Source organism: Jatrophihabitans sp. YIM 134969 (assembly GCF_054456675.1).
Genome location: NZ_JBTJEQ010000025.1, coordinates 1 through 57193 on the forward strand (window position 1 = coordinate 1; position 57193 = coordinate 57193).

Annotated in this window: 54 protein-coding genes (1 of these 54 cut by a window edge); 32 read left to right on the forward strand and 22 right to left on the reverse strand. The window is 73.6% G+C overall.

Annotated features, from left to right (window positions below):
- The 10 genes from ACXR2U_RS14045 to ACXR2U_RS14090 form a co-directional block, all read left to right on the forward strand.
- Window positions 1-1358 (forward strand): type IV pilus twitching motility protein PilT (locus ACXR2U_RS14045; RefSeq protein ID WP_458825678.1); only part of this gene is annotated, 1358 nt, incomplete at its 5' end.
- Window positions 1355-2644, forward strand: a complete 1290-nt coding sequence (locus ACXR2U_RS14050; protein ID WP_458825679.1) for a type II secretion system F family protein — start codon at window positions 1355-1357, stop codon at window positions 2642-2644. The genes ACXR2U_RS14045 and ACXR2U_RS14050, both read left to right, overlap by 4 nt.
- A gap of 102 nt (window positions 2645-2746) precedes the next feature.
- Window positions 2747-3217: a prepilin-type N-terminal cleavage/methylation domain-containing protein gene (locus tag ACXR2U_RS14055; protein ID WP_458825680.1), complete on the forward strand. Its 471-nt coding sequence runs from the start codon at window positions 2747-2749 to the stop codon at window positions 3215-3217.
- A gap of 47 nt (window positions 3218-3264) precedes the next feature.
- Complete coding sequence (locus tag ACXR2U_RS14060) at window positions 3265-4086, forward strand: prepilin peptidase (RefSeq protein WP_458825681.1); 822 nt, start codon at window positions 3265-3267, stop codon at window positions 4084-4086.
- Window positions 4087-4155: 69 nt separating this feature from the next.
- Window positions 4156-5193, forward strand: a complete 1038-nt coding sequence (gene pilM / locus ACXR2U_RS14065) for a type IV pilus assembly protein PilM (protein ID WP_458825682.1) — start codon at window positions 4156-4158, stop codon at window positions 5191-5193.
- The gene (locus ACXR2U_RS14070) at window positions 5190-5927 is read left to right on the forward strand and encodes a PilN domain-containing protein (RefSeq protein ID WP_458825683.1); all 738 of its coding nucleotides are present in this window, start codon (window positions 5190-5192) and stop codon (window positions 5925-5927) included. Before pilM ends, ACXR2U_RS14070 begins: the two co-directional genes overlap by 4 nt.
- Window positions 5924-6595 (forward strand): type 4a pilus biogenesis protein PilO, encoded by a 672-nt coding sequence (pilO, locus tag ACXR2U_RS14075; RefSeq protein WP_458825684.1) that lies wholly within the window; start codon window positions 5924-5926, stop codon window positions 6593-6595. Before ACXR2U_RS14070 ends, pilO begins: the two co-directional genes overlap by 4 nt.
- A gap of 2 nt (window positions 6596-6597) precedes the next feature.
- Window positions 6598-8019: a type IV pilus modification PilV family protein gene (locus ACXR2U_RS14080; protein WP_458825685.1), complete on the forward strand. Its 1422-nt coding sequence runs from the start codon at window positions 6598-6600 to the stop codon at window positions 8017-8019.
- A gap of 26 nt (window positions 8020-8045) precedes the next feature.
- Window positions 8046-8651, forward strand: a complete 606-nt coding sequence (locus tag ACXR2U_RS14085; protein WP_458825745.1) for a prepilin-type N-terminal cleavage/methylation domain-containing protein — start codon at window positions 8046-8048, stop codon at window positions 8649-8651.
- The gene (locus ACXR2U_RS14090; RefSeq protein ID WP_458825686.1) at window positions 8648-10261 is read left to right on the forward strand and encodes an RICIN domain-containing protein; all 1614 of its coding nucleotides are present in this window, start codon (window positions 8648-8650) and stop codon (window positions 10259-10261) included. Before ACXR2U_RS14085 ends, ACXR2U_RS14090 begins: the two co-directional genes overlap by 4 nt.
- Window positions 10262-10304: 43 nt before the next feature.
- Here ACXR2U_RS14090 and ACXR2U_RS14095 read toward each other — a convergent pair whose 3' ends face one another.
- Window positions 10305-12110 (reverse strand): DEAD/DEAH box helicase, encoded by a 1806-nt coding sequence (locus tag ACXR2U_RS14095; RefSeq protein ID WP_458825687.1) that lies wholly within the window; start codon window positions 12108-12110, stop codon window positions 10305-10307.
- A gap of 76 nt (window positions 12111-12186) precedes the next feature.
- On the opposite strand from ACXR2U_RS14095, the gene ACXR2U_RS14100 reads away from it, so the two are divergent.
- Window positions 12187-13287 carry a YihY/virulence factor BrkB family protein gene (locus ACXR2U_RS14100; protein WP_458825688.1) on the forward strand — a complete coding sequence of 367 codons (1101 nt, stop codon included), beginning with the start codon at window positions 12187-12189 and terminating at the stop codon, window positions 13285-13287.
- Here ACXR2U_RS14100 and ACXR2U_RS14105 read toward each other — a convergent pair.
- Window positions 13266-13499, reverse strand: coding sequence for a DUF3039 domain-containing protein (locus ACXR2U_RS14105; RefSeq protein ID WP_458825689.1), 234 nt, complete (start codon window positions 13497-13499; stop codon window positions 13266-13268). The genes ACXR2U_RS14100 and ACXR2U_RS14105 overlap by 22 nt on opposite strands.
- A gap of 31 nt (window positions 13500-13530) precedes the next feature.
- Window positions 13531-13929, reverse strand: a complete 399-nt coding sequence (locus tag ACXR2U_RS14110; RefSeq protein ID WP_458825690.1) for a DUF3099 domain-containing protein — start codon at window positions 13927-13929, stop codon at window positions 13531-13533.
- 199 nt (window positions 13930-14128) lie between these two features.
- Between ACXR2U_RS14110 and ACXR2U_RS14115 the strand changes: the two genes are divergently transcribed.
- The 6 genes from ACXR2U_RS14115 to ACXR2U_RS14140 all read left to right on the forward strand — a co-directional run bounded on the left by ACXR2U_RS14115 (window position 14129) and on the right by ACXR2U_RS14140 (window position 21072).
- Window positions 14129-14938 (forward strand): alpha/beta fold hydrolase, encoded by an 810-nt coding sequence (locus ACXR2U_RS14115; protein ID WP_458825691.1) that lies wholly within the window; start codon window positions 14129-14131, stop codon window positions 14936-14938.
- Complete coding sequence (locus ACXR2U_RS14120; protein ID WP_458825692.1) at window positions 14935-16488, forward strand: DUF7782 domain-containing protein; 1554 nt, start codon at window positions 14935-14937, stop codon at window positions 16486-16488. Before ACXR2U_RS14115 ends, ACXR2U_RS14120 begins: the two co-directional genes overlap by 4 nt.
- A 99-nt stretch (window positions 16489-16587) precedes the next feature.
- On the forward strand, window positions 16588-17046 hold the full coding sequence (dtd, locus tag ACXR2U_RS14125; protein WP_458825746.1) for a D-aminoacyl-tRNA deacylase: 459 nt from the start codon (window positions 16588-16590) through the stop codon (window positions 17044-17046).
- Between the two features lie 198 nt (window positions 17047-17244).
- Window positions 17245-18558 carry an RNA polymerase sigma factor SigB gene (gene sigB / locus ACXR2U_RS14130; RefSeq protein WP_458825693.1) on the forward strand — a complete coding sequence of 438 codons (1314 nt, stop codon included), beginning with the start codon at window positions 17245-17247 and terminating at the stop codon, window positions 18556-18558.
- 172 nt (window positions 18559-18730) lie between these two features.
- Window positions 18731-19423: a metal-dependent transcriptional regulator gene (locus tag ACXR2U_RS14135; protein ID WP_458825747.1), complete on the forward strand. Its 693-nt coding sequence runs from the start codon at window positions 18731-18733 to the stop codon at window positions 19421-19423.
- 182 nt (window positions 19424-19605) lie between these two features.
- Window positions 19606-21072 carry a glutamate synthase subunit beta gene (locus ACXR2U_RS14140; protein WP_458825694.1) on the forward strand — a complete coding sequence of 489 codons (1467 nt, stop codon included), beginning with the start codon at window positions 19606-19608 and terminating at the stop codon, window positions 21070-21072.
- Between the two features lie 31 nt (window positions 21073-21103).
- Here ACXR2U_RS14140 and ACXR2U_RS14145 read toward each other — a convergent pair whose 3' ends face one another.
- Window positions 21104-22132, reverse strand: a complete 1029-nt coding sequence (locus tag ACXR2U_RS14145) for a DUF4192 domain-containing protein (protein WP_458825695.1) — start codon at window positions 22130-22132, stop codon at window positions 21104-21106.
- A gap of 163 nt (window positions 22133-22295) precedes the next feature.
- Entirely contained in the window at window positions 22296-23024 is a 729-nt protein-coding gene (locus tag ACXR2U_RS14150) for a hypothetical protein (protein ID WP_458825696.1), read from the reverse strand.
- Window positions 23025-23321: 297 nt separating this feature from the next.
- On the opposite strand from ACXR2U_RS14150, the gene ACXR2U_RS14155 reads away from it, so the two are divergent.
- Window positions 23322-24215 (forward strand): NUDIX domain-containing protein, encoded by an 894-nt coding sequence (locus ACXR2U_RS14155; protein ID WP_458825697.1) that lies wholly within the window; start codon window positions 23322-23324, stop codon window positions 24213-24215.
- Here ACXR2U_RS14155 and ACXR2U_RS14160 read toward each other — a convergent pair.
- The gene (locus ACXR2U_RS14160; RefSeq protein ID WP_458825699.1) at window positions 24201-25844 is read right to left on the reverse strand and encodes a S53 family peptidase; all 1644 of its coding nucleotides are present in this window, start codon (window positions 25842-25844) and stop codon (window positions 24201-24203) included. The two genes, ACXR2U_RS14155 and ACXR2U_RS14160, sit on opposite strands and share 15 nt — an antisense overlap.
- Before the next feature lie 63 nt (window positions 25845-25907).
- Here ACXR2U_RS14160 and ACXR2U_RS14165 point away from each other — a divergent pair, with 63 nt between their 5' ends.
- A complete protein-coding gene (locus ACXR2U_RS14165) occupies window positions 25908-26819 on the forward strand; it encodes a phosphatase PAP2 family protein (RefSeq protein ID WP_458825700.1) in 912 nt (303 codons plus the stop codon).
- On the opposite strand, the gene ACXR2U_RS14170 is transcribed toward ACXR2U_RS14165, so the two are convergent.
- Both ACXR2U_RS14170 and ACXR2U_RS14175 read right to left on the reverse strand, forming a co-directional pair.
- Complete coding sequence (locus ACXR2U_RS14170; protein WP_458825701.1) at window positions 26766-27752, reverse strand: EamA family transporter; 987 nt, start codon at window positions 27750-27752, stop codon at window positions 26766-26768. The genes ACXR2U_RS14165 and ACXR2U_RS14170 overlap by 54 nt on opposite strands.
- Before the next feature lie 51 nt (window positions 27753-27803).
- Complete coding sequence (locus ACXR2U_RS14175; RefSeq protein ID WP_458825702.1) at window positions 27804-28205, reverse strand: hypothetical protein; 402 nt, start codon at window positions 28203-28205, stop codon at window positions 27804-27806.
- Between the two features lie 98 nt (window positions 28206-28303).
- Between ACXR2U_RS14175 and ACXR2U_RS14180 the strand changes: the two genes are divergently transcribed.
- From ACXR2U_RS14180 to ACXR2U_RS14200, 5 genes are all read left to right on the forward strand, one after another.
- A complete protein-coding gene (locus ACXR2U_RS14180; protein ID WP_458825703.1) occupies window positions 28304-30187 on the forward strand; it encodes a glycoside hydrolase family 15 protein in 1884 nt (627 codons plus the stop codon).
- 117 nt (window positions 30188-30304) lie between these two features.
- Window positions 30305-30493, forward strand: coding sequence for a hypothetical protein (locus tag ACXR2U_RS14185; RefSeq protein WP_458825704.1), 189 nt, complete (start codon window positions 30305-30307; stop codon window positions 30491-30493).
- 229 nt (window positions 30494-30722) lie between these two features.
- The gene (locus tag ACXR2U_RS14190; protein WP_458825705.1) at window positions 30723-32183 is read left to right on the forward strand and encodes an MFS transporter; all 1461 of its coding nucleotides are present in this window, start codon (window positions 30723-30725) and stop codon (window positions 32181-32183) included.
- A 28-nt stretch (window positions 32184-32211) separates the two neighbouring features.
- On the forward strand, window positions 32212-33840 hold the full coding sequence (locus ACXR2U_RS14195; RefSeq protein WP_458825706.1) for a Na+/H+ antiporter: 1629 nt from the start codon (window positions 32212-32214) through the stop codon (window positions 33838-33840).
- A 79-nt stretch (window positions 33841-33919) separates the two neighbouring features.
- On the forward strand, window positions 33920-35077 hold the full coding sequence (locus ACXR2U_RS14200) for a calcium:cation antiporter (protein ID WP_458825708.1): 1158 nt from the start codon (window positions 33920-33922) through the stop codon (window positions 35075-35077).
- A gap of 28 nt (window positions 35078-35105) precedes the next feature.
- Here ACXR2U_RS14200 and ACXR2U_RS14205 read toward each other — a convergent pair whose 3' ends face one another.
- The 5 genes from ACXR2U_RS14205 to hrpA all read right to left on the reverse strand — a co-directional run bounded on the left by ACXR2U_RS14205 (window position 35106) and on the right by hrpA (window position 41104).
- Entirely contained in the window at window positions 35106-35543 is a 438-nt protein-coding gene (locus tag ACXR2U_RS14205; RefSeq protein WP_458825709.1) for a protein-tyrosine phosphatase family protein, read from the reverse strand.
- Entirely contained in the window at window positions 35544-36038 is a 495-nt protein-coding gene (locus tag ACXR2U_RS14210) for a metallophosphoesterase family protein (RefSeq protein WP_458825710.1), read from the reverse strand.
- Window positions 36035-36472: an SRPBCC family protein gene (locus tag ACXR2U_RS14215; RefSeq protein ID WP_458825748.1), complete on the reverse strand. Its 438-nt coding sequence runs from the start codon at window positions 36470-36472 to the stop codon at window positions 36035-36037. The genes ACXR2U_RS14210 and ACXR2U_RS14215 overlap by 4 nt, the downstream gene beginning before the upstream one ends.
- Entirely contained in the window at window positions 36430-37128 is a 699-nt protein-coding gene (locus ACXR2U_RS14220; protein WP_458825711.1) for a dienelactone hydrolase family protein, read from the reverse strand. Before ACXR2U_RS14220 ends, ACXR2U_RS14215 begins: the two co-directional genes overlap by 43 nt.
- 64 nt (window positions 37129-37192) lie before the next feature.
- Window positions 37193-41104, reverse strand: coding sequence for an ATP-dependent RNA helicase HrpA (hrpA, locus tag ACXR2U_RS14225; RefSeq protein ID WP_458825712.1), 3912 nt, complete (start codon window positions 41102-41104; stop codon window positions 37193-37195).
- Window positions 41105-41198: 94 nt separating this feature from the next.
- Here hrpA and ACXR2U_RS14230 point away from each other — a divergent pair, with 94 nt between their 5' ends.
- Both ACXR2U_RS14230 and ACXR2U_RS14235 read left to right on the forward strand, forming a co-directional pair.
- On the forward strand, window positions 41199-41570 hold the full coding sequence (locus ACXR2U_RS14230) for a hypothetical protein (protein WP_458825713.1): 372 nt from the start codon (window positions 41199-41201) through the stop codon (window positions 41568-41570).
- 258 nt (window positions 41571-41828) lie between these two features.
- Window positions 41829-42032: a cold-shock protein gene (locus ACXR2U_RS14235; RefSeq protein WP_458825714.1), complete on the forward strand. Its 204-nt coding sequence runs from the start codon at window positions 41829-41831 to the stop codon at window positions 42030-42032.
- A 125-nt stretch (window positions 42033-42157) separates the two neighbouring features.
- Here the strand turns inward: ACXR2U_RS14235 and ACXR2U_RS14240 are convergent, their stop codons facing one another.
- The gene (locus tag ACXR2U_RS14240; protein ID WP_458825716.1) at window positions 42158-42664 is read right to left on the reverse strand and encodes a DUF4395 domain-containing protein; all 507 of its coding nucleotides are present in this window, start codon (window positions 42662-42664) and stop codon (window positions 42158-42160) included.
- 61 nt (window positions 42665-42725) lie between these two features.
- Between ACXR2U_RS14240 and ACXR2U_RS14245 the strand changes: the two genes are divergently transcribed.
- Complete coding sequence (locus tag ACXR2U_RS14245; protein ID WP_458825717.1) at window positions 42726-43739, forward strand: zinc-dependent alcohol dehydrogenase; 1014 nt, start codon at window positions 42726-42728, stop codon at window positions 43737-43739.
- 18 nt (window positions 43740-43757) lie between these two features.
- Here ACXR2U_RS14245 and ACXR2U_RS14250 read toward each other — a convergent pair whose 3' ends face one another.
- The 7 genes from ACXR2U_RS14250 to nadA form a co-directional block, all read right to left on the reverse strand.
- On the reverse strand, window positions 43758-44108 hold the full coding sequence (locus ACXR2U_RS14250; protein ID WP_458825718.1) for a UBP-type zinc finger domain-containing protein: 351 nt from the start codon (window positions 44106-44108) through the stop codon (window positions 43758-43760).
- Between the two features lie 13 nt (window positions 44109-44121).
- Window positions 44122-45648, reverse strand: a complete 1527-nt coding sequence (locus ACXR2U_RS14255; RefSeq protein ID WP_458825719.1) for an ATP-binding protein — start codon at window positions 45646-45648, stop codon at window positions 44122-44124.
- Complete coding sequence (locus tag ACXR2U_RS14260; RefSeq protein WP_458825720.1) at window positions 45645-47375, reverse strand: NAD(P)/FAD-dependent oxidoreductase; 1731 nt, start codon at window positions 47373-47375, stop codon at window positions 45645-45647. The genes ACXR2U_RS14255 and ACXR2U_RS14260 overlap by 4 nt, the downstream gene beginning before the upstream one ends.
- A 62-nt stretch (window positions 47376-47437) precedes the next feature.
- The gene (locus ACXR2U_RS14265; RefSeq protein WP_458825721.1) at window positions 47438-47947 is read right to left on the reverse strand and encodes a mycothiol transferase; all 510 of its coding nucleotides are present in this window, start codon (window positions 47945-47947) and stop codon (window positions 47438-47440) included.
- Window positions 47944-48846 carry a carboxylating nicotinate-nucleotide diphosphorylase gene (gene nadC, locus ACXR2U_RS14270; protein WP_458825722.1) on the reverse strand — a complete coding sequence of 301 codons (903 nt, stop codon included), beginning with the start codon at window positions 48844-48846 and terminating at the stop codon, window positions 47944-47946. Before nadC ends, ACXR2U_RS14265 begins: the two co-directional genes overlap by 4 nt.
- The gene (locus ACXR2U_RS14275) at window positions 48843-50393 is read right to left on the reverse strand and encodes an L-aspartate oxidase (RefSeq protein ID WP_458825723.1); all 1551 of its coding nucleotides are present in this window, start codon (window positions 50391-50393) and stop codon (window positions 48843-48845) included. Before ACXR2U_RS14275 ends, nadC begins: the two co-directional genes overlap by 4 nt.
- The gene (nadA, locus tag ACXR2U_RS14280) at window positions 50390-51367 is read right to left on the reverse strand and encodes a quinolinate synthase NadA (protein ID WP_458825724.1); all 978 of its coding nucleotides are present in this window, start codon (window positions 51365-51367) and stop codon (window positions 50390-50392) included. Before nadA ends, ACXR2U_RS14275 begins: the two co-directional genes overlap by 4 nt.
- A 61-nt stretch (window positions 51368-51428) precedes the next feature.
- On the opposite strand from nadA, the gene ACXR2U_RS14285 reads away from it, so the two are divergent.
- From ACXR2U_RS14285 to ACXR2U_RS14300, 4 genes are all read left to right on the forward strand, one after another.
- On the forward strand, window positions 51429-52157 hold the full coding sequence (locus ACXR2U_RS14285; protein ID WP_458825725.1) for an NUDIX hydrolase: 729 nt from the start codon (window positions 51429-51431) through the stop codon (window positions 52155-52157).
- Between the two features lie 170 nt (window positions 52158-52327).
- Complete coding sequence (locus ACXR2U_RS14290) at window positions 52328-52804, forward strand: MarR family winged helix-turn-helix transcriptional regulator (RefSeq protein WP_458825726.1); 477 nt, start codon at window positions 52328-52330, stop codon at window positions 52802-52804.
- Window positions 52801-54078: an MFS transporter gene (locus ACXR2U_RS14295; protein ID WP_458825727.1), complete on the forward strand. Its 1278-nt coding sequence runs from the start codon at window positions 52801-52803 to the stop codon at window positions 54076-54078. The genes ACXR2U_RS14290 and ACXR2U_RS14295 overlap by 4 nt, the downstream gene beginning before the upstream one ends.
- Window positions 54079-54132: 54 nt before the next feature.
- Window positions 54133-55623, forward strand: coding sequence for a mannitol dehydrogenase family protein (locus ACXR2U_RS14300; RefSeq protein WP_458825728.1), 1491 nt, complete (start codon window positions 54133-54135; stop codon window positions 55621-55623).
- 4 nt (window positions 55624-55627) lie between these two features.
- Here the strand turns inward: ACXR2U_RS14300 and ACXR2U_RS14305 are convergent, their stop codons facing one another.
- Window positions 55628-56239: an FKBP-type peptidyl-prolyl cis-trans isomerase gene (locus tag ACXR2U_RS14305; RefSeq protein ID WP_458825729.1), complete on the reverse strand. Its 612-nt coding sequence runs from the start codon at window positions 56237-56239 to the stop codon at window positions 55628-55630.
- Window positions 56240-56453: 214 nt separating this feature from the next.
- Between ACXR2U_RS14305 and ACXR2U_RS14310 the strand changes: the two genes are divergently transcribed.
- On the forward strand, window positions 56454-57193 hold the 5' portion of the coding sequence (locus ACXR2U_RS14310; protein ID WP_458825730.1) for a cation diffusion facilitator family transporter. The gene runs 280 nt beyond the window's last position; only the first 740 of its 1020 coding nucleotides appear in the window; the start codon lies at window positions 56454-56456; its stop codon lies off the right edge, out of view.

Here is a 57193-nt window from a genome sequence, read left to right on the forward strand (position 1 = left end):
CCGAGCCGGCCGCCACGCCCGCGCCGGTCGCCGTCGCCACCCGCAGCGACACCCGCCCGCTCGCGGCGGTCCACCCCCTGCCGACCGCGGGCGACGACGCCCCGACCGTCCACGGACTCACGACCTTCCCCGCGGGAGTGGTCGACACCCGCACGGCGCGGGTCCGGTTGGCCGGGGTGCCCACCCCGGACGCGCCGTCGGGGGCCCGCGAACGCCGCGGTGACCCGCGCGACGTCCAGATGCTCGGCGCGCGTCACGAGGCGCGGCACCAGGCGGCCCGCACCGACGTCGACGGCCTGCACGACATGATGCGGCAGCTGCTGGCCGCGGGCGGGTCCGACCTGCACCTGTCGGTCGGCGTCGCGCCGACCATGCGGGTGCACGGCGACCTGCGCCGCCTCGCCGACCACGGCCCGCTCGGTGGTCCGGAGATCGAGGCGTTGCTGCGCACGATCGTCGACGGCGGCCAGTGGCACACCTTCGAGCAGACCCACGAGCTCGACCTGGCCTACACCGCGCCGGCGATCGGCCGGTTCCGCGTCAACCTCTACCGCCAGCGCGGCGTGTGCGGCGCGGCCTTCCGGGCCATCCCCACCGTCATCCCCGAGCTCGAGACGCTCGGCCTGCCCCCGCAGATCGAGCAGTTCGCCGGTCTCCCCCGCGGCCTGGTGCTCGTGACCGGCCCGACCGGTTCCGGCAAGACCACGACCCTCGCCTCGCTGCTCGCGCTCGCGAACCGCACGCGTTCACCGCACATCGTCACGATCGAGGACCCGATCGAGTTCCTGCACGACCACGGCACCGGCCTGGTCAACCAGCGCGAGGTCGGCGGCGACACCGCCTCGTTCGCCGCGGCGCTGAAGCACGCGCTGCGTCAGGACCCCGACGTCATCCTCGTCGGCGAGTTGCGGGACCTGGAGACCACGGCCACGGCGCTCACGGCGGCCGAGACCGGCCACCTGGTGTTCGCCACGCTGCACACCCAGAGCGCGGCCCAGACCGTCGACCGCGTCATCGACGTCTTCCCCGCCCACCAGCAGGGCGAGGTGCGCGCGCAGCTCGCGTCGACCCTGCGCGGCGTGGTCACCCAGGCCCTGGCGCCACGGGCCGACGGCGCCGGCCGGGCGGTCGTCGCCGAGGTGATGGTCGCGACCCCCGCGATCCGCAACCTGATCCGGGAGGGCAAGACCCACCAGATCCCGTCCTTCATGCAGGCGGGTGGGCGCGACGGCATGCTCTCGTTCGACCAGCACCTCGCGAGCCTGGTGCGCTCCGGCGTCATCGCGTTCGACAGGGCCCTGACCCTGTGTCACTCGTCCGAGGACTTCGGCCGGCTCGCCCGGACGGTGTCGGCGTGACCGCCACGTTGCCGCAGGCACCGGCGGCCGCCGCCCCCGCGACGGGGAACGACGACGCCGTCCGGTCCTGGGCGTACGAGGCGCTGGACGCGAACCAGGACCGGGTCAAGGGGGTCGTGGACGCGAACGGCATCGACGCCGCGCGGGCCGCGGTCCGGGCGCTCGGGCTCACGCCCCTGACCCTGAACCCCACGGGACAGGGCTTGCAGCGCGAGATCTCGCTGTTCGGTGCCAAGCGGGTCAAGCAGAAGGACCTCGCCGTGTTCGCGCGGCAGTTCGCCACCCTGGCCGGCTCCGGCCTGTCGCTGCTGCGCTCGCTCACCGTGCTGGAACAGCAGAGCAAGAACCCGACGCTCGCCAAGACCCTCGGCGAGGTCCGCTCGGACATCGAGTCCGGCCTGTCGCTGTCCGACGCGATGGCCCGCCACGAACGGGTGTTCCCGCGCCTGGTCGTGGCCATGGTCCGCGCGGGCGAGACCGGCGGCTTCCTCGACGACGCGCTCGAGCGCATCGCCGAGATCACCGAGAAGGACGCGGCCCTGCGCGGCAAGATCAAGTCGGCGATGACCTACCCGAGCATCGTGCTGCTGTTCTCGGTGGCGATGGTCGCGGTCGTCCTGGTCTTCATCGTGCCGATCTTCGAGGGCATGTTCGCCTCGCTCGGCGGAGAGCTCCCGCTGCCGACCCAGGTCATCGTCTCGATCAGCCACGCCATGGTCTGGCTCGCCCCGCTCACGCTCGTGCTGATCGGCGGCACCGTCCTCGGCGTGCGGATGCAGCTGCGGCGCAGCCCCGCGTGGCGCCTGCGGTTCGACGGGCTGCTGCTGCGGCTGCCGATCTTCGGACCGCTGCTCAGCAAGATCGCGATCAGCCGTTTCACCCGCACGCTCGGCACGTTGCTCGAGGTCGGCGTGCCGGCGATGCAGGCGCTCGACGTCGTCGGCGAGACCTCCGGCAACGCCGTGATCGGCCGGACGGCCGAGGCCATCAAGGAGTCGATCCGCAACGGCCGCACGATGTCGGCGCCGATGAGCCGGCCGGACTCGGTGTTCCCGCCGATGGTCGGCCAGATGGTCGAGGTCGGCGAGGAGAGCGGCCAGATCAGCGCGATGCTCGACAAGATCGCCGACTTCTACGACCGCGAGGTCGACGAGGCCACCGACTCACTCACCGCCGCCATCGAACCGGTGATGGTGGTCGGCATGGGCGGCATCGTCGGCACGATGGTCGTCTGCCTCTACCTGCCGATGTTCACGATCTACCAGAACATCCAGGGCGCCACGTAGTCGGCACGCCCCACACACTTCCGCGCTGCACCGCGGAGAACCCCACGGCCGTCCCGGCCGGCACCACCCATCCCTGCTCCACCCACCTGAAAGGGCTCCGCCATGTCCATCCACACCACCCTCGACGCTCTCCGGTCCCGGCGCGACGAGGAGCGTGAGGGCGGCTTCACCCTCATCGAGCTCCTCGTCGTGGTCGTGATCATCGGCATCCTCGTCGCCATCGCGATCCCGCTGTACCTGAACTACCGCAAGGGTGCCGAGAACAAGTCGGCCGAGTCCGACGTCCGCGGCGCGATCTCCGCGGTCGAGCAGTACTACACGAGCAACGGCAACGCCTACCCCGACTCGGTCGCCGGCACCGAGAGCACCCCGCTCGACCTCGGCACCGGCGCCAACAAGCAGACCATCTCGGTCGGCAGCAACAACACCGTCAACTACGCCAAGACCGGCGACGGCTACAAGGTGTGCGGCCTCAACGGCAACGGCAAGCACCTGTTCGTCTACGACAGCACGACCGGTGGCGCCGTGACCGACGCCGGCGAGAAGCCGCTCAAGGCCGACTGCTCGGTCTGATCCGCACCACCCCGACGACCGTCCGACGCCCAGGAGGGAGACCGACCGTGAACGACACCGCAGCGCTGCAGTCCGTGGCTCCGTGGCTGTGCCTGTCCGCGGTCGGCCTCCTGGGCGTGGTCATCGGGTCCTTCCTCAACGTCGTCATCCACCGCGTGCCGCTCGGGCACTCGCTCGTCTCGCCCGGCTCGCACTGCCCGGCCTGCGAATCCCCCGTGCAACCCCGGCACAACGTGCCCGTGTTGAGCTGGCTGGTGCTGCGCGGACGGTGCGCGGACTGCCGCGTCCGGATCTCGCCGCGGTACCCGCTGGTCGAGCTCGGGACGGGTGTGGTGTTCGTCCTGGTCTCCCTGCGGTTCGGGTTCTCACCGGTCCTGCCGGCCTACCTGTACCTCGCCGCCGTCAGCATCGCCCTCGCGGCGATCGACCTCGACACCCGGCGCCTGCCGGACGCGATCGTCCTGCCGTCCTACGTCGTCGGAGTCGCGCTCCTCGCACCGGCCGTGGTCCTCACCGGTGACCTGTCGGCCGCGCTGCGCGGCCTGGCCGGAGCGGCGCTCCTCGGCGGCGCCTACCTCGCCCTGGCCCTGCTCAAGCCCGGCGGCATGGGACTCGGCGACGTCAAACTCGCCGGCCTGCTCGGTCTCTACCTGGGCGTGCTCGGTTGGGACGCCCTGCTCGTCGGCGGTTTCGGCGCGTTCCTGCTCGGCGGCCTCGCGGGCGTCGGCCTGCTGGCCACCCGCCGGGTCGGACGCCGGACCGCCATCCCGTTCGGCCCGTTCATGCTCACCGCGGCGTTGCTCGCCCTGTTCGTCGCCGCTCCCATCTCGCACTGGTACCTCACGCTGCTGCAGCCTGCAACGGTCTGAACCGTTGCAGTCCGCAACCGTGTGAGCACCGCGTCCCCTTCCGTCACGCCCTCAGCTAGGAGAACGACCATGGCAGCTCCCCTCCACATCGGCCTCGACATCGGGTCGTCGTCGATCCGGGCGGTGCAGACGACCCGTGGCAAGGGCCCGGCGGCCGTCACCGCGTTCGGCCAGGCCGAGCTGCCGGTGGGCGCGGTCCGGGCCGGCGCGATCCACGACGCCGAGGCCGTCATCCTCGCCATCAAGCACATCTGGTCCGAGAAGGAGTTCCGCAGCAAGCGGGTCATCCTCGGCATCAGCAGCCACCAGGCGGTCGTCCGCGAGGTCACGCTGCCCGAGCTGGCTCCGAAGGAACTGCGCGCGGCGCTGCCGAACCTCGTCTCCGACCTGCTCCCGATGGCCGCCGAGAGTGCGCTGCTCGACTTCTACCCGCTGGAGGCGGACGCCGGCACCGTCGCGCCCGGCCAGCGCCGCGGGTTGCTCATCGCGGCCCCGCGCGACCAGGTCACCGGCACCGTCGAGGTCGTCGAGCGCGCGGGCCTGACCGTCGAGCGGGTCGACCTCTCCTCGTTCGCGGTCCTGCGCGCGACCGCGCGCCCCGGTCACGAACGGGAGGCGATCGTCGACCTCGGCGCCCGCACCACGACCGTCCTCGTGCACACCGACGGTGTCCCGCACATGGTCCGCACCGTCCCCCGCGGCGGCTCGGACGTCACCGCGGCCGTCGCCGCCGGGCTCGGCCTGCCCGAGGAGGAGGCCGAGGCGGTCAAGCACCGGGTCGGTGTGCTCGCCGACGAGGACCCGTGGACCACCGACGTCGTGGCCGACGCCCTGCGTCCGTTGGTGCACGAGATCCGCAGCTCGCTCGCGTACCTCGCGGGCGGCGCGAACGGCACGGCCGTCACCCGCCTCGGGTTGTGCGGGGGCGGCGCGCTCATGCCCGGGCTCACCGCCTACCTCGCCGACGAACTCGACGTCGACGTCTACCTCGCCAACCCACTCATGCGGGTCGGCTCGGTGGCCCGGCGCGGGAAGGGCAGCGAACTGTCGGTGCACCGCTGCGCGGCCGCCGTGTCGGTCGGGCTCACCCTGCTGGCCGCGTCGTGAACGGGGTCATCAGCCGGCTGCGTCCGGAACCCACCACGCGCTCGCGCCCGACCGGCGCCGAGGGCGCCACCGTCACGCTGCTGCCGATCGGCGCCGACCTGCTCCCCCGCGGGACCGCCGCCGAGCGGCGCGGCCGCGGGACCCGGTGGGTCGCGGTCGGTGTGGTCGTCGCCGCGGTGCTCGCGGTCACCGCGGCCTGGCTGCTGGCGACCCGGGGTCACGCCACGGCCACCGACGCCCTCACCGCGGCGCAGGACCAGCAGCGGAGCCTGCAGGCCACGCAGGAGGAGTACGCGGACCTCGTGGCCACGCGCCAGCAGGCCACCGACCTGCGCAACACCCTGGCCTCGCTCATGGCGACCGACACCCCGTGGTCGACCCTGCTCACCGAACTCGGCCGGGTCCGCGGCGGCGTCACGTTCACCTCCGTCGACGGCGCCCTCGCCACCGCCGGGACCGGGAGCGGCGACACCGGCGCAGCGTCCGGCCCCGCGACGACGCCCGGCGCCATCGGCACGCTCACCGTCGAGGGCACCGCTCCCGACAAGCCCACGATCGCGGCGTTCGTCGAGCAGCTCGACACCCTCGGCGGCCTCGCCGACCCGTTCCTGTCCACCGTGGCCGAGCAGTCCGACGGCGGCGGCTACACCTTCACGGTCTCGGTGGCCCTCACCGGTGACCTGCGCACGGCGGCACCGGGCCGCTGGGCGCCGACCACCGGAGGCGGCAAGTGACCAGCATCCCGCAGTTGACGCGTCGTCCGGGCGCCCCCCGGTCCGCCCGCCGGGCGGCGACCCCCGCGACCACGAACGGCAACGGACTCGAGAAGTGGACCCTGCCGCTGGCGATCGTCGCGGCGGCGGTCATCGGCCTCGCCGGCTGGATGGTGCTCGTCTCGCCGGTCCGTTCCGACACCGCGGCCGTGACCAGCCAGGCCGACGTCGTCGACACCCGGGTCGCGCAGCTGCGCACCCGGGTCGAGGGCCTCGAGGCGGACCAGGCGAAGCTGCCGCGGTACCGCCAGGAGCTCGCCGCGGCCGCCGCCGCGCTGCCGACCACCGCGGCCCTGCCCGCGTTCCTGCGGATGTTGCAGGACCTCGGCACCTCGACCGGCACGGTGGTCACCGCCCTCGACGCCACCGAACCCGACGGTTCCACCGGTGGGGCGAGGACCGGTGCGGGTGGGGTCGGCGCCGTCTACGCGGTGCCGATCACGGTGTCGGTACGGGGCGACTACGACGCCCTCACCGCGTTCGTCACCGCGTTGCAGACACGTCAGCCCCGCGCCGTCCTCGTCGACTCGGTCACCGAGAAGGCCGCGACGGGCAGCTCGGTCACGCTCACCGTGGCCATGACGGCGTTCGTCGCGCCGACCGCGGGCGCCGCCGGGAACGGCGGCTGACCGTGCCCGCCAGCCGGACCCTCCCGCCCGACCACCGCGCAGGCGGCGACGACGCCGGGTTCACCCTGATCGAGGTCATGGTCTCGGTCGCGATCATCGCCGTGGTGATGCTCGGCCTCGGCGCCGTGTTCGTCGCGACCGCCGCCGGCACCGACGTCCAGGGCGGGCGACAGGCAGCGTCGCGGATCGCCACCGACGGCCTGGACCGCGCGCACGCGCTGTCGGGCTCGGCGGTGGTGCGGGGCCGCGACAAGGCGTCCGTCGACACCCAGTGGGCCACCCGCCCCGCCGGTGTCTCCACCCTGCTCGCGGGACTGACGGCGAGCTCCGACGCCACGGCCCGCACCGGCGCGGGTCGGGCGGCGGCGCTGCCGACCACGCCGTTGACCGTCACGGTCGACGGCGTCACCTACCGACAGTCGTTCTTCGTTGCAGGCTGCAACATCAACGCGTCCCAGACCTGCCTGGCCGCGGCCACGACGGGCACGGTGGCGATGTACGACGTCGTGGTCTCCGTCGCCTGGCCGGACCGGTCGTGCCCGCGCGGCACGTGCACCTACGAGCTGTCGACGCTCATGGCGGCCAACACGACCGAGCCGCTGTTCAACAGCAACGTCAAGGCGGTGGCACCGGTTGTGACGATGGCGAACGGCCTGACCCGGTTCGGCACCGACGTCGGCGAGACCATCTCCGCTGCCAACGGGCCGAAGGTGGTCGTCGCCGGCGGCAACGGCGGGGTCACGCTGACCGCGGCCGGCCTGCCCGCCGGCGTCACGCTCGACCCGGACACCGGCACCTTCACCGGCACGCTCGGGGCGGTCACCGCCGGCACGACCGTCACCGTCACGGCCACCGACCGGTTCCAGCTCTTCGGTTCGACCACGTTCACCTGGGCGGTGAACGCCCTGCCGAAGCTGACCTCGGCCACCCTGCCGCTCGTCGCCGGAGCGCTGCAGACGGTCGACCTCGCCACCGCGCTCGGGTTGGGTGCCACCGGCACCGGCCCGTACACGTGGGCGTGCACGGGACTCTCGCTCGGCGCGACCGTGACCGCCGCCGGAGTGCTCACGGTGCCCGCGGCCGCGGTCGGGGTCCTCACGCCCGCGTGCACGGTCACCGACTCGCGGGGGCGGTCCTCGACCGCGACCCTCACCGCGAAGGTGCTCCTGCCGCTCGCCGTCACGCCGCCCGCGGCACCCACGCTGGTCCGCACCGTGGCGATGACACCACTCACGCTGGTCGCCACCGGCTGCAGCGGCGCGTGCACGTGGGCGTCCAGCAAGCTGCCCGCGGGCCTGACGATGACGTCCGCCGGTGTGGTGAGCGGCAAGCCCACCACCGCCGGATCCACCACCATCACCTTCACCGTCACCGACGCCGCGGGACGGACCGCCACCACCAACGTCACGTGGCGGGTGTCGTGAGGCGAGCGCGGTCCGCGGTCGTCGCCGTGTGGCGGAACCGCCGTGACGACCGGGGTTTCACCCTCACCGAGATGCTGGTCAGCGTTGCCATCACCGGGATCGTGATGGTCATCGTGACCGGTGCGGTGCTGCAGGCCTCGGCGACGAGCGCGCGGGTCGACGCCGCGTCGTCCTCCCAGCAGCAGGCCCACCAGGCCTTCGACAAACTCGACCGGCTGGTGCGGTGGGCCTCGGGGTACAGCACCCCGGCCCGGGCGCCCGACGGCAACGACTACGTCGAGTGGCTGCAGACCGCAGGCGGCACCCCCACCTGCCAGGAACTGCGGCTGGACCGCGGCACCCGGCAGTTGCAGCTGCGGTCCTGGGCCCAGGACCGCATCGCCACCACCGTGACGCGCTGGAGGGTCATCGCCTCCGGCGTGGGCGCGGTCGACGCCGCCACACCGGTCTTCACCCGCTCCGCCGCCGACTCCACCTTCGGGTTGTCGCGCCTGCGGATCGCGGTGACGGCCACCGCCGGGGGCACGAAGCTGCGGGACTCCACCACCCACGACGTCACCTACACGGCGGCCAACTCGACCGGCGCGACCGTGCCGGACACCGTGTGCACCGAAGGACGGACCCGACCATGATCCGCGCGATCTCGACCCTGTCCCGCCGGCGGATGGCGGCCGTGCGCGCCGGCGGTGACGACCGGGGGTCGTTGGTGCTCGCGATGCTCGTGACGCTCGTCGCGACGTCGGTCGCGGCGCTGGTGTTGCCGATGCTGCTGACCTCGGCGTCGGGCGCACGCTTCGACGACCGGCGCGCCCGCCAGCTCGCGGCGGCCCAGAGCGGGGTCGAGACGGCCCTGGCCCGGATCCGTGCGGCGTCCGACTCCACCTCCGCCGGTCTGATCGGATCGTTGCCCTGTGCACCGTTGGCCGGGACGGTGCTGGGCAGCGTGGACCTGCACTACAAGGTCTCGATCACCTACTACTCCACCGATCCGGCGCAACCGGGTGCCGCCGTCGTCGACTGCCTCACCGACACCGTCGGCGGCGTGGTCAAGAGCCTCGGCACCAAGACCACGCCGGCGTTCGCGCGCATCACGGCCTGGGGTTCGGACGTCCCCGGCACCGCCTTCCCGGCGGGGCGCAGCCGCAGCGTCAGTGCGACCTACGTCGTCAAGACCACCAACAGCAACATCGTCGGGGGCCTGTTCCGGGTCAACAAGCTCGCCACCAGCAAGGACCTCTGCCTCGACGCGGGTGCGGCGCCGTTCACCGCCGGGCGCGTCGTGACCATGCAGGCGTGCGACACGACGTCCGCGGCCCAGAAGTGGGCGTACAACACGACGCTCACGGTGTCGCTGGTCGCGACCCGTGTCCTGGACGCCGCGGGCGCCGTCACGACCGACGGGTTGTGCGTCGACGGTGGCCCGCTCACCTCGGGCAAGGAGGTGGCCGGCACCTCGCTGCGTCTCCAGGCGTGCGGCACCGCCACCAACCTCAGCCAGCAACGGTGGAGCATGAACGACAACGCCGGGATGGAGGGCACCGACACCGGCGCGGCGACCAACGGTCTGTGCTGGGGCGTGACGCGTCCTGACGTGCCGGGCAGCGACGTCACGCTCGGGACGAAGTGTGTCGGCAGCAACGGTTACGACAACCAGGTCAGCTGGCAGCCCGCCGCCGCGGTCGGTGCCGGCGCCTCGGGTGCGGCCTACAACGAACTGGTCAACTACAACCAGTTCGGCCGCTGCCTCGACGTCACCGATCAGAACGTCGACTCCTCGTTCCTCATCGCCTGGCCGTGCAAGCAACAACCGGACCCGACCAAGGTCGCGTGGAACCAGCGGTGGACGCTCCCCGCCGTCACGGACGGGGTCGGCACCGGCCGCATCACCACGACGAGGAACGGCACCACGTACTGCCTGACCAGCCCCATGTCGTCGGGGTCCGGCCGGTACGTGCGGGTCACGGCGTGCCCCACGACCGCCACCGACGAGACCCGCTGGACGGTCCGCACCAAGGTCAGCAGCTACGCCGCCAGCTACCAGATCGAGGACCGGTCCGGGGGCCTGGGCGCCGGGCTGTGCCTGCAGCCGGCCGACCCGGCGTCCTTCCCCGTCGACCTGTTCGAGAAGGGCACCGGCATCAGCAAGATCGTGGTCCGGCCGTGCACCGCGAGCACGCTGCAGAAGTGGAACGCGCCGCCGAACATCGACGCGCCGAGCGTGAAGGACCAGACGGAGAACTGACCCCGCCGCCGGTCGTTGCACCGTGCAACGACCGACCCGGTGGTCAGCGGGTGGTCAGCGCCAGCAGGTGGTCCCGCCGCGCCTCGAGCACCTCGGCCGGCGCGGACGCCGACGGCGGCCCGGGCACGGCCCGGCGGATCTCGGCGTGGACCTGCGCGTGGGAACTGCCGGTGCGGGCGGCGTAGGCGCCGACGAGCCGGTTGACCTCGCGGCGCAGGTCACCGGCAGCGCGCCAGGAGGCCTGGGCGGGCGGCGGCTCGGGGGCCGGGTCTCCGGTGCGGCGGAGCTCGCCGCGGCGGGCGGCGTCGACGCGCTTGCGGACGTCGACGTCACGCCGGGCGAGCAACGCGGCGGTCTGCTCGGGGCTGAGCAGGCCCGGCAGTCCGACGAAGTCCTCGTCGTCGTCGGACAGGTCGGCCACCACGGCCCGGCCGCCGTGCAGCACGTGCGCGAACTCGGCCTCGGCCTCGAGCGCTTCGTACTCCCCCACCGTGCCGTCCGCAGGCTCACGCTCGGCGACGACCTCGTCGAGCACCTCGAGGTCGTCGGTCTCCGGTGAGGACTTGAACTGCAGGACGTGGTTGCGCTCGGTCTCGAGTTCGGCCGCGAGGGTGAGCAGCGGCCGGACGGCCGGCAGGAACACCGTCGCCGACTCGTGACGCCCGCGCGCCCGCACGACGCGGCCGACGGCCTGGGCGAAGAACAGCGGCGTGCGGTAGCTGGTGAGCCAGGCCAGCGCCGCGACCCGCGGGATGTCGACCCCCTCGGACACCATCCGGACGCACACGGCGATGCGTTCGTCGCCGGCGGCGAAGCGCGAGAGCCGTTCGGACGCCTGGGGGTCGTCGGAGACGATGAGCGCGGGCTTGCGGCCGGTGACCCGCTCGACGATGTCGGCGTAGGCCCGTGCGGCCTCCTGGTCGCTGGCCAGGACCAGGCCGGCGGCGTCCGGCATGCCACCGGCCCGCAGGGCGTCGATCCGGTCGTCCAGGGCCGCGAGGACGTGCGGGACCCACGCGCCCCCGGGGTCCAGCGCGGTCTTCCACGCCGCCGCCTCGACCGACTTGGTGCCGGCGTCGGTGAGCGACGCCGCGACGACCTCTCCGGCCGAGGTCCGCCACCGGGCCACGCCGGTGTAGGCGGCGAACACGACCGGGCGCACCACGCCGTCGCGCAAGGCCTCCTTGTAGCCGTAGCTGACGTCGGCGACGCTGCTCACCTCGCCGCTGCCGGCGTCGGTGTAGCGCACGAACGGGATCTGCTCGTCGGCCCGGGTGCGGAACGGGGTGCCGGTGAGCGAGAGGCGGCGCACCGCCCCGCCGAACGCCTCTCCGACGGCGTCGCCCCATGACAGGCCGTCGCCCGCGTGGTGGACCTCGTCGAGGACGACGAGCGTGCGCCGCGCCGTGCAGCGGGCGTGGTGCAGTGCGGGCTTGGTGGCGACCTGGGCGTAGGTGGTGACGTAGCCGTCGGCGTCGGCCCGGACCGGACCGACGGCGTTGGACAGCGTCGGGTCGAGGTCGAGTCCGACCCGCGCCGCGGCCTCGGCCCACTGGGTGCGCAGGTGGTCGGTGGGGGCGACGACGACGATCCGGTCGACCGCTCGCCGTTCGCGCAGGCGCATTGCGAGCGCCAGGGCGAACGTGGTCTTGCCGGCACCGGGCGTGGCCGTGACGAGGAAGTCGCGGGCCTGCTCGGCCGGCCGGTCGAAGTAGTCGGCGATGGCCCGACGCTGCCAGGCCCGCAGCCGGGTGTCCGAGCCGTGGGCGGCCGCCACCGCCCGGGGTGAACCTGGACCTCTGGTGACGTCGTCGGGGAGATCGAACAGATCAGGTGCACCGGCCGTCATCGCTGCGCAACTGTAATCCCCGCCGCGCGTCGCGCCTCCGTCGGCGACGGGGTGTCGCGGGGCAGACTCTCGACCCGTGGTCGAACCTCTGGTGAGCGCGTTCGCGGGACACCCGTTCCCGCTGCGCCGCCGCGCCGTCAAGATCCTCACCAGCCCCGGCGCGGTGCTCCGGCGGATCGGGCTGCTGCTGCTCGACACCGTGCGGTCGGCCTGGCACCACCGCATCCTCGGACTGTCGGCGGAGACGGCGTTCTGGCAGCTGCTGTCGCTGCCGTCGCTGCTCATCGCCCTGCTGGCGTCGCTGGGCTACCTGAGCTTCCTCATCGGGCCGGACACCGTCATCCGAGCGCACCTGCAGTTGGAGGAGGCGTTCGGTCAGGCGTTCTCGCCGCAGGTGGTCGACCAGCTCATCGGCCCGACCCTCGACGACGTGCTGCACGGGAACCGCCTGGGGGTGGTCAGCCTCGGCTTCCTGCTCGCGCTCTGGGCGGGGTCGTCGGCCACCGCGACGTTCGTCAACACCATCACCATCGCCTACGGCCAGCGCGACGAACGGGGCGCGGTGCGCAGCCGGCTGCTCGCACTGTGGCTGTTCCTCGGCTCGGTGCTGGTCGGCGTGGTCGTGCTGCCCATGCTCGTGCTCGGCCCCGACCTGCTCGCGAAGGCGTTCCCCGAGGGCGCCCGCTCGACGGCCGCCGCCGTCGTCAACGCCGCCTACTACCCGGTGGTCGGGCTACTGGTCCTGCTCGGGCTGACCAGCCTGTACCGGCTCTCGCCGCCTCGCCGGCTCTCGTGGCTGCGGGGGTTGCCGGGCGCGACCCTCGCCCTGGCCGTGTTCCTCGCGGGTTCCGCCGGGCTGCGCGCCTACATCACGTTCGTCATCAGCCGCAACGACGCCTACGGCTCGCTGGGCACGCCCGTCGCCGCGCTGCTGTTCTTCTACGTGCTCGCGCTCGGCGTCCTGCTCGGCGCGGAGTTCAACGCCGCGATCGAGCGGACCTGGCCGTCGTTGCCGCCCACGCGCGTGCGCGACACCGCGGCCGCCCGCATCGTCGACCGCGGGTGGACGGTGATCAGCGACCGGGTCCCGGTGCTGCCGCCCGCCACCGCCAAGCTGTGGTCACCGGCGCGGCGACGCGCCGAGGACGACGACGATCAGTCGTTCATCGCCTCGTAGATCTCCCGGCACTTCGAGCACACCGGCGACCCGGGCTTCGGCGCACGGGTGACGGGGAAGACCTCGCCGCACAGCGCCTGGACCATGGAGCCCATCACCGCGGACTCCGCGATCTTGTCCTTCTTGACGTAGTGGAAGACGTTCTCGCCCGGGTCCGTCTCGTCGGTGCTGACGTCCGGACGCTCGAGGGTGTCGGTGCCGGGGCTGGTCATGACTCCATCGTGCCACCCGGCCCACGGGGGGTCAGCCCTCGATGACCCGGGGCGTGCGGGACGTGGTGTCGTCGTCGTGGGCGCCGTCCTGCGGACCGTGCGGGGTCGAGGCCGTCATCGGCAGGGCGGTGAGCCCCGGCGTGGCCGCCCGGCGGTCGCGCGCCATGCGTTCGCGCTCGGCCTTGGGCAGCCGGTCGTTGGCGATGAGGACCGCGGCCCACGGCAGCACCGCGGCGCCGGCGACGCAGATCAGCGCCAGCCAGATGTTGTGGTAGATCGACCCGACGACGAACGCGCCGATGATGCAGACGACACGGCCGGCCATCATCGCGCCGTAGCGCCGGCGGCGGCGGTTGTACTCCGCCTCGGGCGACTCCCCGACGTCGGTGATGAGAACAGGTCGTTCGCCGGGATGGGTCACAGCGACCATGGTGCTCCTCCTCCGGTCCGTTTCACAGGCTCGATTTGAACGTGTTCGACAGAGTCAACCGCGGGGGCCGTCCGAACAGTCCCACCCCGGCGGGTCGGGTGTCGGATCCGGTCGGTCGAACCCCGTGGACGGGCTCTGGGACAGTGCAGGCATGAACGGGCGGGCATGAGCGGGCGGGCATGAGCGACGCGGGGACCCGGTGACCGCGGCGGGCGCCGCCGCCCCTCCGACGGTGTGGGTGCTGCACGGGCAGCCCGACACCTCGGCCACCTGGTGGGCGACACGTCGGTACCTGCTCGAGGCCGTCGCCGCCGCGGGCGTCGCACCGCCCGAGGTCCGGGTGCCCGACCGGCCGGGCTACGGCCACCACCGCTCCCCCGCCACCGACTACGCCGGGAACGTCGCCTGGCTGCGGGGCGAGCTCGACCGGTCCGGGGCGGAGCGGGTCGTGCTGGTCGGACACAGCTGGGGCGGCGGGATCGCGGTGCTCGCCGCCGCGGCCGACCCCCGCGTGGTGGGGATCGCCCTGCTGGCCTCGGTCGGACCCGACTGCCTGGTGGCGACCGACCGGCTGTTCGAGGTGCCGGGACTCGGCGAGCCGATGTCGTGGGTGGCGCTCGGACCCGGCGCCGGCGTCTGGCGTCGCTACCTGCGCCGCAAGGTCCGCGAACGCATCGACCCCGCCGACGCCCCGTACGCCCGCTCGACCGCGTGGGCGAACCGGCTGCGACCGGTGTGGCGTAGCTTCGTCGTCGAACAGCGGGCGTTGCTGCGGGAGCTGCCGCAGATCGTGGACGCGCTGCCCCGCGTGCAGGTGCCCGCACTGGTGGTGGCGGGCCGCGACGACCACGTCATCCCCCCGGCCACCCCTGCGGGTCTGGTCGCGGCGCTGCCGCGGGCGACACGGGTCGACCTGCCCGCCGGTCACGACCTCAACCTCAGCGCGCCCCAGGCCACCGGTCAGGCCCTCGCGGCCTGGTTGCTCAGCGACGTCCTGGCGACGACGTGACCCCCGCCCCGGTCACCGCCCTGCTGCCCGCCACCGACCTGGACCGGTTGCGGACCGCCCTGGTCGACGCCGCGTACACCGTCGACGGCGTCACCGACCTGCTGGGGCCCGCGGGCGAGGCGGCGCTGGCCCGGGCCGACCTCGCCGGGGTCCGGCGGGTGCTGCGGGCGCACCGCGGCCCCCTCGCCGACCTGTGCCGGGTGTTCCTCGTGGGCGACGACGTCCCGGCGGACGCGGCGGCCGCGGCGTTCGGGGAAGTGCCGGTCGAGGCGCTCACCGAGGCGGGTCTGCTGGAGGCGTCGGGCGGAGCGGTCCGCGCTGCGATGGACGTGCGGCCGCACGCCACCGACGCCGGCGACGGCCCGTGGTGGATCGTCTCCGACCTCGGCGGCGACGTGCGGCGCGGCGTCCTACGGACCGACCACGTCCTCGGCGTGGGGCCTGCCGCGATGTCGCTCGCCGACACCGTCGTGCGCCGACCGGTCGACCGCGCCCTCGACGTCGGCACGGGCTCCGGCGTCCAGGCCCTGCACCTCGCGACCCACGCGGAACGGATCGTCGCCAGCGACGTCAGCGAACGGGCGCTGCGGTGCGCCGCGACCACCTGGGGGCTCTCGCATCCGGGACGCGACCTCGACCTGCGCCGCGGCTCGCTGCTCGATCCTGTCGCGGGCGAGCGGTTCGACCAGGTGGTCGCCAACCCGCCGTTCGTCATCACACCCGGCCCGACGCCGTCGGACGGCCGGTTCACCTACCGCGACGGCGGACTCGCCGGCGACACCCTCTGCGCCCGCCTGGTCGCGGGCACCGGGGCCGTGCTGTCCCCCGGCGGCGTCGCCCAACTGCTCGCCAACTGGCTGGTGACCGGCGAGCAGGACTGGACCGAACGGGTGGCGGGCTGGGTCCCGGACGGCGTCGACGCCTGGGTGTGGCAACGCGAGATCGCCGACCTCGGTCAGTACGCGGCGCTGTGGCTGCGTGATGCGGGCGACGGCCCGCACGTCCCTGGCTACGCCGGGCGCTACGACGCCTGGGTCGACGGGCTGCAGGCCCTCGGCGCGGTGGCCGTGGGGTTCGGGGCCGTGCACCTGCGCCGGCCCGCCGACGGTGAGCACCACCCCCGGGTCGTGGTGGCCGAGGACGTCGTGCAGCCCCTGCAGCCACCGCTGGGCGAGGCCGTCGCGGACTGGTTCGAGCGGGCGGTCTGGCTCGCCGGCCCCGGCCGCGACGACCGCACGCTGCTCGCCACCCCGCTGCGCCCCGGTCCCGACCTGCTCCTGGTCCGGGCCTCGACGCCCGGCCCGGAGGGGTGGGTCCCCGGCGCGTCCGCGTTGCGCCAGACCGACGGCCTGGGGTGGGAGGTCGAGGCCGACGACGCCACCACCCAGGTCGTCGGTGCCTGTGACGGCACCCGCCCGCTCGGTCTGCTGCTCGACCTGGTGACCGCGACCCGCGACGACGTCGGCGCCCCGGACGCGTTCGTCGCCCGGGCGCTGCCGGTGGTCCGGGACCTGGTGGCCCGCGGCCTGCTCGAACCGCCGCGCGCCTGACGTCCGGTCGTGCGGGAGGCTCCCGTCGTGCTCGAGGCTCCGGTCGTGCGGGAGGCTCCCGTCGTGCTCGAGGCTCCGGTCGTGCGGGAGGCTCGGGCCATGCGGGCGGTGGTGACACGGGTGACCTCGGCGGCGGTCGAGGTCGACGGCGAGGTGGTCGGGGCGATCGGACCGGGGCTGCTGGTCCTGGTCGGCGTCAGCCACGACGACACACCGGCCACCGCTGCCGCCCTCGCCCACAAGATCGCCGGGCTCCGGATCCTGCGGGACGAACGCGCCCTGACCGACGTCGACCACCCCGAGGCGCTGGTGGTGAGCCAGTTCACACTGCTGGCCGACACCCGCCGTGGCAGGCGTCCGAGCTGGTCCGCGGCCGCACCCGGGCCGGTCGCCGCACCGCTCGTCGAGACCGTGGTCGAGACCCTGGTGGAACTGGGTATCACGGTGCAGAAGGGGCGTTTCGGCGCCGACATGGCGGTGTCATCGGTCAACGACGGCCCGGTGACCCTGGTGCTGGACGTTCCACCGACGTCGCGACCCGGGCTGGCCGCCGACTGAGAACGGGGTGCCGCGAGGCACGTCTCGGCGGGGGTCGCGGAACAACAAGCGCCCGGAAACGTTGAGGTGAGTGAACCGCGTACGCCCTTGGAACCGTGGAGGACGTACACGACGTGATCGAGGGTGACGGCTCCGTCAGGGGCCGGCGCCCGAACCGGTACGAGGGCGACGAAACCAGAGACGGGGTCCACACCCACTGTGACGACGAAGACGAGCAGCACCACCAGCACGAGCACGAGCGGCACCGCGCCGCACGTCGCGCGCACGCGGACGGCCACGGGCACCACGACCCGCACCGGCCGCTCCGGCAAGCCGACCGCGACCACGAAGGCCACCCGGCCCGGCGTGCGCCGCGCTCCGGCGAAGTCGACCGGCGCGATGACGGTCACCGAGGAGACCACCACCGACGTCACGGGTGCCGCCTCGAGCGCCGCCCCGGTCGACGTCGAGAACGAGGTCGAGGTCGCCGACAGCGAGACCACCGGCTCGACCCACGTGGTCGACGAGAACGACCGCCCGGCGGGCGACCGCCCCGTGGCCACGCTCGCCGACCTCGACGAGGCGGCGGTCTCGGCCGACCTGGTCCGCGTGTACCTCAACGAGATCGGCAAGGTCCCGCTGCTGACCGCGGTCGACGAGGTCGAGCTCGCGAAGCGCATCGAGGCCGGGCTGTACGCCGCCCACATCCTCGCGGGCGGCACGCTGGAGACCGACGAGCCCACGCCGCTCGCCTCGGACAAGATGACCCCGAGCCGCAAGCGCGAGATGCGGGCCGTGATGGTCGACGGTGAGCGCGCCAAGGACCACCTGCTGCGCGCGAACCTGCGCCTGGTCGTCTCGCTGGCCAAGCGCTACACCGGCCACGGCATGCCGTTCCTGGACCTGATCCAGGAGGGCAACCTCGGTCTGATCCGCGCGGTCGAGAAGTTCGACTACACCAAGGGCTTCAAGTTCTCGACCTACGCCACCTGGTGGATCCGGCAGGCGATCAGCCGGGCGATGGCCGACCAGTCGCGCACGATCCGCCTCCCCGTCCACCTCGTGGAGCAGGTCAACAAGCTGCAGCGCATCCGGCGTGAGCTCAACCAGGAGCTCGGCCGCGAGGCCACCGACGCCGAACTCGGCGAGCAGCTCGACGTCACCGAGGAGCGCGTCCGCGAGCTCATCGACCTGTCGCGCGACCTGGTGAGCCTCGACCAGACCGTCGGCACCGACGACGACGCCGCCCTGGGCGACTTCATCGCCGACGAGTCCGCGCCCGCCGCGGCGGAGTCGGTCGAGTTCGGGCTCATGAAGGAGCAGCTGCGCTCGGTGCTCGGCACGCTGGAGTCGCGGGAGGCCGCGGTCGTGCGCATGCGCTTCGGCCTCGACGACGGTCAGCCCCGCACCCTCGACGACATCGGCCGCACGTTCAAGCTCTCCCGCGAGCGGATCCGTCAGATCGAGCGCGAGACGATGGCGAAGCTGCGCCACCCGTCACGCGCCCAGGTCCTGCGCGACTACCTCGAGTAGACCGCTCGTCCCGACCAGCACCACCACCGCCGTCGCCCGGTCCCGGGCGGCGGCGGTGTCGTCTGTCCGCGGCCGCGTCATCCACTGGGGGTGAACGCGCGCCCCGCGGACACCCCGGCAATGGGAGGATGGACCCGTGGGTCATCACAGCGACCTCATCGACACCACCGAGATGTACCTGCGGACGGTGTACGAGCTGGAGGAAGAAGGCGTCACGCCCCTGCGTGCGCGCATCGCCGAGCGTCTCGGCCAGAGCGGTCCGACCGTGAGCCAGACCGTGGCCCGCATGGAGCGCGACGGCCTGGTGAACGTCGCGGGTGACCGGCACCTCGAACTCACCGAGGAGGGCCGCCGCCACGCGGTCGCGGTCATGCGCAAGCACCGCCTCGCCGAGCGTCTGCTCGCCGACGTGATCGGCCTGGACTGGTCGCTGGTCCACGTCGAGGCGTGCCGCTGGGAGCACGTGATGTCCGACGCGGTCGAGCGTCGCATCCTCGCGTTGCTGGACAAGCCGCTCGTCTGCCCGCACGGCAACCCGATCCCCGGCCTCGACGACCTCGGCCTGCCCTTCGGCACCGGCTCCGACGACGACGCCGCCCCGCTGCAGACCATGCGTGACGCCGCCGAGCGCTCCGCGGCCGGCACCGCCGTGCAGGTCGCCCGGATCAGCGAGCAGATCCAGAACGACGAGGACCTCATGCGCGACCTGCGCCGCGCCGGCGTCCTGCCCGGCGAGCGGGTCACGCTCGAGGTGCACGGCAAGAGCCTCTGCGTCACCCACGGCGAGGACACCATCGACCTCGGCCCCCGGGTCAGCGAGCACATCTTCGTGCGGTCGGTCACCGCCCCGACCGCCGCCGTCTGAACCCCGCCCGGCCCGCGGCGCCACGCCGCTACCATCGCCCGACGAGTCACCGCCGCCTCGCCCCGACGTGCCCGGGCCACCCGCCCGGACGCAGTGCACCCCACCCGCACGACCACCGTGCCCGACCCCCGGCTGCCCTGCGGCCGACCGGGGTCGGGACGTGACCGAATGGAGGCGGCCCCGTGGCCCATGACGCGCAGGGCTTCCTCAAGCTCGCCCGGGTCGACATGCCCAAGCGGCCGACCGAGGAACGGGTCCGCGACTTCCTGCCGATCTACGCGTCCTCGCCGTCGGGTCAGGTGCGCGAGCAGGCCTCGCGCTGCATGGACTGCGGGGTGGCGTTCTGCCACGCCGCGTGTCCGCTCGGCAACCTCATCCCCGAGTGGAACGAGCTGGTGGCCGAGGACGACTGGACGGCCGCGAGCCAGCGTCTGCACGCCACCAACAACTTCCCGGAGTTCACCGGCTGGGTCTGCCCCGCGCCGTGCGAGGCCGCGTGCGTGCTCGCCCTCAACACCGACCCGGTCACCATCAAGCAGGTCGAGCGCGCCGTGGTCGAGCGGGCCGCGGACGACGGCGGTCTGGAGCCGCAGCCCCCGGCCGCCCGCACCGGGCGCAGCGTGGCCGTGGTGGGTTCCGGCCCCGCGGGCCTCGCCGCGGCCCAGCAGCTGACCCGCGTCGGACACGACGTCACGGTGTTCGAGCGTGACGACCGCATCGGCGGGCTCCTGCGGTACGGCATCCCGGACTTCAAGATGCCGAAGGACACCATCGACCGCCGCATCGCCCAGATGACGGCCGAGGGCACCACGTTCCGGGTCAGCACCGACGTCGGCCCGGAGGACGTGGCCGTGCTGCGGGAGCGTTACGACGCCGTGGTCCTCGCGGTCGGTGCGCTGCGGCAGCGGGCGCTCACGGTGCCCGGTCACGACGCTCCGGGCGTGCACCAGGCGATGGAGTACCTGCCGATGGGCAACCGCGTGCAGGCGGGCGACTACCCCCGCCCGCCGATCAGCGCCGCCGGCAAGCACGTCGTGGTCATCGGCGGGGGCGACACCGCCGCGGACTGCCTCGGCACCGCCAACCGGCAGGGTGCGCTCTCGGTGACGCTCGTCGACCACAACCCGGTGCCGGTCCGCAACCACGACCTGGTCAACCCCGCCTGGCCCGCCGCCCGCTCCAGCCGCGGCGTCTCCCCCGCCCACGACGAGGGCGTCCACGAGGCCTGGGCCCGTGAGGTCGTCGAGTTCGCCACCGACGCGGACGGCGGTGTCCGGGCCGTCGTGGTCGAGGAGGTCGAGATCGTGCGCACGGCGCTGGGTCGCGAGTTCCGTCCGGTGCCGGACTCCCGTCACGAACTGCCCGCCGAGCTCGTCCTGCTGGCGGCCGGGTTCGTCGGCACCGACGTGCCCGACCTGCTCGCCGCGCTCGACGTCACCGAACTGCCCGGCCGCGGGGTCGCGCAGGTCGATGCCGAGTGGCAGACCAGCGCGCCGGGGGTCTACGCCTGCGGCGACGCGAGCCGCGGGGCCAGCCTGGTCGTCTGGGCGATCGCCGAGGGCCGCGCGTGCGCGGCCGCGGTCGACCGGGCCCTCTCGGGCGAGTCCGAACTGCCGGCGCCGGTCGCGCCGTACGCCCCGGCCATCTGAGCCGACCGGCCGGCCTCGCACCGCCACCGGGTCACGCCGACAACGGCGGCACGGTGCGCGGGTCCACGCACGCATTGATCGCGTCGAGCAGCAGCCGGGCGGCCGAGTAACCCCCGGGCGTCGCCGCCGCCCGCTCGGCCGCCAGCACCGCGCGCACGCCGTCGCCGTGGCGCCAACTGCGCCACCCCAGCAGGAACATCGGCGTCGCGTCGTACGGCGCGGGCGCGCGCCGGGCGAGTTCGAGCCAGAGGCCCTGGCCGTGCACCTCCCCGGCGTCGACCGCGAGCCACACGGCATCCCGGACGCCCGTGTCGGCGAGGTCGGCGAGGCACCTCGCCACCACGGGGTCGGCGAGCGCCGGGGCGGGCCCGGGCGGTCGGGTGTCGTACTCCCGGGCGAGCGCGACCACGCGGACGGCCCCCTCGGTGGTGCGGGCGCCCCCGTCGCCCTCGACGATCGCTCGCACGGCGGCCGCTTCGCACGCCTCGATGAGCGGGCCGAGCGCCGGGTCGGGCGCGCCGACCGCGAACTCGGCCTCGACGGCCTCCCGGTCGGGCAGCACGCTCACGCCGGCGAACGTCGCGCTCACCGCCGCGGGCGACGCCCGGTCCACGACGAACCCGCCCGGCGGGCAGCACCTCGGGTCGTCGCAGAGCAGCGAGACACAGACCTCGCCGCGGTCCCAGCCGACGTCGAGCAGGTCGACGCCGACCCGGTCCGCCGCGTCCTGCAGTCGGTCGACGACGACCGGGTCGACCGCCTCGGCGCTCGACACCATGACGATCACGCCGGTCGCCGCGGTGCGCGCGACACCGTCGAAGACCGACGCCAGCAGGAGCGGACCCGAGTCGGCGAGCACGTCCGGCAGGTCGACGCGGGCGGTCAACCCGACCCGCCGGCTCGAACGCCCCGCACCGGCACCGGTCATCGCGATGCACGTGACGCTCTCGCGCGGCGTGAAGCCGATCAGGTACGGCAGGACGGCCGCGAGGTCGCCGAGGCCGGTGACGCGGGCGAGGGGTTTCGAGGCCGGGTCCAGCCGGCGCGGAGACGGGCGCATGCCGGGTATCCGACCGCGTCCGACGACGCGGCGGGGCGGTCGTCGCGTCGCTGTGGACGACACGCCGTCCTGTGGACGACGGCGGCGACGACCCGACCGTTCGTGCTATAGGCCGTCAGCCCAGGGGTCAGCCCAGGGGTCAGCCCAGGGGTCAGCGCAGGGGTCAGCGCAGGGTGCCGGCGCGCCACCGGTCGGCGGCCAGCGCGAGGTCCGCGGCGGCGTGGTCGTTGCGGTCGGCGGCGTCGTCGAGGCCGACACCGTCACGACCGAGGGCCGGGCCCGCCACGACGTCGACCGGGTCGGCGCCACTGGCGTCGGCGAACCACCGGCGACCCATGGCCACCACCCGCAGGAACGAGGCCACCCGCTCCAGAGCGACGTCGACCTCGCCGTCGTACACCCCGCGGAGCGCGGCGTCGGCGAAGGCGACGACCTCGTCCTCGCCGGCGTCGGCACCGACCCCGGCCACCACGACCTCGGCCGGCGCGAGCGGCTCGCCCGCCCGCCACAGCCGCACGACGCCCGGGGTGTCGGACCGGCACCACTGCCGCACGACGTAGAGCACCCACAACGCACCGGGCAGCGTGCCGGGACCGGCGTCGCGCCAGAGCGAGGTGAGGGTGTCGAGGCCGACACGGTCGGCGAGCGCGACGAAGTCCTCGGGCTCCGCCCCGGACTCCCGGGCGCGGCCCTGGGCGATGACGACCGCGGCGGTCGAAGCGGCGATCTCGGCCCGGTGGTCCGCGGCGTGGTCCTCGTGCAGGCCGTCCAGGTGCGCGGTCAGGTCGGCGTAGCGGCCCGGACGGTGGAAGGGCCGCGGGGCTCCGGTCGGGTCGCCTCCGGTCGCGTCGTCGCCGCTGATCGCGTGCCCTCCCGCCTGGTTCCGGGCCACGCCGGCCGGCGTCGCTCCCGGACCCCAGGGTACGGCGCGACCACCGGCACCCCCGCGCGTAGCGTCGTCACCGGACGCCGGTCCGCATCATGGCCCCCGGTCCCACAACTGCCGCCACGAGCGGCCTTCCGCCGAGAGGCGACCTGGCGGGCCGGTGTCCACATCCCCGTCATCCCGCCGTGCACCGTCCCGCGGGCGGCTCCGGCCGACCGCGACCCGCCACGGCCCCCAGACCCGTCACGACCTCCAGACCCGTCACAACCCCCAGACCCGTCACGACCCGTCGAGGTGAGACCCGTGCGCCGCCGCCCCGGAACCGGCAACGGCTTCGTCGTGTGCGCGGACGGCCACACCCACTGGGGCCGACTCGGCGCCGCGGGGCTGCTGCTCGACGACGGCGCGGGCCACACCCTGCTGCAGCACCGCGCGCCCTGGACCCACGAGGGCGGCACCTGGAGCGTCACCGGCGGCGCGCGCGACGACGGCGAGGACGCGGTCACCGCGGCGTTGCGGGAGTCGGCCGAGGAGGCCGGCCTCGCGGCGTCCGACGTGCGGCCGGTCGGCTGGTCGGTCGTCGACCACGACGGCTGGACCTACACCACGGTGGTCGCGACCACCGTCGGAGCGCGACCCGAACCGCGGGCCCGCAACGACGAGAGCACCGAGATCCGCTGGTGGCCCGACGACAAGATCGACGACCTGGCACTGCACGCCGGGTTCGCGGCGTCGTGGGGTGTCCTCCGGGTCCGCCCCCGACCGCTCACCGTGCTCGTGGACGTCGCGAACGTCATGGGCTCCCGGCCCGACGGCTGGTGGCGCGACCGCGCCGGTGCCGCGACCCGGTGGCGCGCCGACCTCACGGCCGGCGTGACGCGCGGCTGGCCGGCCGCGGACCTGCCCGCGGGCCTGGACGCCGGACCCCTGGACGCCCTCACCCCACGGCTGCGCCTGGTGCTCGAGGGCGCGGCCCGTGGCGCCGCGGCACCCACCGCCACCGGCTGGGCCGACGCGCTGGTCACGGTGGTCGACGCCCCCGGCAGCGGTGACGACACGGTCGCGGCCGAGGCGGAGCGGCTCGCCGCGACCGACGACCAGCTGCTGGTCGTCACCGCCGACCGGGAACTGCGCGAGCGGATCCGCGCGGTCGCTCCGGACGCCGTGCTCGCCGGCCCCCGCTCACTGCCCGCCTGAGCCTCCGGCCCCCCGCAGCGCGGCGAGCAGCGCCTCACCGTCGGGGACCCCGAGGCCGGTGCAGGCGTCCCACCCCGGGCCGGCGGAGTAGTCGCCGTTGCTGCCCTCGGTGACGTCGCGGAACCCCTCGGGCACGGCTCCCTCACCACCCCCGCGGTACAGCAGCGGGTGGGCAAGCCCGAGGGGGCGCCCCAGCAGTTGGGCGAGGCGGCAGACGAGGGCCGCCCACAGCGGCGCCACGGCGCTGGTGCCGCCGATGACGGCCTCGGTGCCGTCGACCAGCACCTCGTAGCCGGTCTGCGGGTCGGCCGTGGCCGCGACGTCGGGCACGCCCCGACCCCCCGCCCCGGTGTCGACCTGGGTGGGCACGCCCGCTCCCGCCTGCCAGTCGGGGAGCGGGAACCCGGTGCTCACGCCACCGCCGGTGGCGCCGTTGCCGGACACCCCGCCCCACACGGTCTCCGAACGCACCTCGCCGGTGGCGGGGTCGGCGTTGAGCCGGGTCCCGCCGCAGGCCAGGGCGTGGGGGCTCGAGGCCGGGAAGTCGACGTGGGCCCTCCCGTCGGACACCCGGTCGGAGCTGCCGTCGTCACCGGCGGCGCAGGTGACGGTCACCCCGAGGGCCGCAGCGTCGGCGAACGCCTCGTCCATCGCGGTGCGGGCCTGGACGGTCCAAGCGTCCTCCGCCTGACCCCAGCTGATCGACACGGCGGTCGGCGCCGGGTCGGCGTGGGCCGCCTCGCTCACGGCGTCGAGGAACCCGGCATCGGTGTTGGGGGCGAAGTACACGACGATCTCGGCGCCCGGGGCGAGCCCGCCCGCCACCTCGATGTCGAGCAGCACCTCGCCGTCGGCGCCGCTCGGGTCGTTCTCGGGCGCGTTCGAGGCGCCGTCGACCCCCACCGCGGTGACGGTCGGGCGCCCGACGCCGAGGCCGGCGAAGTAGGTGTCGAGCTCGGCGTCGGTGTAGCCGCCCCCGAGCTCGATGATCGCGATCCGCTGGCCGGTGCCGTCGGCCTCGGGCATGGCGTAGACCCGGGCGAGGTCGACCGGGGTGTAGCTGACCGCCGCGGCGGCCCGCGGCAGCACGACGATGGCCCGGGAGCGGGCCTGCGGCCGGTCGTCGAGTCCGAGCACGGCGACCACGACACCCGCGAGTTCCTCGGGCACCGAGAGCCCACCGGTGCGCTGCCGGAAGCGCACGCCGTCGGCCTCCGCCTCCTGCAGGTCGGTGCCGAACTCCCGCGCCACGGTCTCCACCGGCCCGGAGAGCCGGACCCGCCGCGAGCCGGGATCGGCCGACTCGACCGTGAGCCCCGACGCGGCCGCCCAGGACCGGACGGCCTCGACGTCGGCTGCGGACGCGCCGAACCGTTCGCCGAGTTCCGCCCGGCCGATCGGCGCGGGCAGCGACGCCGGATCGAGCGGCTCGCGCCGACGCAGCACCACGGTGACCGGCACGGTGGTCGACGCCGGCACCCCACCGGAGGTGACGGCACGGGGGACGGGCCGCCGGTCGGAGCCGGGTACCGGGACGGCCGCGGACGAGGTCGACCCGGAGGGGGTCGACTCGGAGGGGGTCGACTCGGAGGGGGTGGAGGACGGTGCGGTGGGGGGTTGTTCGCTCATGCCCGAGAGTCTGTCCGCACGCACCGACAGTTTCGAGGGGCAGTGCGAGACTCTCGACCAACGATGACAAACCTCAACCTGACCGGCCCGCAGTCGGCCGTCCTCGCCGCGGGCCTCGCGGTCGCGGGCCTCGCGCTGCACGCCGTCGGGACCCGCCACCCCCGCTCCCGGGCCGCTGCGCCGTACCTCTTCGAGGCGGGCGTCGTCGCCGTGCTCTACGCGGTGTGGCAGTGGCTCGCGAGCTTCGGGCACGCACGGCTCGGCACCGCCGTCGCCCGCGGTGAGACGCTGCTGCGCTGGCAGGACGACCTGCACCTGCCCAGCGAACTGGCCCTGCAGCGTGCGGTGCTCCCCCACCCGTGGCTGGTCCAGGCCGCGAACCTCTACTACGCCGTGGCCCACTTCACCGTCATGGGGCTGCTGCTCGCGTGGCTGTTCATCCGGCACCGCCGGAGGTACCCGCCGGTGCGGTCGGTGCTGGTGGTCGTCACCGCGGCGTGCCTCGCCATCCAGTTCCTCGCCGTCGCCCCACCCCGCCTGCTGCCCGGCGCCGGCTTCGTCGACACCCCGGCGCTCTACGGACAGTCGGTCTACGGCTCGCTCACCAGTGACGACGTCCGCACGCTCGGCGGCGTCGACTTCGGGGCCGACCAGCTCTCGGCCATGCCGTCGGTCCACGTCGCCTGGGCGCTGCTGGTCGCGCTCGCCGTCCAGTGGGCGTCCACCTCACGGTGGCGGGTGCTGGTCTGGCTGCACCCGGTCGTCACGGTGCTGGTCATCGTCGTGACGGCCAACCACTACTGGGCCGACGGGATCGTCGCGGCCGTCCTGCTCGCGCTGGCCGTCCTGCTCGTGCGTTCCACCCGGCGGGTGTGGCGGCGGCACCGTACGGCCGCCGCCGCGCGACCCGCGCCGGAGGCGTCAGACCGCCTCGACGGTGGCGGGGTCGTCGAGGGGGTCACGCCGGTCGGCTGACGCCCGCCGCGGAGCACCGGTCCTCCTGTTCGAGAAGACCGTGACCCCAGCGCACGCCGCCACCACGAGGACGAGCCCGACCCACTGCACCGGCGTCAGCACCTGGCCGATGACGACCAACCCGGCCACCGACGCGATCGCGGGTTCGAGGCTCATGAGCACACCGAAGGTGGCGGGGGTGATCCGTCGCAGCGCGAACAGGTCCAGGGAGTACGGCACCCCCGACGACAGCAGCGCGATGGCCGCACCGCGCCACAGGGCGGGCCACGCCAGCAGGGCGTCGGCACCCACACCCGCGAGCCCGGCGGGCAGGACGAGGACGGCCGCGACCAGCATGGCCACGGTCAACCCGTCGGTGCGCGGGAAGATGGCCGCGGTGCGCGCCGAGAGCACGATGTAGACCGCCCAGCACGCCCCGGCCAGGGCGGCGAACGCGACCCCCGACACGTTGAGCGACGACGCGGCGTCGTGGGACTCCCCGAGTCCCAGCGTCACCACACCCCCGAGCGCGACGACGATCCACAGTCCGTCGAGCCACCGCCGCGACGACACCGCGGCGAGCGTCAACGGGCCGAGCATCTCGATCGACACCGCCGGCCCCAGCGGGATCCGGGCGATCGACTCGTAGAACGACAGGTTCATGGCGGCCAGGGCGACCCCGAACGCCAGCACCGTCGCCCACTCCCGGCGGGTACGCCCGGAGAACGTGCCGCGGTGGCTCCTGACGACCAACCGGGCCACCGCGGTCCCGAGCAGCAGCAGGACAGACGCGATCACCAGGCGCAACGTGACCGCACCGGCGGCCCCGACCCGGTCGAACAGCGTGACCGCGACCGCGCCGCCGAACTGCACCGAGACGGCGCCGGCTCCGACGAGGGCGATACCGACGCCCTGCGTGCGGCGGGTGAGGGTCCCGACGCCCGCGTCGCTCACGTCCCGCCGCCCGTCACCCGGCCAGTCTGACCAGCTGAGTACCCGGACGGCTCAGGGGGTGCGTCGCGGCTGCTCGCCGTAGGCCGGAGGGGTGTCGCCGTAGGCGGGTGGTGCGTCGACGTAGCGACCGCTCGCGGGCGCGGCGGAGTCGTCGCGCTCCTCGGACCCGGTACGCCGGGCGCGTTCGGCCAGCAGCGCGTTCTCCCGTTCGAGCTCCTTGCGCTCCTGTCGACGCCGGATCCCCCGGCGGCTGCCGCTGCGGATCAGCGCGATCCCGAGCAGCGCGACGATCGCGATGACAGCGCCGATGACCGCGACCCAGTACACGTCGACGTTCCACTCGCCGCCGAACGCCGCGAAGGTGGTGGTGTGGTCACCGCCGCTGTTCTCGTAGACTACGACCACCCCCGCCACCGCCGCGGCGAGCAGCAGGACCAGACCCAGGACGACCATCGCGCACTTCCCTCCCGCGGCCGTGGACCGGCGGCGTCTCACTGTCGGTGTACCCACGACCGCGGTTGCGCGCCGGACGACCTGGGCAGGGTCTGGACGTGGAACACACCGCCGACCGCGACACCGGCTGGGACCCCGACCGCGCCCTCGACCGCCACGGCCTGATCGGCGACACCCGGACGACGGCGCTGGTGTCCGCGGCGGGCACGGTCGACCACCTGTGCCTGCCGGACCACGACTCCCCCAGCGTGTTCGCCGCGTTGCTCGACCCCGACGTCGGCGGGTCGCTGCGGTGCGACGTCGAGACCGACGACGGCCCCACGCCGACCATCCGGCACCGACAGGCCTACCTGCCCGGCACGAACATCCTGGTGACCCGCCTGCAGGGCGGCGGCGCGATCGTCGAGATCACCGACTTCATGCTGCCGATGCACCTCGCCGACGGCCGCGAGGGTGTCGTCGTCCGGCGGGTCCGGGCGTTGCACGGTGCCCGCAAGGTGCGGCTCACGTTGTGGCCCGGGTTCGACTACGCCCGTGCCGACCACCGGACCACGGTCCGCGACGACGACGCCACGGTGGAGTTCGACGCCGGCGAGCACGGGACGCTCACCGCCCACGTCAGTGGCCGGTTCCGCGTCGAGGACCGCGACCGGCGTGGATCGGCCGCCGTCGCGGACCTCGAACTCGGCGAGGACGAGACGGCCACGATGGTCCTGCACTGGGGCGACGGCACCACCGCGTCGGAGTGTCTCGCCGAGGCCGACCGCTGGCTCGACGTCACCACCCGCTACTGGCAGGACTGGCTCGACACCTGCACCTACGACGGCCGGTGGCGCGACGCCGTCCACCGCAGCGCCCTCTGCCTGAAACTGTTGCAGCATGCACCGACGGGTGGCATCGTCGCGAGCCCGACGTTCAGCCTCCCGGAGTGGCCGGGCGCCGACCGCAACTGGGACTACCGCTACGTCTGGCTGCGCGACGCCGCGTTCGTCATGTTCGCCATGCTGCGCATCGGCTTCGTCGACGAGTGCCGGGCCTTCGCGTTGTGGTTGGTGCAGCGGTGCCAGGACATCGTCGACGGCGCGGGTCTGCACCCGGTCTACCGGCTCGACGGTTCCCCGCCGCCGGAGGAGGTCGAGCTCGACCACCTCGCGGGGTTCGCCGGCAGCACGCCCGTGCGCGTCGGCAACAACGCGTACGGCCAGGTGCAGCTCGACGTCCTGGGCGAGGTCATGGACGCGCTCTACCTCTACGACCGGGTCGACCCGATCTCGTGGCGGTTGTGGGAGGCGCTGACCGTCCAGCTGGACTGGCTCGCCGAGCACTGGGAGGAACCCGACGCCGGCATCTGGGAGGTCCGTGGCGAACGGCAGCAGTTCGTCTCGAGCAAGGTGCTGGTCTGGGTCGCCTTCGAACGCGCGGGGCGCCTGGCCCGGCGCCGGGGTCTCCCCGGGGAGCACGACCGGTGGCGCGACCTCGCCGACCGTGCGTACCGGTGGGTGCAGGAGCACGGCTGGGACGAGGAGACCGGTGCGTACGTCCAGCGCGCCGGCAGCAGCGACCTCGACTCGTCGGCGCTGCTGATCCCCATGCTCCGCTTCGCGTCCGGCAACGATCCCCGGGTGGCCTCGACGATGGACGTCATCGCCGAGCGTCTCGGCACCGACGGGCTGATCTACCGCTACCAGACCCGCGAGCAGGACCGGGACGCCTCGCACCTGGACGGCGTCGGCGGCGAGGAGGGCACGTTCACCGTGAGCACGTTCTGGCACGTCGAGAACCTGGCGCGTGCCGGCCGGGTCGGCGACGCCCGACGGGCGTTCGAACGCACCCTCACCTACGCCGGCGAACTGGCCCTGTTCGCCGAGCAGATCGGCCCGGCGGGCGAAGCCCTCGGCAACTACCCGCAGGGCCTCACCCACCTCGGGCTCATCAGCGCCGCGACCACCCTCGACCGGCGGCTGCACCGGTCGTCGTCGTAGCGCTGGTCACGCCGGACACCGCACGCCGGTTGAACGTGTACGGGGCCGGGTACGGCAGCCGGGGGTGCCGATCCGTGTCGGTGCCCGGAGTAGACACGACACGACGAGGAGGTCGACATGGCAGACGTGGGTGAGACCCGCCCGGCGGGCGAAGGTGTGAGCGACACCGAGATGACCGAGCAGGTGGCCCAGCAGACCTCGAGCGACCTCGAGGCGGAGGACGTCTTCGAGCGCGACGCCGACGGCGTCGACCACCCGACCGAGGCGGCCAAGGAATCGGCGGACGAGGTCGAGTCCGACGGCTGAGAACACACCCGGCCGCCACGAGACCGGCTCGATCCACGTCGAGGACCTCGTCGCCGCCGACGACGCCGCCCGCGAGGCGGCCCGTGCGGAACGCGTCGCGGCCGCACCTCCCGCCGACCCGCCGCGACCCGACGACCGTGGTCGGGGCGGCGGTGGCGACAACTCGGGCGACGACGGTCCTGACCCGAACCGGTGGAAGGCCCTCACCGTCTGCCTGGTCGGCGGGGCGATGGTGCTGCTCGACGTCTCGATCGTGAACGTCGCGCTGCAGTCGATCCGTGAGAGCTCGCTCAAGCCCAGTGGCGACGAGATCCAGTGGGTGCTCGCGGGGTACGCGTTGACCTTCGGTCTGCTGCTCGTCCCCGCGGGTCGGCTGGGCGACGTCCGCGGACGTCGCACGGTCTTCCTGTGGGGCGTCGCGCTGTTCACCGCCGCCAGCGTGCTCTGCGGGGCCGCCCAGAGCGGCATCTGGCTCGTGATCGCCCGCCTCGCGCAGGGCCTCGCCGGTGGCCTGCTGACGCCGCAGATCACCGCGATCATCCAGCAGCAGTTCAAGGGCCCCGAGCGCGCCAAGGCCTTCGGGTTGTTCGGCGCGATGGTCGGCATCGCCACGGCGATCGGCCCGCTGCTCGGCGGCGTCCTCATCACCATCTTCGGCAACGCCGAGGGCTGGCGGTACGTGTTCTTCGTGAACATCCCGATCGGCGCGGCCGTCCTGGCGTTCGGCCCTCGCTTCCTCCCCGGTGCCACCGCGGGCCAGCGCGACCGCCGCAAGCACGACTACGACCCCGTCGGGGTGGTCCTGCTCGGCGCGGGCGTGGTGGTGCTGCTGCTGCCGTTCGTGCAGGAGCAGACGTGGAAGGGCTCGGCCAAGTGGCTGTTGGTGCCGCTCGCCGCGGTGCTGCTCGGCCTGTTCGTGCTCTGGGAGTTCCGCTACCGGCGTCGCCAGCACGAGCCGATGGTCGACATGCAGCTGTTCAACCGACGTTCGTACTCCTTCGGCACCGCCATCATCACCCTGTACTTCGCGGGGTTCGTGCCGCTGTTCTTCATCTTCAGCCTCTTGCTGCAGTCACCGGAGCCCGGCGGCCTCGGGTACTCGGCCCTGCTCGCCGGTGTCGCCACCGTGCCGTTCGCGGTCGGGTCGGGAGTCTCGGCCGTCATCGGCGGCAAGATCGTGGACCGCGCGGGTCGATCGGTGATCGCGGCCGGGCTGGTCATGGTCGCCATGGGCTTCGTCGGGGTGTGGCTCGCCGTGCACGAGGCGGGCACCGACCACCTGCTGGGCTGGTACGCGGCCGGACCGCTGCTGCTGGCCGGGTTCGGTTCCGGGCTGGTCATCTCGCCGAACCAGACGCTCACGCTCTCGCAGGTCCCGCCCGCCCAGGGCGGCTCGGCCGGTGGCGTGCTGCAGGTCGGGCAGCGGGTCGGCTCGGCGATCGGCATCGCCGCGGTGGGCTCGGTGTTCTACGCCCGGCTCGCCAGCACCCGGGGTGAGTTCCCCGACGCCGTCCAGCACGGGCTGATCGTGGCGTTCGGGTTCGTCGTGGCGGCGTTGGTCGTGAGCGCCGCCGACGTGCTGGTGAACCGCTCGGTCGAGCGGCGCGCGCACGGCGACGAGCAGGGCGCGGCCCGGCCCGCCGGCCAGACGGCCGTCACGGCCGAGCCCGCCGCCTCCACCCCGACCTGAACCACGTCGTTCACACCCGTCCGGAAGGATGGGCCCGGTGCACCTCGAAGCCGTCCTGCTGTTCGTCCTCGCGGCGGTGGCGGTCGTCGTCCTGGTGCACTCGGTGGCCGAGCACACGGGCTTCCCGGCGGCGGCGCTGCTGACGATCTGCGGGATCGTCTACGCGTTGCTGCCGGGCCCGAACATCGAGCTCGACCCCGAGATCGTCCTCACGCTCATCATCCCGCCGTTGCTCTACAGCGCGGCGCTCGACGCGTCACTGGGCGCGATCCGGCGCAACCTGCGCCCGGTCATCAGCCTGTCGGTGCTGCTCGTGCTCGCCACCGCGCTGCTGGTCGGCGTCGGCTTCGCGATGTTCGTCGCCGGAGCGACCCTCGCGGCGGGCGTCGCCCTGGGCGCGGCCATCGCCCCGCCCGACCCGGTCGCGGCCCTCGCGGTCGGCCAGCGGGTCGGTCTGCCCGGTCGCATCACCACCCTCATCCAGGGCGAGGGTCTGCTCAACGACGCCACCGCCCTCACCACGCTCACCGTGGCGGTGGCGGCGGCCACCGGCGACGGGTTCTCACTGGGCGGGGCCACCGGGCAGTTCCTGCTCGCCGCCGCCGGCGGACTGGTCGTCGGGCTGGTCGTCGCCCTGTTCGTCCGGCTGATCCGCCCGGTCACCCGCGACCCGCTCACGGCGAACGCGGTCTCGCTCGCGACCCCGTTCGCGGCGTACCTGCTCGGCGAGGAGCTGCACGTGTCCGGCGTGCTCGCCGTCGTCGTCGCCGGGCTCATCGTCGGCCACGACGCCCCGCGCACGTCGAGCGGGGCCAGTCGGTTGCAGGTCGCCTCGGTCTGGCGGCTCGTCGACTTCGTCCTCGAGGGGTTCGTGTTCCTGCTCATCGGCCAACAGCTGCCGGCCGTGGTGAGCGGTCTGGGCGAGTACCGGATCTCGACCATCGTCACCGCGATCGCCATCAGCGTCGGGGTGGTGCTGGTGCTGCGGCCGCTCTGGCTGGTGCTCATGCAGCTGCTGCCGGTCGGCTTCCACACCCGACTGGGGGGTGGCGACCGCCGCAGCCAGCAGCTGTCGTGGAAGGAGGTCGTGGTCATGAGCTGGGCCGGGACCCGCGGGGTCATCACCCTCGCCGCGATCTTCACGCTGCCGCTGCTCACCGACGACGGCGAAGCGTTCCCCGACCGCGACCTGCTGCTGTTCTGCGCCTTCGTCGTCGTGCTGGTCACGCTCGTCGGGCAGGGCCTGACGTTCGGCCCGCTCGCGCGCGCGCTCGGTGTGCGCGCCAACGCCGCCGACCTGGCACGCAACCGCAACGAGGCCCGCGTGGCGGCGGTCGAGGCCGCACTGTCCCGGCTCGACGAGATCGCCCACGACGAGCACCTGTCCGACGACACCCTCGACGCGATGCGCCAGCAGCTCACCCACCGGGCCGAGCGGTACCGCGGCCGCCTCGACCTGCTCTCGACCGCCGGCGGCGGCGAGCTCCCGGTGTCGCCGGGGTACGAGGCGGCGCTACGCGCGCGGCGGGCCGTCATCGACGCGCAGCGCGACGAACTGCTGCGCTGGCGTGACAGTGGCCGCCTGCCCGACGACGGCCTGCGCACCCTCGAGCGCGAACTGGACTACGAGGAACGGACCCTGCCCGACCGTCGGTGAAGCGGTCGCCCGGAGCCGGCGCGGTGGTGGCTGTGCCGCGACAAAGCAGATGCTGAGGTTCGTCGGGCATGGTGGGGACGTGACGACGACGACCTCCGGCCGCCGCCCCGACAACCGCTCCACCGTCCTGTCCCGCGTCCCGTCGTGGACGACCCTCGGCCCGGTCATCGCGATCGTGGCGCTCGTGCTCACCTGGGGGCGCGAGCTGCCCGGCGTCTGGGTGGGCGTGGTCGCGGTGCTGCTCGGCGTCGCCGTGCTCGCGGCGGTGCACCACGCCGAGGTCGTCGCCCACAAGGTGGGCGAACCGTTCGGCTCCCTGGTGCTCGCGGTCGCGGTGACGGTCATCGAGGTCGCCCTGATCGTCACGTTGATGATCTCGGGCGGCAAGGGCGCGGAGACCCTCGCCCGCGACACCGTGTTCTCGGCGGTGATCATCACCTGCGCCGGGATCGTCGGGATCTCCCTGCTGGTGGCGACGCTGCGCAACACCCACGAGGTGCGCTTCAACGCCGACGGCCCCCGCTCGACGCTCGCCACCGTCACGACTCTGACCGTGTTGTGCCTGGTGCTGCCGACCCTGACGACCTCGGTCGACTCCCCCGAGTTCTCCGGTGCGCAACTGGCTTTCGCGGCGGTGGTGTCGGCTGCGCTCTACGCCCTGTTCGTGTTCACCCAGACGGTCCGGCACCGCGACTACTTCCTGCCGGTCGACCACAAGGGCAGGGTCGTCTCGGCGGAGACCATGGCCGAGGAGGACGACGAGCACGCCGACCCGCCGTCGAACCGCACCACCTGGGTCAGCGTCGGGCTGCTGGCCGTCTCCCTCGTCGGCGTGGTCGGACTGGCCAAGATCGAGTCGCCGTCGATCGAGAAGGGCGTGGCGGCCGTCGGGTTCCCGCCGTCCGTGGTGGGCATCGTGATCGCGCTGCTGGTCCTGCTCCCCGAGACCCTCGCCGCGGTGCGCGCGGCCCGGCGCGGTCGGTTGCAGACCAGCCTGAACCTCGCCCTGGGCTCGGCCATGGCGAGCATCGGCATGACCATCCCGGCCATCGCCGTGGCGTCCATCTTCCTGGACGGGCCGGTCCTGCTGGGGCTCGGCAGCACCCAGATCGCGATCCTCGCCCTGACCATCGTGGTGTCGGCGTTGACGATCATCCCGGGGCGGGCCTCGCTCATGCAGGCGGGCACCCACCTGTTGGTGGTGGCGAGCTTCCTGTTCTTCGCCATCAGTCCCTGACCGGGCCCGGGGTCGGGCGCGGCGCGGGTCAGCCGCGGAATCGTTGCACGTAGCGCCGTTGCCACGGCGTCTCGACCGCGTTCGGGCGGTACTGCGACCGCACCCACGCCACGGCCTGGTCCGGTACCACACCGTCGAGCACCGCGAGACACGCGAGCGCCGTGCCGGTGCGGCCCCGGCCGCCGCCGCACGCGAGCTCGACCCGCTCGGTCGCCGCACGGTCGAGCGCCTCCCGGTACGCCGCCACCGCGTCGGCGCGGTCACGCGGCAGCCGGAAGTCCGGCCACGGCAGCCACCGCTGCGGCCAGGGCGTGGGTGGTGGTGGTCTCCCCAGCAGGTACAGGCCGAAGCTCGGCTCGACCCCACCGGCGTCAGTCGCGTCCGCACGCAGACCCCGGCCGCGCACCCGGCGTCCGGAGGGCAGCGTCACCACCCCCACGGCACCGGCCGGCCACGGCGACGCCACTCAACTGACCTCGACGAACCGCACCGACCGGACGACGCCGTCGGCGAGGTCGGCGACCGCGACCGTGCCGTGCGGCTGCCGGCGGCGGTCGGTGGGCGATCCGGGGTTGACCGCCCGCTGGGCGCCGGTCGTGACGTCCCACGGGATGTGCGAGTGCCCGAACACCACCAGCGCCGCGCCGGGGAACCGCCGCAGCAGTCGGGCCCCCCGGCCGTCACGCGGTCCGGAGTCGTGCACCATCGCGACCGCGACGCCGCCGACCTCGACCTCGACGACCTCGGTGGCACCCCACGCCGCCACGGCCGCGCCGTCGTTGTTGCCGTGTGCAACATGCACCGGGGCGAGCTGCGCCAGTTCGTCGAGGACCGACGGCTCGCAGACGTCCCCTGCGTGCAGGACGAGGTCGACACCGTCGAAGGCGGCCGCGACGCGGGGCGGCAGCCGCTTCCAGTACCGCGGCGCGTGGGTGTCCGAGACCAGCCCGACCCGGGTCACGGCTGGACCAGTCGCCCGATCGCCCACCGCGCGAGCGGCGTGTACCCCACGACCACCGGTGCGGGTCCCCGCATCCGCAGCGTCGTGGTCGAGCCGGACCCGTGCGGGTCGACCGCGTGCCACAGCCGGACCGTGATCGGTCCGACCGTGGCCCGCCACGACCACGTGCGGGCGAGTTCGTCGACGGTCTCGACCACGAAGTCCGCGCCGACACCGAACGGGCCGGTGACCCGGCCGGTCGCCCCCGGCGCGATGCGCGAGGTGTCGGCGTCGACGCGGACGATGTGCGGCGCCCACCCCGCCCACGCGTCGTAGTCGACGTAGCGCGCCCACGCGGCGTCCGCGTCGAGATCCCCCGACGCGTGCAGGGTGATCGGGATGTCGAGGATGCTCAGGACAGCTTCTCCCGCAGGAAGGCGACCGTGCGCGACCAGGCCTGCTCGGCGAGTTCCGGCTTGTGGGTGCCCATCTTGTCCTCGGGGTTCATGAACGCGTGGCCCGCGTCGTAGTAGAAGAACTCGACGTCGACGCCCGCCTCGGAGCGGATCTGCTCCGCCACGGCCCGGGCGTCGGACGCCGGCATCATCTGGTCCTCGTTGCCGTAGTGGCCCTGGACGGGCGCGGTGATCCCCACGTAGCTGTCCGGAGTGCCCGGCCCGACACCGTAGAACGGCACGATCGCGCCGATCTTGTCGCCTTGCTGGGCGCCGGTGAGCAGGGCGAACGCCCCACCCATGCAGAACCCGACCACGCCGACCTTCGCGGACGTCACGGCCTCGTGCCCGAGCAGGAAGTCCACGGCGCCGGAGAGATCCTGGGCCGCCCGGTCGACGGGCAGCGACTGCAGCATCTGCCCGGCCTCGTCGGAGTCGTGCGCGACCCGGCCGCCGTAGAGGTCGGGTGCCAGCGCCACGAAGCCCTCGCCCGCGAACCGGTCGACGACCTTCTTGTGACTGTCGTCGAGGCCCCACCACTCCTGGATGACGATGAGCCCCGGGCCGGAGCCGGACTCGGGCAGGGCCAGGTAGCCGTGGGCGGTGCCGCCGTTGCTGGGGAAGGTGACGTTCTGGTACGGGCTTTCGTCGGGCACGTGAGCTCCTCGCTCGTCAGAGATCGGGCCCGGTGTCGACCGGGCCCCCGTCCTTCGTACCCGGTCAGGGTGCGATCGCGTCGACGGCGCGGAAGATGCGCTTCTCCGACACCGGACGCGGCGTGCCGAGCGACTGCGCGAACAGGCTGACCCGCAACTCCTCGACCTGCCACCGCAGGTCGACGACGTCCGGCGCGGCGGCGCGCGCCGGGGGCAGCGCCGCCACGAGAGCGGTCACCGCCTCCTCGACGGCGGTCACGCGGGCGGACAGGGCGGTGTCGAGCGCGACGTCGCGGGGCAGCGCCTCCAGGCGCCGTTCGGCGGCACGCAGGTACCGCACCACGTCGGGCAGCCGGGCGTACCCCGTCCGGGTGAGGAACGGCGGCTTGACGAGTCGGATCAGCTGCGCCCGGACCTGCTCGACGGCGGGTCGCTGCGGTGCGGGTCGGTCGGCGCGCACCAGGGTCTGCACCGCCCAGGCCGCTTCGACGAGCGGGACGGCCCTCAGAGCGGCGTCACGGGTGGTCGCGACCAGGTGCGCCCCGATCCGCGCGGTGAGGGCCTCGAACTCCGCCCGCGACCACGCCGGGCCACCCGCCACACGCACGAGTTCGTCGAGGGCACAGTCGCACGCGTCCTGCACGAGCTCGGTGAGCGTGCCGTCGGGGGTGGCGCCGAGCAGCATGGTGGTGCGGGGATCCAGGCCGCGCACGACGGTGCGCACCGGCGAGGGCAGCGTCTGCCGCAGCAGCCACCGGGTCGCGGCCGCCATCGCCTGCTGCTGCTCGTACGCGGTGGCGCAGACCGCCACACCGACCCCGCCGTCGACCAGGGTCAGCGCCGGGAACAGCACGACGTCGTGGCCGGCGCTGTGTTCCTCCACCGTGCGCGGGAGTTCGTCGAGGTCGAACGAGGTCCGCACGCCGCGGCCGAGCCGGTCGAGCACGGCGGCACCGACCTCGCGCCGCACCGGGGCAGCGGTCTTCTCCTGCAGCGCCTCGAGGTCGTCGCCGCGGGCGACCACCTCACCGGCCTGCTCCACGACGACCGTGACGCGCAGGTGCGGGGGCAGCCGGTCCGGGCGGAAGTCGGCCAGCGGCACCAGCACGCCGGTGTCGGCGTGGATCGCGCGCTGCAACTGGTCGACCAGGGGGCCGTCGGCCGGGTCCATGCGCGCGAGTGCCGCGGTCGCGACGTTCGGGGCGGGCCCGAGTTGACGGCGGACGTCCTTCGGCAGCCCACGCACCAGCGCGGTGACCAGGTCGTGGCGCAGCGCCGGAACCTGCCAGTCGAACGTTGTCGAGGGCAACGATCCGACGACGTCGGCCGGCACGTGCACCGTGACACCGTCGTCGAGAGCGCCGGGATCGAACCGGTAGGTCAACGGCAGGGAGACGTCCCCGACCGTCCACTCGCGCGGCCGGTCCTCCAGGTCGGCCTCGGCCGCGAGCAACTGCTCGCGGGTGAGGTCGAGCTGGTGCTGGTCGGCCGTCTTCCACCACCGGTCGAAGTGCCGGACGGACACGACGTCGGCCGGCACGCGGGCGTCGTAGAAGGCGAAGATGGCCTCGTCGTCGACAGCGAGATCGCGCCGCCGCAACCGGTCCTCCAGCTCGGCGACCTCGTCCCGGACGGCCTGGTTGCGTTCCCAGAAGCGGTGGTGGGTGCGCCACTCCCCCTGCACCAGCGCGTGCCGGATGAACAGCTCCCGCGCGACCGGCGGGTCGATCCGGCCGTAGTCGACCCGGCGGCGGGGGGCCAGCACCAGCCCGTACAGCGTCACCCGTTCGTACCCCTGCACGTTGCCGCGCTCGGCGTTCCAGTGCGGTTCGCTGTAGGTGCGCGTGACCAGGTGCCCGGCGAGCTTCTCGACCAGCACCGGGTCGACACGCGCGACGGTGCGGGCGAACAACCGCGAGGTCTCGACCAACTCGCCGGCGACGACCCAGCGCGGCGGGCGCGAGGTCAAGCGCGAACCGGGCGCGATGACGAACCGGGCGCCGCGGGCGCCGACGAAGTCACGGGTGTCGCCCTGGCGGGCGCCGACGTGACCGAGCAGACCGGCGGTGACGGCGGTGAGCACGGCCCCGGACGACGCCTCCTGGTCCGCGGTCTGCATGCCCGCACCCCGCGCGGCCGCCCGCAGCTGGCCGACCAGGTCCTGCCACTCGCGTACCCGCAGGTAGTGCAGGAACTCCGAGCGGCACATCCGGCGGAACGCGTTGCCCGACAACGCCTGCTGCTGCTCACGCAGGTACCGCCAGAGGTTGAGCAGCGTGGTGAAGTCGGAGTCGTCGTCGGCGAAACGGGCGTGCGCCTGGTCGGCCTGCGGGCGCTGCTCGAGCGGACGTTCACGGACGTCGGGGATGGACAGCGCGGCCGCGATCACCAGGACCTCGCGCAGACACCCCTGGCGGTCGGCCTCGACGATCATGCGGGCCCAGCGGGGATCGACCGGCAGCCGCGCCATCGTGCGTCCGACGTCGGTGAGCGCCGGCTGATCCGTCGTTGCGTCCTGCAACGCCCCGAGCTCGAACAGCAGCGCGTGGGCGTCGCGGATGCTGCGCCGGTCCGGCGGGTCGAGGAACGGGAACGCCTCGATGTCGCCGAGCCGGAGCGCCGCCATCTGCAGCACGACCGCGGCGAGGTTCGTGCGCAGGATCTCCGGTTCCGTGAACTCCGGCCGCGCCGCGAAGTCGGCCTCGGAGTACAGCCGGATGGCGATGCCGTCGGCCACCCGGCCGCACCGGCCCGAACGCTGGTTGGCCGAGGCCTGACTGATCGGCTCGACCGGCAACCGTTGCACCTTGGTGCGGTTGCTGTACCGGGAGATCCGGGCCGTACCGGGATCGACCACGTAGTGCACGCCCGGCACGGTGATCGAGGTCTCGGCCACGTTGGTGGCCAGGACGACGTGGCGCCGGGTGTGCGGCGCGAACACCTTGTGCTGTTCGGCGGTCGACAACCGCGCGTAGAGCGGCAGCACGTCGGTGTCACGCAGGTCGAGCGCCTCGAGGGCGTCGGCGGTGTCGCGGATCTCCCGCTCCCCGGACAGGAACACCAGGATGTCGCCCGGACCCTCCGCCGTGAGCTCACGGACCGCGGCGATGACCCCCTCGGTCTGGTCGCGGGGTTCGCGGGCGTCGGTCGGGTCGTCGCCGACCTCGTCGGCGTCGGCCACGTACTCCAGCGGGCGGTAGCGCACCTCGACCGGGAAGGTCCGGCCCGACACCTCGACGATCGGTGCGCCCACCCCCGCCGCGTCCGCACCGTTCACATCTCGGCTCCCGCCACCGTTCACATCTCGGGTGACACCACCGTTCACACCTCGGCTGCCGCCGAAGTGCGCCGAGAACCGCTGCGGGTCGATCGTGGCCGAGGTGATGACGACCTTCAGGTCGGGCCGGCGCGGCAGCAGGCGCACGAGGTACCCGAGCAGGAAGTCGATGGTGAGGCTGCGTTCGTGGGCCTCGTCGATGATGAGGGTGTCGTACCGGCGCAGGTCGCGGTCGCGCGCGATCTCGGCCAGCAGGATGCCGTCGGTCATGACCTTCACCGAGGTGGAGTCGCTCACCCGGTCGGTGAACCGCACCGCGTAACCGACCGTCTCGCCGAGCGGCGTGCCGAGTTCGGACGCGATGCGTTCGGCGACGGTCCGGGCGGCGATGCGCCGCGGCTGGGTGTGGCCGATGACGCCGTCGACACCGCGTCCGAGTTCGAGGCAGATCTTGGGCAGCTGGGTGGTCTTGCCCGATCCGGTCTCCCCCGCCACGACCACGACCTGGTGGTCCCGGATCGCGGCGGCGATCTCCTCCCGCCGCGCCGAGACCGGCAGCTCGGGCGGGAAGGTCAGGACGGCGGGTCGCGCGGCGAGCCGGGCCTCCCGGCGCCGGGTGGCACCGGCGGTGTCGGGAGCGGGCCGGTTCGGCCGCCGGGGTCGGCGACGCCGGTCGGCGGCAGGACGGGCTTCGGACATCGCACCCACCAGCGTAGTGACGCCGTGGGGCAGACTGACACGACGTTTCCCGGGCCGACCCCGCCCACGTCACCAGGAGGACGGCATCGACGCGTTGTGGCCGCGCACGGCGCCGCCGACCGTGAAGGCGGCCGTGCTCGGGCTGTACCTGATGGTGGTGCTGCTGGTGGCGAACATCGTGACCGTCATGGCCGTCGCACCGAGCGGGGAGGTGCTGGTCGAGGACCTCCTCATCGGGGTCGGGTTCGTGGCCATCGTCGTGGGGATCTGCCGCCGGGCGCTGTGGGCGCGGTACGCCGGAGTCGTGGTCGCCGCCGTGTTCGCGCTCGGCGCCCTGAGCCAGTTCCAGGGCGGCATCCCGGGCGTGGTCGTGGTCGTCGGCATCGTGCAACTGGTGGTGCTGGTCGCGGTGGTCGTGCTGCTGCTGGTGCCGCTCACCGGCGACTGGTTCCGCGGCCTCGTCTGACAGCCCGGCGCGAGCGCCCGGGTCACCGAGATCCGGGCACCACACGCCCTTTGCCGGGGGCCCGGTGATTGGTACCGTAACGGCGGTTGCTGATGTCTGCCGGGTGCCCTCACCGAGGGAGAGCCCGGTTGGCGACCCGCGGTTTGCTTTCTCGCTCGGTTCCCCCGGGTCGTGTCAGTGGCCCGGAAGTGACCAGGAAACGCCGCACAGTGCGGCGTTGCTGGCTGGACCAGCGCACACGAGAGGCACGATCGCACCATGGCACAAGGCACCGTGAAGTGGTTCAACGCGGAGAAGGGCTACGGCTTCATCTCCCCCGACGGCGGCGGCGCTGACGTCTTCGTCCACTACTCGGCCATCCAGTCCGACGGCTACCGCAGCCTGGAGGAGAACCAGCGCGTGGAGTTCGAGACCACGCAGGGCCAGAAGGGTCCCCAGGCCGAGGCTGTCCGCCCCGTCTGAGGTCACACGGCTTCCGCGGAGCCCCGGCGTCCACCAGGACGTCGGGGCTTCGTGCTGTCCGGGTGGGCGCAGGTCGGGCCGCGCCTCACACCCGGTCGCTCAGCCGCTCGATCAGCCGGGGTCGATCAGCCGGTCGGTGCGAGCTGCTCGAGACGACCCCGCACGTCGGCGCACTCCCGGCACACCGACTCCGGGACCACGCCCACCCGCATGAGCAGGGCGAACGCGTGACACCCCAGGCAGACCGCGAACACCGATTCGAGGACGGCCGCGACCACGAGCGCCGCGAGCAGCAGCGAGGTCACGAGCGCCGAACCGGTGGTGAACCAGACGAGCGCCGCGGCGGTCGTCATGACGAACCCCATGCCCTGCGCGAACCGCTTGGGCGGGCCGGGGACCGGCTTCGGGGCGCCGAGCCGGGGCGCGACCACGCGGGTGGCGAGCTGGCCCAGGGGGCTCAGCGTCGGCCCGGTCAGCACTCGGGCGAGGAACCCCGCGGCGAGAACTGCCGTGAACCACAGCTGTTGCGTGGCGAGGGTGGCCACGGCCATGACGACGACGCCGGCCGCGACCGTGCGCGCGGCCTTCTCGTTCACCGGGTTGGGGAAGGAGAACAACTCACGGGCGTCCACCCCACGAGCGTACGCATTGCCTACCGATCGAGTGGAGTAGCGACGTCCTACGCTGCACGTCGTGCGGGCCTTCGTCATCACCGGTCCCCAGCGGGGCGTGGTGCAGGACGTCCCCGATCCGGACGCCGCCGCGGGTCAGGTCGTCGTCGAGGTCGAACGGGCCGGCGTCTGCGGCACGGACTCCGAACTGTTCAGCGGCGAGATGGCCTACCTGCACGAGGGATCCGCCCGCTACCCGCTGCGGCCCGGCCACGAGTGGTGCGGCACGGTGCGCGAGGTCGCGGCCGACGTCGACCGTTCCTGGCTGGGTCGTCGGGTCACCGGCGACACCATGCTCGGGTGCGGTCACTGCGCCCGGTGCCGCGCCGGCCGCCACCACGTCTGCGCCGACCGGTTCGAGATCGGGATCCGCGGCGGCTTCCCGGGTGCGCTCGCCGAGCGACTGGCGGTGCCCGCATCGGCCCTGCTGCCGCTGCCCGACGCCGTCGACGGCCCGGCCGGGGCGATGGTCGAACCCGGCGGCAACGCGGTGCGGTGCGTCCGGGCGGCGGAGGTCGGCCGCGGTGACCCGCTGCTGGTGCTCGGCACCGGCACGATCGGCCTGCTGGTCGCCGCCTTCGGCCGGGCGGCCGGTGCCGAGGTCCACCTGCTCGCGGTCGACGACGACGCCGTGGCCCGCGCCCGGACGCTGGGTGAGGCGAGCGTGTCGACCCGCGCCGCGCTGCCGGACCGACCGTGGCGGGCGGTCGTCGACGCGACCAACGCCGACACCATGCCGGCCCTGGCGGTCGACCTCGTCGAACCGGGCGGACGCGTCGTGTACATCGGCATCGCCGAGACCGCCAGCACGATCGACACCCGTGACCTGGTCTTCCGCGACATCACGGCCGTCGGGGTCCTCGCGGCGTCCGCGGGGTTGGCCGGCGCCGCCGAGGCCTACGCCGCCGGAACGGTCGACCCCCGACCGTTGGTCGGTGCAACGATCGGGCTGGACGGTGTCGCTGACGTGTTGGCCGGTCGTCGGCCCCCCGGCGCCGGCGCCGGGCCCAAGATCCACGTCGACCCGCGGCCCTGACCCGGCCGGGAGCGAGCCCTACTGGTGCAGGTGGTTCATCCAGTCCTGGGGGACGCGCCCGGAGGGACCGGGGGTCGGCTGGTCGGCCGGGTGGGCGTCCGGGGCGGCGAGGGTCGGGCCGTCGTAGGACTGGTCGTCGTCGTAGCTGTAGAACCAGTCCTCACCCGGCTCGAAGCTCTGGATGAACGGGTGCCCGGTCGACCGGGCGTGCCCGGTGGCGTGCTGCGACGGCGAGGTGTCGCAGCAGCCGATGTGGCCGCACTGCGCGCAGCGACGCAGGTGGAACCACCAGCCGTCGGTCTCCCCGCACTCCACGCAGCCGGTGCCGCTGGGCGGAACGGACGGGTCGATCCCGGCGACCCCGGTCATGCCTGGACCTCCATCAAGCTCGTGCCTCCCCCTGGTCGGCCACGGTGAGCGCGTCCGCCTGCGGCGGGGCCTCCAGCGGCAACTCCACCCGGAACACCGTGCGACCCGGGTGGGAGTCGACGGTGAGCGATCCGTGGTGCTTGTGCGTGACGATGCGCCACGAGATGTCCAGCCCGAGGCCGGTGCCCTGACCGACCGGCTTGGTGCTGAAGAACGGCTCGAAGATGCGCGGCTGGACGTCGGCCGGGATGCCCGGGCCGGTGTCCTCGATCTCGACGACCGCGCAGCGGTCGGTGCGGCTCGTGCGCACGGTGAGCGTGCCGGATCCCGCCATGGCCTGCGCGGCGTTCTCGATGACGTTGGTCCAGACCTGGTTGAGCTCCGCGCCGTAGGCCGGGACGGCCGGCAGGGACCGGTCGTACTCCTTGACGACCTGCAGACCCTCGAGCTTGCGGCTGAGCATGGTCAGCGTGGAGTCGAGCAGCTCGTGCAGGTCGACCTCCCGGTACGGGGCGCGGTCGAGCTGCGAGTACTGCTTGGCCGCGCCGACCAGGTGCGAGATCCGCTCCGTGGAGTCCTGGATCTCGTTCATGAGCAGCTCGGTCTCGACCGTGTAGCTGATCCAGCCGACCGCGCCCTGCAGGGCGTCGCGGTCCGGGGTGAAGTCCGCGAGTTCGTCGAGCCAGTCGACGTCCAGGCCGCCCGCGACGAACGTGGGCGCGAGGTCGTAGCCGTGCGAGAGCTCGTGGTCGTCGAACCAGTCGGCGATGGCGTCCTCGCGGTCACCCGCCTCGACCGGGCCCAGGCTCGGGGCCTTCGCGACCCGCTCGGCCGCGGACTCCTGGAACTTGATCAGCGCCGCGATGGTCGCGGGCTCCATCTTGCCGCTGGCGATGAACTCCAGCTTGCGGCGCATGTGCGCGACCCGGTCGCGCAGCGAACCCGTCGCCCGCACCGCGGCCGCCGCCGGGTTGTTGAGCTCGTGGGTGAGACCCGCCGACAGCGACCCGAGCGCGAGCAACCGCTCCCGCTCGGCCACCCGCTGCTGGGTGTTGCGCATGCCGATGAACAGGCCCTCGAGCAGGTGCACCGCCATGGGGAACCAGTCGCGCATCATCGTCGCGAGGTCGGCCGCGTCCATGACGAACAGCACCGAGGGCTGGGTGGCCCGCACGGAGCTGTTGTAGGCGTCGGTGTCCGGGGAATCGACGAACGCCTGTGTCGCGCCCATGTACGCCCCGCGCTGCGAGGAGCGGGTGATCTCGAGGTCGTCCGGGCCGACCCGGCGGCTCATCGCGATCTCGCCGTCCACCAGGACGTAGAAGCAGCTCGCGGGATCGCCCTCGGCGAAGACCGGGCCGACCTCGAAACGCTCGAGGCGACCGTGCTCGCAGATCCACGTGCGTTGTTCGAGCGTGAGGTGCTCGAACAGGAACAGCGTCAGCAGCAGGTCGGGGCTGCACTCGAGGCGCTCGACGGCCGCCTCGAGGAGGGCCGCGGTGCGCGCCGCGTCGATCGCGGGTTCCTGTGTGGTGGTCATCGTTGCTCCAGGTAACGGTGGACGAGGGTGACGGCCATGGCGCCGTCACCCACGGCGGACGCGACCCGCTTGACCGAGTCGGACCGCACGTCGCCCGCCACGAAGACGCCGGGCACCGACGTCTCGAGGTGGTAGGGATCGCGGTCGAGATCCCAGTCGGCCGGGCGCTCCCCGTCGACGACCAGGTCCGGTCCCGCCACGACGAATCCCCTCGCATCCCGCTGCACGGTGCCGTCGAGCCAGTCGGTTCGAGGCGCCGCGCCGATGAACACGAACAACATCCCGGCGGGCACCTCTTCTTCCCGCGGGCTGCCCGAATCGGCGTCGAGGCTGCGCAGCGTCAACCGCTCCAGGTGGCCGTCGCCGTGCGCCCCGGCGACCTGGGTGCACGTGCGCACCGCGACGTTGTCGATCCGGGACAGCTGCTCGATGAGGTAGTACGACATCGACGCCTCGAGGCTCTCGCCGCGTACGAGGAGGGTCACGGACTTCGCGCGGCGGCTGAAGAACACCGCCGCCTGGCCCGCGGAGTTCGCCCCGCCGACGATGTAGACGTCCTGGCCCTCGGCGCTCGCGGCCTCGGTCAGCGCCGAGCCGTAGTACACCCCCGCGCCGGTGAGCTCCGCGACGCCGGGCGCCTCGAGGGTGCGGTAGGAGACGCCGGTGGCGAGGACGACGGCGTGGGCCGACAGCGACGACCCGTCGGACAGCTTCACCGTCCGGGCCGAGCCCTCGATCGCCAACGCGCTCGCGTCACAGGCCGAAAGCACCTCGGCGCCGAACTTCAGCGCCTGCCGGCGGGCCCGGTCGGTGAGGGCGGCACCGGAGACGCCGTCGGGGAAACCGAGGTAGTTCTCGATGTTGCTGCTCTGCCCGGCCTGACCGCCGGTGGCGCTGCGCTCGACCAGGACGGTCTTGAGGCCCTCGGACGCGCCGTACACCGCGGCGCCGAGCCCGGCCGGTCCGGCGCCGACGACCACCAGGTCGTAGAAGTCGCGGTCGGCGGTCGTGTGCAGGCCGACCTTGGCGGCGAGCTCCTGCTCGGTGGGGTCGCAGAGGCACTCGCCGTCCTCGGTGATGACGACCGGCAGCAGGGAGGCGTCGACGCCGGCGGCGCTGAGCAGCCGCTCACCCTCGGGCTGGTCGGCGGAGAACCAGCGGTACGGCAACTGGTTGCGGGCCAGGAAGTCGCGCACCTCGTAGCTGCGGGCGTTCCACCGGTGACCGACGATCTTGGTCTCGGGGATGCTGCGCCGCCGGTCCCGCTTCCACGAGTCCAGCAGTTCGTCGAGGACGGGGTAGAGCTTCTCCTCCGGCGGGTCCCACGGCTTGAGCAGGTAGTGGTCGAGGTCGACGACGTTGATCGCGTCGATGGCCGCGTTGGTGTCGGCGTAGGCCGTGAGCAGCACCCGGCGGGCGGCGGGGTACAGGTCCATGGCCTGCTCGAGGAACTCGATGCCCGACATCCCCGGCATCCGGTAGTCGGCCACGAGCACGGCGATCTGCTCGCCGCGCAGGGCCAGTTCCTTCATGGCGTCGAGGGCCTGCGGACCGGACTCGGCCCGCACGATGCGGTAGTCCTCGGCGTAGCGCCGACGCAGGTCGCGGGCGACCGCGCGGCTCACGCTGGGGTCGTCGTCGACGGTGAGGATGGCCGGGCGCTGGGCGCGGCGTTCGTGGGCGGACGGTTCGGCCGGCGCGGGGTCCTGGTCCCGTGGTGCGGTCACCCCACCATCCTTGCACCGGGGGGGCCGGGGTGAGTACCTCCCGCGTTCGCCGTCAGGTGATCTCACTCCCCGGTGGCGCCGCCGGCGAGTTCGACCACGACGTCGAGGTGGCCCGCGTGCCGCGCGTACTCCTGGAACACGTGCAGGAGCACCCGTTCCAGCGTGGCGGGCGGCGCGCTGTCCCACCGCTCGCTCGGGGCACCGATCTCCTCGAGGTCGTGGGCGGCGACGACCCGCCGGGTCTCGGCGCCCTGCTCGGTGAGCGCGGTCAGCACGTCCTCGACGTCGACCTCCGGCGCGACGAACCACCGGTCGTCGACGGTGTCGCGCCACGGGTCTCCGACGACGACACCCTCGAACCCCCACACCAGCCAGCGGCGTTCCATGGCCGTCAGGTGCACGACGAGCTCCAGCGGCGTCCACCCGCTGGGGACGACGCTGCGCCGGGCCCCACCCTCGGGCAGGGAGCGGAGCTTGGCCGCGACGGTCGACCGGAAGAAGTCGAGATAGCCGAGCAGGACGGCCTTCCGGTCGGGCTGCGGGGTGGTGGCTTCCGGGAACGGGACGGTCACACCGACCGATCTTCGACGGCGTCCAGGCCGATGTCGAGGTTGCGCGCCGAGTGGGTGAGCGCGCCGACAGCCAGCAGGTCGACCCCGGTCGCCGCGACGGCACGGGCGACGTCGAGGGTGAGCCCGCCGCTCGCCTCGAGCACGGTCTTCGGGGCGCGCTCGCGTACCCGGGCCACGGCGGTCCGCAGGTCGTCGAGGCCGAAGTTGTCGAGCAGGACCTGCTCGGCGACGTGGTCGAGCGCCTCGTCGAGCTGGGCGAGGGAGTCGACCTCCACCTGCACGACCATCGTGCCGCGCGGGTGGGCGGCGTACGCGGCGTCCAGGGCCGCGCCGACCCCGCCCGCCGCGGACACGTGGTTGTCCTTGATCAGCACGGCGTCGTACAGGCCGGTGCGGTGGTTGACCCCGCCGCCGAGGCGCACGGCGTACTTCTCCAACGCACGGAGCATCGGCATCGTCTTGCGGGTGTCGCGCACGGCGGCCCCGGTTCCGGCCACGGCGTCGGCCCAGGCCCGGGTGGCGGTGGCGACACCCGACAGGTGCCCGAGCACGTTGAGCGAGGTGCGTTCGAGGGTCAGGACCGCCCGCGCGGGCGCTCGCAGCGCCGCCACGGCCGTTCCCGGCTCCACGCGGGCACCGTCGGCCACCAGCAGGTCGAGCACGGCATCGGGGCCGACGGCGGTGTCGACCATCGCGGCCAGCACCGGCAGACCGGCGACGACCCCCGCCTCACGGACGACGTAGCGGACGTCGAGCACCGCCTCGGCGGGGACGGTGGCGAGGGACGTGACGTCGCCCGCCTCGCCGAGGTCCTCGGCGAGCACCGCGCGGACGAGCGCGGTGACGGCGTCGGGGTCCAGACCCGCGTCCACGAGAGCCGCGGCGGTCGCCGGCCTCATGCGGCCACCGTCGCAGTGGTGCTCGGTGCAACGGTCGCGAGCGGACGGCCGTCGGCGTCCAGGCGCACGGCGACCCGCCGCCGCCACCACTCGCTGCGCTCGGGGAAGTCCCTCCGGAAGTGGGCGCCGCGGCTCTCCCGCCGCACCTGGGCCGCGGCGACGACCGCCGAGGCGACCAGCCAGGTCGGGTCGGCCGGGGCCGCCACGGCGTCCAGTTCCTTCGCGGCGAGTTCCAGGCCGGCGGCGTCGCGGACCACTCCGGCGTGGGCACCGAGGATCTCCCGCGCGGCGGCCGCGGCCACCGGCTCGGGCGTCAGCGTTGCAGCGTGCACCGGTCCGGACACGGCGTCGGGGACGTCGAGGACGAGGCGCGCGGCCAGCCGACGGCCGAAGACCAAGCCCTCGAGCAAGCTGTTCGACGCCAACCGGTTGGCGCCGTGGACGCCCGTGGCCGCGACCTCACCCACCGCGTACAGGCCGGCGACCTCCGTCCGGCCCGTGCGGTCGACCTCGACCCCGCCGCACAGGAAGTGCTCGGCCGGGGCGACCGGGATCGGGGCCCGCCGCGGGTCGAGGCCCAGCGCCGCACAGGCGGCGGCGACGGTCGGGAAGTGGTCGGCCCACACGGTGGCGGGCAGATGGGTCGCGTCCAGCCACACGTGCGGACGTCCGGTGGTGGTCATGACGTCGTGGATGGCGCGGGCCACGACGTCGCGCGGAGCGAGGTCGGCCAGCGGGTGCCGCCCGGCCATGAACGCGTGGCCGTCGTCGTCCCGCAGGATCGCGCCCTCGCCCCGCAGGGCCTCCGTGACCAGCGGGAGTTGGCCGTGGGTCTCGCCGGTGAACAACGCCGTCGGGTGGAACTGCACGAACTCGACATCGGTGAGGGTGGCGCCGGCGCGCAGGGCCAGGGCGAGACCGGTGCCGGTGACGGGCGCGGGGTTGGTGCTGGCCGGGTAGACGTGCCCGAGGCCGCCGGTGGCCAGGACAACGGCGCGGGCGCGGACCCGCACCGGGCCGGTCGGGGTGACGACGTCGGCGCCGGCGACGCGCCCGTCGGCCACGAGCAGTCCGGTGACCGTTGCTTCATGCAACCGTTCGATGCCGGCGGCCGCGGCGGCCTCGGTGAGGCTGCGGAAGACCTCGGCGCCGGTGGCGTCACCGCCGGCGTGCACGACGCGGCGGCGGTGGTGCCCGCCCTCGATCCCCAGCGCCAGCCGGCCGTCGTCGGCGCGGTCGAAGCGGGCGCCGGCGGCGATGAGTTCGGCCACCCGCAGCGGTCCCTCCTCCACCAGCGCGGCCAGGGCGCGGGGGTCGCAGAGGCCGGCGCCGGCGACGGCGGTGTCGGCGGCGTGGTCGGCCGGGTCGTCGGAGGAGTCGACGGCGGCGGCGATCCCGCCCTGCGCCCACCGCGTGCTGCCGCCGTCACCGGCGGGTGCGGCGTCGACGACGAGCACCGAGCGCGCCAACCCGAGGCCGAGGGCGGTGGACAGCCCGGCCACCCCGGCGCCGACGACCAGGACGTCGACCTCGCGTTCGCCGCTCACTCGCCACCGCCGGGGGTACCGATGGCGATCATGCGCTCGACCGAGCGGCGCGCGCGGGCGGCGACGTCGACCGGGACGACGATCTCGTCGCGGCCCTCGCGCAGCGCCCGCAGCAGCAGCTCCGGCGTGGTCATCTTCATGAACCGGCACGACGCCTTGGGGTTCATCGGCAGGAACCGGGTGCGGCTGTTGACCTTCTCGAGCTGGTGGAGCATGCCAACCTCGGTGGCGACCAGCGCGGTGGAGGCCGTCATGTCCCGTGCGGCGTCGACCATCCCGCCGGTCGACATGATCCGGGTCCGGCCCATCGGCAGCTCACCCTCACCCGCGAGCCACAGGGCCGAGGTGGCGCAGCCGCACTCGGGGTGGACGAGCAGTTCGGCGTCGGGGTGGGCCGCCACCTGGGTGCGCACGTCGGTGGGGCTGATCCCGGCGTGGACGTGGCACTCCCCCAGCCAGATCGAGATGTTCTCGCGGCCGGTCTGCCGCTTGACGTGCGCGCCGAGGAACTGGTCGGGCAGGAACAGCACCGGGGTGTCGCGCGGGATCGACTCGACCACCTGCACGGCGTTGGAGCTGGTGCAGCAGATGTCGGCCTCGGCCTTCACCGCGGCGCTGGTGTTGACGTAGGCGACCACGACCGCGCCGGGGTTGTCGGCCTTCCAGGCGCGCAGTTGGTCGGCGTCGATGGTGTCGGCGAGCGAACAGCCGGCCTCGGCGGTCGGGACCACGACCTTCTTGTGCGGGCTGAGGATCTTGGCCGTCTCGGCCATGAAGTGCACGCCGCAGAACACGATCGTGTCGGCGTCCGTGGCCGCGGCGATGCGCGACAGCGCGAGGGAGTCCCCGACGTGGTCGGCGACGTCCTGGATCTCCGGGCGCATGTAGTTGTGGGCGAGCACCACGGCGTTCTGCTGCCGGGCGAGGCGCTGGACCTCGTCCTGCCAGGTCGTGTCGGTCAGCGTGGCGGTCATCGGACCCTCCGGTTTTCGACTGTGAGGCGGTAACCTCGCCGACGACGCTAGCATCGCCTCCGTGGCAGGCCGCGGCGGACGTGACGCAGCAGACGCGACCCCGTCGTCGGCGGCTCCGTTCCCGGCGTACGGCCACGAGGTGCTCGGCGTGGTGCTCTCGGTCCGCGAGGACCGGCTGTCGGTGCTGCTCTGGCAACGCACCAGGGCCCCGGAGGCCGGCCGCTGGGCGTTGCCCGGCGGTGGGGTGCACCCGACGCAACGGTTGCGCGAGGCGATCGCCGCCCACCTGGCCACGAAGGTCGACGTCCGCGACGTCGCCTGGATCGAGCAGGTCGCGACCCACAGCAAGGTCGACCGCGACCCCCGCGCCCGGGTGCTCGCCACGGGCTACCTCGCGCTCGTCCCCTCCGACGTCTCCCCCGCACTGCCGGAGGACACCCGCTGGTTCGACGTCGACGACCTGCCGCCCACCGCCTTCGACCACCGGTTCTTCGTCGACGCCGCGGTGGAACGCCTGCGGGCCAAGCTCTCCTACTCCAACATCGGCTTCGCGCTGGCGCCGGAGCGGTTCACCCTCCACACGCTGCGCGAGATCGTCAGCGCGGCCCTGGGCTACCAGGTCGACGCCACCAACCTCGCCCGCGTCCTCACCCGCCGCGGCACGATCGAGCCCACCGGCGAGACCAGCGCGTCCGGCGCCAGGGGCGGCCGCCCCGCCGCCGTCTACCGGTTCACCAGTCGCACCGTCACCGTCACCGACCCCTTCGCCACCCTCCGCCCGCCGTCGTAGCCACCGCCCCCCTCCGGCGCAGGCGCACCCCGGAGTCCTGGTGAGTGGGCACCTCCTGCGGTGAGTGGTCACCTCTTTCCGCCCACTCACGGGGGTTTCTGCCCACTCGCCGCACACGCGCGAGTGACGGCGTATGCTTGCCGACAGGCAACTGTTAGCGAGGTGAAGCGATGCCGGCGTTCGACGCCGACGAGGTGTCCCGGTTCCGTGTCGCCGTCACCAAGGCGGCGAAGGGCGTGGACCGTCAGGTCGACACCGACGGCCTCACCCGCACCCAGGTCTCGGTGCTGTCGAGCACCGCCCGCCTCGGCCCGCTCAGTGCCGGGGAGCTGGCGCACCAGGAGGGCCTCAACCCGACGATGCTGTCGCGGGTCCTCGGCAAGCTCGAGACCCGCGGCCTGGTGACCCGCTCGCCCGACCCGACGGACAAGCGGGTCACGGTCGTCGCCGTCACGCCCACGGGCCGGCTGCTGCACCAGCGGCTGCGTCGCGACCGCACCAAGGTCTTCACCCGCGCGGTGACGGCCATCGGCGCCGACCACGCGGCCGACCTGCGCGCCGCCCTCCCCGCGTTCGAGGCGCTCGCGCGCGCCCTCGGCCCCACGATCCCGTCCGCACCCGGCCAGGAGGCCCACACCCCACGATGACCTCGATCGCCCGCGCGTCCAGCGCCCTGTCCGAACTCCGGCACGCCACCTTCGCTTCCCTCTCCATCCCCAACTACCGCCGCTACGTGGCGGGTCAGTCGGTGTCGCTGGTGGGCACCTGGATGCAGACCGTCGCCCAGTCCTGGCTGGTCTTCACCCTCACCCACAGCGCCACCGCGGTCGGCTTCGCCGTGGCGCTGCAGACCATCCCGGTGCTGGTGTTGGGTCCGTACGCCGGTGTCGTCGCGGACCGGGTCGACAAGCGCCGGCTGATGATGGCGTTGCAGGCGGTCATGGGGTTGCTCGCGCTCGCCCTCGGGTTGCTGACCATCACCGGCGCCGTCGCGGTCTGGCAGGTCTACCTGCTCGCCGTCGCGCTCGGCCTCAACAACGCGTTCGAGAACCCGGCCCGGCAGTCGTTCGTGCTCGAACTGGTCGGCGCCGACGCCCTGCGCAACGCGGTCAGCCTCAACTCGGTGCTGGTGAACGTCGCCCGCGCCGTCGGTCCGGCCGTCGCCGGGCTGATCATCGCCGCCGGTGGCATCGGCGTCTGCTTCTTGCTCAACGCCGTCAGCTTCGCTGCGGTCGTCGCGTCCCTGGCCCGGCTCGACACCACCGCCCTGCGCCCCTCCCGCCCCGCCGCCCGCGCCAAGGGCCAACTCCGCGAGGGCCTCGCCCACGTGCGCGGCAACCCGGAACTGGCGGTGCCGCTGCTGATGATGGCGCTCATCGGCTGCCTGGCCTACGAGTTCTCCGTGACGCTGCCGATCGTGGCGAGCCAGACCTTCGGTCAGGGCGCCGAGCTCTACGGCTGGCTCACCGCCTCGATGGGGGTCGGCGCGGTGGTCGGCGGCCTGTGGGTCGCGGGCCACGGCCGCACCGGCGCGCGGGGTCTCGTCGGCTCGGCCGCGGCCTTCGCCGTGGTCCTGCTGGCCGCGGCGCTCGCGCCGTCGCCGTGGCTCGCCGTCGGCGCCATGGCCCTGGTCGGCGCGGCCTCGATCGCCTTCACCTCGGTGGGCAACTCGACGATCCAGCTGGCCGCCGCGCCGGAGATGCGCGGGCGGGTCATGGCGCTGTGGGCCACCGCGTTCCTCGGCACCACCCCGATCGGCGGACCGGTCGCGGGCTGGGTCGCCGAGACCTGGGGCGGCCGCGCCGGCCTGGTGCTCGGCGCCGCGGCGTGCGCGCTCGCCGCCCTGCTCGGCCTGGTCCTGCTGCGCCGGGGACGACGCCGGGTCGCCACTCCCGCCGTCGCGGAACCCGTCGCGGCCTGAGCGGACCCACCGGGCGTCTTGCTCAGATGTGCACGACCGTGATCGTATGAGCGCATGGCGACGACGCTGTCCTCCGCGACCCTCGGCGACCTGCCGGCCGACGTCCCCCGTCCGTCGTACGACCGGGAGGGCTTGGTGGCGGGCATCGTGCACCTGGGCGTCGGCGGTTTCCACCGCGCGCACCAGGCGATGTACGTCGACCGCCTGCTCTCCGAGGGCCGGGCGCGTGAGTTCGCGATCTGCGGCGTCGGCGTGCTCCCCGGCGACCTCCGCATGGCCGAGGTCCTCGACGCCCAGGACGGCCTGTACACGCTGGTCGAGAAGGCCGCCGACGGCTCCACGACGCCCCGGGTGATCGGCTCGATCGTCGACTACCTGCACGCGCCGTCGGATCCCGAGGCCGTCCTGGCCAAACTCGCCGACCCGACCACGCGGATCGTCTCGCTCACGGTCACCGAGGGTGGCTACAACATCGACGCCGTCACCGGCGAGTTCGACGTCGCCGACCCGGAGGTGCAGCACGACCTCAGCTCCGGCGAACCGCCCCGCACGACGTTCGGGCTGGTCACGGAGGGCCTGCGCCGACGCCGGGCCGCGGGCATCGCGCCGTTCACGATCATGAGCTGCGACAACATCGAGGGCAACGGGCACGTCGCGCAGCGGGTCTTCACGACCTACGCGCGGCTCGCCGATCCCGAGCTCGGCGAGTGGGTCGAGGACGAGGTCCACTTCCCCAACTCGATGGTCGACCGGATCACGCCCGTCACCACCCCCGACGACGTCGCGATGGTCCGCGACACCCTCGGCATCGACGACGCCTGGCCGGTCGTGTGCGAGCCGTTCACCCAGTGGGTGCTGGAGGATTCCTTCGGCCCGCTCGGACGTCCTGCGTTCGAGGAGGTGGGCGTGCAGGTGGTCGACGACGTCCGTCCCTACGAGCTGATGAAGCTGCGCCTGCTCAACGCGAGCCACCAGTCGCTGTGCTACTTCGGCTACCTCTCCGGCTACCGCCTTGTGCACGAGGTCTGCCAGGACGAGCTGTTCGAGCGGTTCCTGCTGGCCTACATGGAGTTCGAGGCCAGCCCGACGCTCGACCCGGTGCCGGGCATCGACCTCGACGCCTACCGCCGCGAACTGGTCGCCCGGTTCTCCAACGCCAACGTCCGCGACACCGTGGCGCGGCTGTGCGCCGAGAGCTCCGACCGCATCCCCAAGTGGTTGCTGCCGGTCATCCGCGAGCAGCTGGACAAGGGCGGTCCGATGGAGCGTGCCGCCGCGGTCGTGGCGAGCTGGGCCCGCTACGACGAGGGCACCGACGAGCAGGGCGACCCGATCGAGATCGTCGACCGCCTGGCCGACACCCTGCGCGAACGCGCGGGACGCGGCGGTCTCGCGTTCGTCGAGGACCGCACGCTGTTCGGCGACCTCGCCGACGAACCGCGTTTCGTCGAGGCCTACACCGCTGCGCTGGACTCGCTGCACCGTGACGGCGCTCGGGCGACGGTGACCGCCCTGGTCGAACGGGGCGCGCTCGCCCCGGCCTGACCGGTCAGGACACCGACAGCAGGTCGACGAGGAACACCAGGCTGGAGTGGGCCGGGATCGCGTCCTGCGGCACCGGGCCGTAGCCCAGCGAGGCCGGGAACACCAGCAGTCGGCGGCCGCCGACCTTCATCGGGGTGACCCCCTCGGTGCCGCCGACCCCCTGCGCGAACCCCGCGATGGAGTCACCGAGCTTGCGCGGTTCGGGCGCGGCCTGGGTGAAGTCGGAGTCGAACTCCTTGCCGTCGGAGTACAGCGCGCCCACGTAGTGCAGCGTGACCGTCGAGGTCGACGACGCCGTCGCCCCGGTGCCGACCACGAGGTCCTGGACCAGCAACCCCGGCGCCGGCGCGGTGTTGGTCGCGGTGATCTCCGGCGTGGCCGAGAGGTCGAGGGCGTCGGTGACGGTCACGCCCGCGAAGCTCACCGCGCCGTCGGCGCCGGCGGTCGGTGAGCCGGCGACACTCGGTGGCGCGGGCGTCGGCTCGAGCGAGCGGGCGACCGACGGGTTCGGAGCCTGGTTGGTGACGGTGCGGCCGTCGCCGTCACTGCCGCACCCGGCGAGCAGGACGACCGCGAGGCCCGCGGCGGTGAGGGGGAACCACGACGTCCGGAACACCCGGGAACTGTATGACCTGACCCGGCTGGTGCCACCGGGACGTGGCTCCCCCTCACCGGGAGCACAGGACGACCGCCCGCTTCGGGTGGGGCCGCGACGGACGGTCGTCAGCGGTGGGACACGGCCGGGTCGACGTTCGTCACGGGGGCGTGACGCGGACCACCGGACCCGCACCGCCCACACCCTCCGCTGACCCCGCGCTAACGTCCCGCACATGGCGGACGGCGGGGACACGAGCAGGCACGGCGCGAGCACCAGCGGACACGCGGGCGACGGCGGAGCCAGCGGCGGGCCCGGTGAGGGGCAGGGCGGTGGCCACAGCGGTGGCAAGGCGATCATCGCCGCACTGGCGGCCAACCTCGGCATCGCCGTCCTGAAGTTCATCGCCTGGGCCATCACCGGGTCGAGCTCGATGCTCGCCGAGGGCGTGCACTCCCTCGTCGACAGCGGCAACCAGGGCCTGCTGCTCATCGGCGGGCGCCGGGCGCGCCGGGCCGCGACCCCCGAGCACCCGTTCGGCTACGGCCGCGACCGCTACATCTACGCGTTCCTCGTGGCGCTGGTGATCTTCGCGCTCGGTGGGCTGTTCGCGGTCTACGAGGGCGAGGAGAAGATCCGGCACCCGCACGAGCTGGAGAGCCCGATCATCGCGGTCGCCGTGCTGGTCGGGGCGATCGTGCTCGAGTCGTTCTCGCTGCGCACCGCGGTCCGTGAGGCGCGTCCGATGCTCGACGGCCGGGGCTGGTTCGCGTTCATCCGTCGCGCCAAGAACCCCGAGCTGCCCGTCGTGCTGCTCGAGGACACCGCGGCCCTCACCGGCCTGGTGCTGGCGCTCGCGGGCGTCGGCCTCGCGTGGGGCCTCGACGAACCGGTGTGGGACGGCATCGGCACCCTCGCCATCGGCATCCTGCTGCTGGCGGTCGCGGTGATCCTCATCGTCGAGACCAAGAGCCT

What these genes read in the sequence shown, in the direction of transcription:
- ACXR2U_RS14055 (WP_458825680.1), top strand. Translation starts at nt 2,747, where the DNA reads ATGTCCATCCACACCACCCTCGACGCTCTCCGGTCCCGGCGCGACGAG.
- hrpA (WP_458825712.1), bottom strand. Translation starts at nt 41,104, where the DNA reads ATGTCCGAAGCCCGTCCTGCCGCCGACCGGCGTCGCCGACCCCGGCGG.
- ACXR2U_RS14095 (WP_458825687.1), bottom strand. Translation starts at nt 12,110, where the DNA reads ATGACGGCCGGTGCACCTGATCTGTTCGATCTCCCCGACGACGTCACC.
- dtd (WP_458825746.1), top strand. Translation starts at nt 16,588, where the DNA reads ATGCGGGCGGTGGTGACACGGGTGACCTCGGCGGCGGTCGAGGTCGAC.
- ACXR2U_RS14135 (WP_458825747.1), top strand. Translation starts at nt 18,731, where the DNA reads ATGTACCTGCGGACGGTGTACGAGCTGGAGGAAGAAGGCGTCACGCCC.
- pilM (WP_458825682.1), top strand. Translation starts at nt 4,156, where the DNA reads ATGGCAGCTCCCCTCCACATCGGCCTCGACATCGGGTCGTCGTCGATC.
- ACXR2U_RS14090 (WP_458825686.1), top strand. Translation starts at nt 8,648, where the DNA reads ATGATCCGCGCGATCTCGACCCTGTCCCGCCGGCGGATGGCGGCCGTG.
- nadC (WP_458825722.1), bottom strand. Translation starts at nt 48,846, where the DNA reads ATGAGGCCGGCGACCGCCGCGGCTCTCGTGGACGCGGGTCTGGACCCC.
- ACXR2U_RS14250 (WP_458825718.1), bottom strand. Translation starts at nt 44,108, where the DNA reads ATGACCGGGGTCGCCGGGATCGACCCGTCCGTTCCGCCCAGCGGCACC.
- ACXR2U_RS14175 (WP_458825702.1), bottom strand. Translation starts at nt 28,205, where the DNA reads ATGGTCGTCCTGGGTCTGGTCCTGCTGCTCGCCGCGGCGGTGGCGGGG.
- ACXR2U_RS14190 (WP_458825705.1), top strand. Translation starts at nt 30,723, where the DNA reads ATGGTGCTGCTCGACGTCTCGATCGTGAACGTCGCGCTGCAGTCGATC.
- ACXR2U_RS14110 (WP_458825690.1), bottom strand. Translation starts at nt 13,929, where the DNA reads ATGGTCGCTGTGACCCATCCCGGCGAACGACCTGTTCTCATCACCGAC.
- ACXR2U_RS14105 (WP_458825689.1), bottom strand. Translation starts at nt 13,499, where the DNA reads ATGACCAGCCCCGGCACCGACACCCTCGAGCGTCCGGACGTCAGCACC.
- ACXR2U_RS14290 (WP_458825726.1), top strand. Translation starts at nt 52,328, where the DNA reads ATGCCGGCGTTCGACGCCGACGAGGTGTCCCGGTTCCGTGTCGCCGTC.
- ACXR2U_RS14300 (WP_458825728.1), top strand. Translation starts at nt 54,133, where the DNA reads ATGGCGACGACGCTGTCCTCCGCGACCCTCGGCGACCTGCCGGCCGAC.
- ACXR2U_RS14160 (WP_458825699.1), bottom strand. Translation starts at nt 25,844, where the DNA reads ATGAGCGAACAACCCCCCACCGCACCGTCCTCCACCCCCTCCGAGTCG.
- ACXR2U_RS14185 (WP_458825704.1), top strand. Translation starts at nt 30,305, where the DNA reads ATGGCAGACGTGGGTGAGACCCGCCCGGCGGGCGAAGGTGTGAGCGAC.
- ACXR2U_RS14255 (WP_458825719.1), bottom strand. Translation starts at nt 45,648, where the DNA reads ATGACCACCACACAGGAACCCGCGATCGACGCGGCGCGCACCGCGGCC.
- nadA (WP_458825724.1), bottom strand. Translation starts at nt 51,367, where the DNA reads ATGACCGCCACGCTGACCGACACGACCTGGCAGGACGAGGTCCAGCGC.
- ACXR2U_RS14235 (WP_458825714.1), top strand. Translation starts at nt 41,829, where the DNA reads ATGGCACAAGGCACCGTGAAGTGGTTCAACGCGGAGAAGGGCTACGGC.
- ACXR2U_RS14145 (WP_458825695.1), bottom strand. Translation starts at nt 22,132, where the DNA reads ATGCGCCCGTCTCCGCGCCGGCTGGACCCGGCCTCGAAACCCCTCGCC.
- ACXR2U_RS14195 (WP_458825706.1), top strand. Translation starts at nt 32,212, where the DNA reads ATGGGCCCGGTGCACCTCGAAGCCGTCCTGCTGTTCGTCCTCGCGGCG.
- ACXR2U_RS14295 (WP_458825727.1), top strand. Translation starts at nt 52,801, where the DNA reads ATGACCTCGATCGCCCGCGCGTCCAGCGCCCTGTCCGAACTCCGGCAC.
- ACXR2U_RS14165 (WP_458825700.1), top strand. Translation starts at nt 25,908, where the DNA reads ATGACAAACCTCAACCTGACCGGCCCGCAGTCGGCCGTCCTCGCCGCG.